This window comes from Anaeromassilibacillus senegalensis (assembly GCF_001261775.1).
GTDB classification, from domain to species: domain Bacteria; phylum Bacillota; class Clostridia; order Oscillospirales; family Acutalibacteraceae; genus Anaeromassilibacillus; species Anaeromassilibacillus senegalensis.
In genome coordinates, this window is the sequence record NZ_LN868537.1 from 173015 (window position 1) to 230685 (window position 57671).

The window sequence follows — 57671 nt, forward strand, 5'->3', positions numbered from 1 at the left end:
GCCAGGAGCTGGCGGAACTCCAGGAGCAGATTCGAATTCAGGAGATCAAAAACGACGATATCAAACATTCGCTGGAAGCCGGCGATGAGGAAAACAGCGAGTACATTGAACGCGTGGCTCGCGAAGACCTCAATTATGCACGGCCGGGAGAGCGCGTGTTTGTCAATATCGCAGGGGATTAAACCCGCGGAGCAGGAAACAGCTTTGCTTAAGGAGGAAAACACTTACATATGCAGCTTGAGGTAGGGGCCGTTCTGGAAGGAAAGGTTACAGGGATTACCAATTTTGGCGCGTTTGTAGAATTGCCGGGAGGCAAGACCGGCATGGTCCACATTTCGGAGATTGCGCCGACTTTTGTCAAGGAGATCCGCGATTATGTCACGGAGAACCAGGTGGTTAAAGTAAAAGTGATGAGCATCAGTGAGGAAGGCAAAGTCAGTCTTTCAATCAAAAAGGCTGTTGCACCGCCGCCTCCCAGAAGTTCTGCTCCTGTACAGCGTCCTGCGCGGCCGGGAAATTACGAATGGCAGGGTCGGAAAAGTGAACCGGCCAGTTTTGAAGATATGATGTCCAGGTTTAAACAGACCAGCGACGAAAAAATGTCTGATTTAAAGCGCTGTATGGATTCCAAACGCGGCGGGTATTCCCGTCACGGCGGCGGGTCCGGACAGCAAAAATAATGAAAAAAATGAGCGGAGTGCATGCACTCCGCTTTTTTGCAGATTCTATACTTGTGTTAAGTTAAATTGACAGGAGGAAGCGTATGCTGATTATCAATGCATTTTTGCATACTATGACAGGCCAAAATATTGAAAATGGATATCTGCGTGCCGAAGACGGCGTGATCCGGGAGATGGGACCAATGCCGGTGAAGCCCGGTGAAGAGGAGACCGTATATGATGCGCAGGGAGCGGGGCTGTATCCCGGATTTATCGATGCGCATACCCACCTCGGCATGTGGGAGGACGGGCTTACCTTTGAAGGGGACGACGGCAATGAGGAGACAGATCCGGTTACGCCGCAGATGCGGGCGATCGACGCCATCAATCCGGTGGACCGTTGTTTCCGCGAAGCGCTGGCTGCGGGTATCACCACTGTGGTCACAGGCCCGGGCAGTGCGAATGCGATTGGCGGACAAATGGCGGCAATCAAAACATATGGCTGCTGTATTGACCAGATGATTATCAAAGCGCCGGTCGCGATCAAAATGGCGCTGGGAGAAAATCCAAAGACCGTTTACCACGGTAAAAACCAGGCTCCCTGTACCCGCATGTGTACGGCAGCGCTGATTCGCGAACAGCTCTATAAAGCGAAGCGCTATATGGAAGAGAAGGAACGCGCAGAGCAGGATGAAGAGTTTGACCTGCCGGAATACGACATGAAATGTGAGGCGCTTTTACCGGCCCTGCGGCGGGAGACAGAGGTGCATTTCCATGCGCACCGCGCCGACGATATCTTTACGGCGGTGCGGATCGCGAAAGAGTTCCAGTTGGATTACGTAGTCATTCACGGCACCGAAGGGCATCTGGTGGCGGGCGCGCTGCGGGAGGAAGGCGCGCGTGTGCTGTCCGGTCCGTTCCTCTGCGACCGCAGCAAGCCGGAGCTGCGCAACCTGACGCCGGAAACGCCCGGTGTGCTGGCGGGAAATGATGTGCCGACCGCGATCATCACGGACCATCCAGTGATTCCGATTCAATACCTGCCCCTTTGTGCGGGACTCGCTGTTCGGGAAGGCATGCAGCATGAAGATGCCCTGCGCGCCATCACGGTTAATCCAGCTAAAATTTGCGGGATTGACGGCCGCGTCGGTACGCTGGAGGTTGGCAAGGATGCAGATATGGTTTTGTTTGACGCGGATCCGCTGACAGTTGCGGCTAAGCCCAAAATGGTATTCGCCCGCGGGGAACGGGTACAGATGGAAAGGATGGAACGGCCATGAGAGAGATACAGGCAGAACAGATTGTCAACGCGGTAAAACAGCTTTGTATTGACGCAAACCGTGTGCTGCCGCAGGACCTGGAGTCCTGCATTCATCGGGCGGCGGAACAGGAAATATCTCCCTTGGGGAAGTCCATCCTCTGCGATCTGTGCAGCAATATGGACGCGGCAAGAGAACTGCAAATTCCGGTCTGCCAGGATACCGGCATGGCGGTCGTCTTTGCGGAGGTGGGGCAGGAAGTCCACATCGACGGCAATTTTGAAGAAGCCGTCAACGAGGGCGTGCGCCGGGGCTATCTCGACGGCCTGCTGCGCTGCTCCGTCGTGGCGGACCCGGTCCGCCGCGGAAATACGGGGGACAACACGCCCGCCATTTTGCATACGCGTCTGGTCGCGGGGGACAAGCTGTCCCTGACCGTTGCGCCAAAGGGCTTTGGCAGCGAAAATATGAGCCGGATCAAAATGTTTACGCCGTCCGCAACAATTGACGACATCATCGGCTTTGTCGTGGAGACCGCGCAGGTGGCGGGAAGCAATCCCTGCCCGCCAATGGTGCTGGGGGTTGGAATTGGCGGCGATTTCGAGAAGTGTGCACAGCTGGCCAAAGAGGCGCTCTGCCGCCCGGTGTCCGAGCCGAATGGGGATCCGTTTTACGCGGAGCTGGAGGAAAAAATGCTGGAAGCAGTCAATGCGCTGCAAATCGGGCCGCAGGGATTCGGCGGGAAAACGACGGCGCTCAGCGTACATATTGCACAGTTCCCAACCCATATTGCGGGGCTTCCGGTCGCGGTCAATGTGGGATGTCATGTTACACGTCATAAAAATATTACAATTTAGTCGCAAAAAGCTTTCTTTTATTTAGCAACTATGTTATATTATAGGTAATGGGAGATCTCATCACGGACAGGCGTCCGGAAGATTCCTTTTTCGCCAGTCTGTGAAAGACAAGCTGCCAGATATTACAACGTTGTGCGTCCGAACACGACGGGGACGCCAGGGTGGTTTTGCTGTGACGGGTGCGCAAACGGAAGAAGGAGATGTTATTATGAAGATTACCATTACCGGAAGAAAGGTTACTTTAAGGGACAATTTCAAGGAGCTTGCAACAAAAAAGCTTTCCCGTTTTGAACGAATCTTTGACGAAGATGCAGATGCAAATGTGGTGGTAACTCTTGAGAAAAACCGTCAGACGGTTGAAATAACAATTAAACAGCGCGGCATGATTTATCGCGCGGAGTCCACGGCGATGGAAATGAACGACGCGCTGGATCAGGTGATGAGCGCCTTGGGCAGGCAGATCCGCAAGAATAAGACCAAGTTGGAAAAGAAAATCCACTCCGGTGCGATCGACCAGTATCTCGGCGATATTGTGGAAGAGGAACCCGTGGCGGAGCCGGCTGTGGATGCTGACGAGGAATACCACATTGTACGTGTGAAGCATTTCTTTGTAAAGCCGCTCAGTGTGGAAGAAGCGATCCTGCAGATGAACATGCTGGGCCATCAGTTCTTCATGTTCCGCAACGAGACGAACGGGGAAATCAATGTGGTTTATAAGCGCAAGAACGGCGACTACGGTCTTCTGGAGCCGGACGCGGAATAAACGATTTAAAAATGAACGGGCGCGCTGCAACGATTTTTGGTTGCAGCGCGCTTTTTTGTGGTACAATAGCTTCGTGAAACTTGCACTTGCGGTGCAAGGAGTTCCAAATGAGAGAGAGGTAAGATACATTGAAACTGATTTCCTGGAATGTCAATGGGCTTCGCGCCTGCTTGAATAAAGGCTTTATGGATTTTTTTAATCAGATTGACGCGGATGTCGTCTGTTTGCAGGAGACGAAGATGCAGCCCGGGCAGGTGGAGCTCGATTTGCCCGGATACCGGCAATACTGGCACTCCGCCATTAAGAAGGGGTACTCCGGCACCGCTGTTTTTTCCCGCGTGGAGCCGCTGCAGGTTCAATATGGGATTGGCGTGGAAGAACATGAGGGGGAGGGCCGTGTGATCACACTGGAGTTCCCGGACTGGTACCTGGTTACGGTCTACACCCCAAACGCACAGCGGGAGCTGGCCCGAATCGACTACCGCATGAGCTGGGAGGACGCGTTCCGCGCGTATCTGAAGGAGCTGGATGCAAAGAAGCCGGTGATTGTCTGTGGAGATATGAACGTTGCGCATCAGGAAATTGACCTGAAAAATCCCAAAACCAACCGGGGAAACGCGGGGTTCTCCGACCAGGAGCGGGAAAAGATGACGGAGCTGTTGGAAAGCGGTTTTACGGATACCTTCCGTTTCCTGCATCCGGATGCAGTTGGAGCCTATACCTGGTGGAGCTATATGTTCCATGCGCGGGAGAAAAATGCGGGGTGGCGCATCGACTATTTTCTGATTTCCGACCGTCTGCGGGACAAACTGCAAGCCAGTGAAATCCACCCGGAGGTGATGGGAAGCGATCACTGTCCGGTGGAGCTGCAAATTGGGCTGTAATTGGCGGACATTGTGTGCTCCTGTTTCTAAAATAAAAAGCGCCGGGATTGTTTTTATCAATCCCGGCGCTTGCATGTTTGTCTGTCGTTTTGCTGTTACAGGTGAACCAAAGAGTGCGCAGAAACTAATAAAACACACCTACTTTTTATTCTCTTTGCGGGTGGCCGACAATTCGCTGAGGATTCGTTCAGAAGCGGTCCTGCGCGCATTTGCTTCGATGGACAATTCAATTGCCAGACGGGAAAGAGCGGCTTCTCCCTCGGGGATGGCCTCGTCCACCCGTTTACATACATTTTGCAGCGCGGCTGTCTGTGCGGCGCAAAAGCGGTCGTACATGTTTGCGTTGCTCTCTGTGGAAAGCAAATCTTTCATCAGCATGTCGATATCCGGAATGGAAAGAACCTGTTTCAGCAGGCAAATGACCGTCAGCATGGCAAGGTGTTCCCTGGAATACTTTTTTTGCTCCGGGCGCGGCAAAACGCCATCCTTGACGTAGTTGTTGATCATACTGGAAGTAATCAGGCTGGAAGCGTCAGACCGCTCAAACGGTGCAAGCTGTTTGTTCATATAAGTCAGCACCTGGTCCATATAGAGATAGATTTCCGGCAGGCGGTTCCATTCCACCGGCGTGTATTGCTCCGTCTCCCTGGTCCATGCGCGTATTTTATCAACTGCCTCGCTCATAAAAGCTCCTTTCAATATAAGACGCGGTCAGAGACGCGCGTGATTTTTTTGATTGAGATAGCGGCTGGGCGGCACGCCCATATGCCGTTTAAAGACCCGCGAGAAGTACAGCTGGTCTGAAAAACCGGTGGAATACGCGACTTCTCCCACGGAAAGATTGCCCGCTTTGAGCAGCGCCGCCGCCTTGTTAATGCGGTAACGCATCAGGTATTCGTTCGGCGGCATGGAGAGATGCTGCATAAAAATGCGGTACAGATGACTGCGGCTGATACCCGCGCTTGCCGCAACGTCCTCAATGTCAATATCGCGGGAATAATTGTAGTCAATAAATTTAATGGCTTTCTGCACATATTCATAGCCGGTTGTATGCTGCGCGGAGATGCTTCCCAAACGGTCGATCAGTTCCCCAAGGAAATAGAACAGACCGCCCAGCATGCGCGCTTCGTTGGCGGGGGAAGAGCCGGAAACATTGCAGATATCGGTCAGAAGGCCTTCCAATTTCCCGTCGTGTTCGCAATGGAATACAGGCGCGTCCTCACTCAGCCCGGTTTGTTCAATTAACCGCTTTGCGTCGCTGCCGTTAAAGCCGACCCAGCAATATTCCCAGGGCTCCTGTTCATCGGCGGAGTAGGAGGCAACGCAGGAGGGCAACACCAGAAAGCCGTCCCCTACAGAAAGTTGGTGAACGTTTCCCTTTGAAGAAAAAACACCCTTTCCGGAGACGATATAATGGATGAGGTAATGGTCGCGAATGGCAGGTCCCCAACTGTGTCCGGCGGCGCACCGCTGCACGCCGCAGCTGTAAACAGCAAGCCCCAGATTATTATGGTAAGGGACTTTAAAGGAGCGCCGGAACTCTTCATTCGTCATATTTAACTCCTCCCAAAAGTGCAGATACCAAGCAACTCTATTATAATTCGTCCCGGCCGGTTATGCAATTCCCCTGCGGTAATTAATGAAAAAGAAAACGTATTTTATACGAAAAATTCATTGAAATTGATCTTGTTATCGGTTATAATATGAATTGTTGTTTATTTAACTACTTGGCAGGCCCATAGATCGCAGCACTCTAGAATCTTTAGGAAGAATGGGGTATATCAAATGGATCCACAAAACGAAGTTTTACTCTCGCTCACAGTCTTACTCACAGGTCTGGTCGTTGTCTTTGCCATGCTGGTTTTCCTGACCATCATCATCAAGGCGTATGGCGGCGCGATTCACAGCATGATGAAGAAAAAGGCCAGTAACAAGACGCAGGCCGAAGAAAAACCGGCCCCTGCCGCGGCGCCCGCACCAAAGCCGGCGATTGCAGTGGAGGAAGGTATTTCCGGCGAAGTGGTGGCAGCCATTGCCGCCGCCGTCTATATGACATACGGTTCCGCCGCTCCGGCGATCCGTTCCGTCAAGCGTGCCGCCTCCAATCCGCGCTCCATCTGGGGAGAAGCTGGAAGGCTGGAAAATACACGCCCCTTCTAAACCGGGAACCGATTATCCGCATATGCGCGACTCCGCTGTGGACAGGCTGTGCTTCTCCATGGCAATATGAAAAAGAAAGGGCTGACATTTTCAGTGCAGATCATCAATGAGTTTTTGAATTCCGTTGTAGACATTTTCCAGACCTCTGGATTTGCGAGCAACGACTGGCGCAATTACATAATGATTGCGATTGCATGCGTACTGTTCTATCTGGCGATTAAAAAGGAGTTTGAACCGCTTCTCCTTTTGCCGATCGCGTTTGGTATGCTGATGGTAAACCTTTATCCGGCGATCATGGCCGCACCGACCGATACGGCAAACGGCGGCTTGTTCTATTACCTGTATCAGGGCGTTAAACTGGGTATTTATCCGCCTCTGATCTTCCTGGGGATCGGTGCAATGACGGACTTTGGCCCGCTGATTGCAAACCCCAAAAGCTTCCTGCTTGGTGCTGCGGCCCAGGTCGGTATCTTTATTACGTTTATTGGCGCTATTTTTATTGGAAACCTCAATATTCCCAACCTTGCCTTTACAGCGCAGCAGGCGGGTTCCATTGCCATCATCGGCGGTGCGGACGGCCCGACGGCAATTTATGTGACCTCCAAGCTGGCGCCGGAGTTGTTGGGACCGATTGCGGTTGCGGCGTATTCGTATATGGCGTTGGTGCCGATTATTCAGCCGCCGATTATGAAGGCGCTTACCACTAAGAAAGAGCGTATGATTGTGATGGAGCAGTTGCGCCCGGTTTCCAAGCTGGAAAAGCTTCTGTTCCCGATCATTGTTACGATTATTATTTCCCTGCTGCTCCCGGACGCGGCCCCGCTGGTCGGCATGCTGATGCTGGGCAACCTGATGCGTGAGAGCGGCGTGGTAGGACGTATCGCCAACACGGCGCAGAATGAACTGATGAATATTATTACGATCTTCTTGGGCGTTACGGTCGGTGCAACCGCAACGGGAACCGTGTTCCTCAGCCCGCAGACCATCGGTATCATCATTCTTGGCTTGCTGGCATTCTGCTTCGGTACAGCAGGCGGCGTTCTGTTTGGCAAGCTGATGTGCTTTATTACCCATGGCAAGGTTAACCCGCTGATCGGTTCCGCAGGTGTTTCCGCCGTACCGATGGCGGCACGTGTCAGCCAGAAGGTCGGTCAGGAGGAGAACCCGAGCAACTTCCTGTTGATGCATGCGATGGGCCCGAACGTGGCGGGCGTGATCGGCTCCGCTGTTGCGGCCGGTGTCCTGATCAGTATTCTCGGTTAATAATCTTTTGGTTGCAGCAACTGAATAGTAGAAGAGACAATACCCGCACACTATCTAGCGTGCGGGTATTTAATTGATGGAATTGTTTTGACGATGTGGTGAGGAGCGAAAACGATGAATGAAATGAGAGCAAACGAGATCCTCAAACTGAGAAAAAAAGTGATGGAGAAAGAGTTCTCCCGCATGAACGACCGCCAAAAGGAGGCGGTGTTCCATACGGATGGCCCGTTGCTGATCCTGGCGGGCGCGGGAAGCGGAAAGACAACTGTGCTGGTCAACCGGATTGCTAATTTGATCCGCTGGGGCGGCGCATATCACAGCACAGCGGTACCGGAAGATTTCTCGGAGGAGGAATTCGCCGCGCTGCATGCTTCCGCGGAATCAGGCGCGCCCCTTTCCGGGGAAATACGCCGCAGATTGGCATCCTATCCCTGCCGCCCGTGGCAGGTTTTGGCGATTACCTTTACGAATAAGGCGGCGGGCGAGCTGAAAAATCGCCTGATTGCCATGCTGGGAGAGGATGGCGGCGATATCTGGGCGTCCACATTCCATTCAACTTGCGCAAGAATGCTGCGCAAGGATGGAGAGCGGATCGGGTACACCAGCCACTTTACCATCTATGACACGGACGATTCACGCCGGCTGATGAAGGAGTGTCAGAAGGCATTGAGCATCGACGACAAGATTCTTTCTCATAAGACAATCCTGTCCTCGATCTCGCATGCAAAAGACAGCCTGATTTTACCGGAAGAATATGCCAGACAGGCAGGAAACGATAATCGTCTGGTGATGATCGCACAGGCATACCAGCTCTATCAGAAACGCCTGAAAGAGGCCGATGCGATGGACTTTGACGACCTGATTTGCAACACGGTGCGCCTGTTCCAGGAATGTCCCGAGGTTTTGGAATATTACCAGGAAAAGTTCCGCTATATCATGGTGGACGAGTACCAGGATACCAACCATGCACAGTATTTGTTTGTCAAATTGCTGGCAGAAAAGCGGCAGAATATTTGTGTGGTCGGCGATGATGACCAGAGCATTTATAAATTCCGCGGCGCAACCATTGAAAATATCATGAGTTTTGAGCAGACGTTCCCCCGCGCAAAGGTGATTCGGCTGGAACAAAACTACCGTTCCACACAGAACATTCTGAACGCGGCAAATGCGGTGATCGCCAACAACACGGAGAGAAAAGGCAAGACGTTGTGGACCGACAATCCGGAGGGAAAAAAGATCGGCGTACATACGTCCTTCAGCGAACAGGACGAGGCCGACTATATCGGAAAAAAGATTCTGGAGGGCGTCGCCGGCGGCCGCAAATATGCCGATTATGCGATTCTTTACCGCATGAACTCTCAGTCCAATATTTTGGAAAAGGTTTTTGTAAAGTCCGGTATTCCGTACCGCATCATTGGCGGCCTGCGATTCTATGAGCGCAAAGAAATCCGGGATATGATCGCCTATTTGAGCGTGATTAACAATCCGTCGGATGAAATCCGCCTGCGTCGGATCATCAACCAGCCCAAGCGTTCCATTGGCGATAAGACAATTGCACAGGCGACGGAAATTGCCAACACAGTGGGGGAAGACCTGTTCAGTGTCATCTGCCATGCGGACGAATATGAGCCGCTCAAGCGGACGTCGCCCAAACTGCTCCAGTTTGCGGAGATCATGCAGTCCTTGATCGAGGCTGCGAACGATGAGACAGTGAGCCTGAATGAACTGTATCATATGATCCTGACGAAGACGAATTACATTGAGGCGCTGCAGGCGGCGGAAAACGACGACGCGCAGGACCGCATTGACAATATCAACGAATTGGCCTCCAATATCATCAAATACGCGGAGGACAACGGGGAGGAAGCGAGCCTTTCCGGCTTCCTGGAGGAAGTCGCGTTGATGACGGATATTGACAACTTTGACGCGACGGCGGATTCCGTTGTGATGATGACCATGCATTCCGCGAAGGGGCTGGAATTCCCGGTCGTTTTCCTGCCGGGCTTTGAAGAGGGGATCTTCCCGGGCCTGCAGGCCATTTACAATCCGAACGAGATTGAAGAAGAGCGCCGCCTGGCGTATGTTGCGATTACCCGCGCGCGGGAAGAGCTGAACGTACTCAATGCGGAAAGCCGTATGATCTTCGGCAGCACATCCCGCAACAAATCGTCCCGCTTTATAGAGGAAATCCCCAGTGAACTGATTGACTACAGCCGTTCCAGAGAATGGAAGAAGCCGAAGCCCGGCGTTGTTCTGCCGACCTCCTCATTTGAGGCCCGGACCATTTCTGCCAATGCGGCCCGTCACTTCGGCCCGTCCAGCCTGGAACAGGGCCATGCACCCGTAGAACCGCTCCGCGTAGGGGATCAGGTTTCCCACAAGACGTTTGGAGAAGGTTCCATATTGTCGGCAACGCCGATGGGGAACGATACCCTGCTGGAAATAGCCTTTGACAAAGTTGGCACAAAGAAACTGATGGCAAATTTTGCGAGATTGACACGACTTTAAGAGAAGAGGAGATCCATGGAAGAAACAACAAAGCTGCGGCAAAACAAAATGGGAACCGCGCCGGTTTTCCCTTTGATCCTGTCCATGTCCCTGCCTGCGATGTTCTCTATGCTGGTGCAGGCATTATACAATGTTGTGGACAGCTATTTCGTCGCCAAGATCAGCGAAAACGCTTTGACGGCGGTTTCGCTTGCATTTCCCATTCAGAACCTGCTGATTGCGGTCGGCGTGGGTACAGCGGTGGGAATTAACTCCCTGATTTCACGGCGCCTGGGAGAAAACCGGCGTGCGGACGCGGACAGCGCAGCCACGCACGGCATTGTGCTGGGGGTTTTTAACTGGGTTTTGTTTGCGATTTTTGGCCTGTTCTGCTCCCGTCTGTTTTTTACCGCGTTTACCGGTACACAGGAAGTCATTGAGATGGGTCAGCAGTACATGAGCATTGTCTGCATTTTTTCTTTCGGTATTTTTGTGGAAGTCAATATCGAGAAGACGCTGCAGGCGACAGGTAATATGATCTGGCCGATGGTTTTTCAGCTGATCGGTGCGGTAACCAATATCATTCTGGACCCGATCTTTATTTTTGGCATGTTCGGCATGCCGAAGATGGGGGTGGCCGGTGCGGCGATTGCAACCGTGGCCGGGCAGATTCTGGCAATGGTCGTTTCCATTGTGGTCATTTTTATCAAGGAGCATGAGGTAACGATTCATTTCCGCGGGTTCCATATGGATTGGAGCACCGTTAAAAATATTTATTCGGTTGGATTTCCGGCCATTATCATGCAGTCGATCGGTTCTGTGATGGTCATGGGAATGAATGCGATTCTGATCGCTTTTACAGAGACGGCGGTCGCGTTTTTCGGTGTATACTTTAAATTGCAGTCCTTTGTATTCATGCCGGTGTTTGGTTTGACGCAGGGCATCATGCCGATCATCGGATTCAACTACGGCGCGCGCAAAAAGAGCCGCCTGATGTCCACGATACGCATCGGGTCCATTATTGCACTGGTCATTATGGGATGCGGTATGCTGCTCTTCTGGGCTGTTCCGGGACAGCTCCTGATGATCTTTAATGCGTCGCAGAACATGCTGGAAATCGGTGTGCCGGCGCTGCGGACGATCAGTCTATGCTTTATGCCGGCGGCAATGGGCATCCTGTTCTCCACCGTCTTCCAGGCGGTGGGACGCGGCGTCAGCAGCCTGATTATTTCGGTCCTGCGCCAACTCGTGGTGTTGCTTCCGGCGGCGTTTCTGCTGTCTCAGATTGGATTGCGGCCCATCTGGTATGCGTTTCCGATTGCAGAAATCGCCTCCCTGCTGGCGAGTATCTTTCTGTTTACAAGATTGTACCGGAACACTTTGAAAACTTTATAAAGCAATTGGTACCCCTAACAGGCCTGTGGTAATCCACAGGCCTGTTTTTTATATGGATAACAACCGGAAAAATCAATATGAATCGCTATTTTTTGATATTTACCCTCTAAAATTTAACGCTTATAATGAAATTGTCAGATAACAAAAGAACCCAGTTGATTTAACGTCTTCTTTTGCTGTCAAGCTGGAATAAAAATGGAAGAGAGGTGAACCCATAGCACATCCGTAGAGCGTATCAAGAATAAGGAGGAGTTTTTAAATGTCAAAAGCAGGTAAAAAATGGATTGCTTTGTTATTGGCAGCCATAATGGTGACCTCTGCCGGAACGGCCGGAATGGCGGCCCGGGTGCAGAACGGAGCAGACGTAGGAATCAGCGCTTCCCAGGAGGCGGTAACCGTTACATTTGACGCACAGGGAGGAATGGCGTTTTCTCCGATTGAGACAACGCGGGGCAGTACCATATTGCTTCCGGAAAATCCCTCAAAGCCCGGCTATGCCTTTAAGGGATGGTATACAGAGCCGGACGGAGAAGGCGCGCTGTTCTACATTGACACGCCGGTTGAGCAGGACATGACGGTCTATGCGTACTGGGCGGAAATCCCAACGGGAATCATTGACGAGCAGCCATCCGACACGTATTATGAAATCTTTGTACGCGCCTTTTGCGATTCCGACGGCGACGGGATCGGGGACTTCAATGGCCTTGCCAGCAAAATGGACTATTTGCAAGACCTTGGAATCACCGGTATCTGGCTGATGCCGGTCACGGAATCCGGCAGCTACCACGGATACGATACGGTAGATTATTATGATGTGGAGCAGGACTACGGTACGATGGAAGACTTTGAAAACATGCTGGATGCGGCGCATGAGCATGGAATTCGGGTCATTATGGACCTGGTGGTCAACCATTCCAGCCGGAACAATCCCTGGTTTGTGGATGCGATTACCAATCCGGAAACCAGCCCGTACCGCGATTATTATAAGATTGAAAAAAGTACGGATTATGACGAGGACAAGGACAACAACGCAACGGACGACGCGCATTCCGGCAATAAGCGCTTATGGCAAAAATCCAATCTTGCGCCGGGTTACCGCTATCTGGGATTGTTTGGTGGCGGCATGCCGGACCTGAACTACGACAATCCCGCGGTACACGATGAGATGATTCGCGCCGGCCAGTTCTGGCTGGAGAAGGGTGTGGATGGCTTCCGACTGGACGCGGCGCGCCACATCTACGGCGACTATCTGGATACGATGTACACTCCGGAGATTGCAGACAAGAACGCCGCCTGGTGGAAGGACTTCCGCACGGGCATGGAAGAAGTCAATCCGGAGGTGTTCCTGGTCGGCGAGGTTTGGGAGCAGAATACGGATCGCATGGTGCCGTTTGTGCAGGACGGCGCACTGGAGAGCACCTTTGATTTCAGCCTGGCGAGCGAGCTGCTGGAAACCGCAAAAAATGAGACCAACGGCGGCTTTGTCTCCGAGCTCTGTGAAACCTTTGATAAATTTGGCTTTGCCTCCAACGGCAAATTCATCGACTGTACGTTCCTGACGAACCATGACCAGAACCGCACGATGAGCGTCATGGAAGGGAACAAGGACCACGCGAAAGTGGCGGCGTCTTTGTATCTGACGCTGCCGGGCAACCCCTTTATCTATTACGGGGAAGAAGTCGGACTGGAAGGCATGAAGCCGGACCAGAATATCCGCGAACCCATGCCGTGGTATGAGAGCAACAAAGGCCCCGGCCTGACGGACTGGCTGGAAGGAAAGAATAAATACAGCCTGGGAGGTGAAACCTCCGTGGAGGCGCAGGAAGACGATCCGGCCTCCATCCTTTCCCACTACAAAGAGCTGCTTCGTTGGCGGAAAGAAATTCCGGCGCTGGGCGACGGTGACGTGGCGGCGTACGACTTTGGCAATGAAAGCGTTGCATCCTATATTCGCATGACGAACAACAGCAGCGTTCTGGTGGCGACAAATCTGACGGATGAAGCCGTTACGGTAACGATGAAAGCGGACGATACCTACGGTTCGTTCAGTAAGCTTGTCAAGCAATTGCAGGTGGATACCCGTTCAAAACTGGAGAACGGCAGCCTGACCATCGCACCGTATAGCACCGTAGTGCTTTCCGGCGATGTAAAGCCCTCCCAGTACAGCGTGACCTATAGCAAAAATGTGGAGCTCACGGTCGATGGAGAAGCGCAGAGACTTGCCGACCTGATCGGCCGCTTTACCGCGGACGTAACGGATGAAGAAGTGAAGCTGGCTTTTGCTCCGGCGGTTGAGGGCAGGGAGCTTGCCGCTGTTTCCGTCAACGGAACTGCTATGGAGGTGAAAGATCCGGACGTCTTTACGTATCCGGTGTCTCCGAATGAAGACCGGCACACGATGTTCGCCTTTACGGTTGTGAACAAACAGGTTTTGCGTGTGATGATTAAGGCCGCGGAAGAGGCGATGCGGAAGGTAGACGAAGAGACGATCCTGCCGGCGGTAAAGGAAGCGATGGAAAAAGCGCTTGTAAACGCGGCTGCAGTAGAAGAAAGCCTGACGTCTACCCAGGAAGAGATCGACGAAGCATGGAGTACGCTCCTGAAGGCGCTGCACTGTATCGACTTTGTAAAGGGCGACAAGAGCCAGTTGAACTATCGGATTGATGTTGCGGAGCAGATGGACCTGAACGACTATACAACTCTGTATGTAGAGGAATTCCGCATTGCCTTGATAGACGCTAAAAAAGTGGCGGCGGATGAAAACGCCATGGATGATGAGATTACCGAGGCGGCCGACAGGTTGGAACAGGCAATGCTGGCCCTGGTCCACCGTGCGGACATTTCCTATCTGGAATTTATGATCTCCACGGCGAAGGGACTGGATCTGGACGCCTATCTGGACGACGGAAAAGCAGAGCTGGCGGAAGTGCTCGCGGCGGCGGAGCAGCTGGCGGACGACCGGGACGCTGTTCAAAGCGATGTAAACGACGCTGTGGACGCTCTTGCGGAAGCACTGTTAAATTTGCGCAAGGCGGCAAATAAAGACGCGTTGAAAGGCACCATCCGTACAGCGGAGTCAATCGACCTGAGCGGATACACGGCAAAGAGTGTTGCAAGGCTTCAGGAAGCGCTGGGGAATGCAAAAGCCGCGGAAGGCGACAATACCCTTGGTGAAGAGGATCAGCCGTTTGTGGACGCTCGCACAGAGGAATTGCAGGAAGCGATCGACGGTTTGGAAAAGGAAAACAAGACGCACAACAGTTCCGGCGGCGGCTCCGGCAAAAAATCCAGACCATCCGCGGATGCGGTTGCTGCGGTCACAGCGCCTGTGGCTCCTGAGATGAAAGCGCCGTCCGTTGTATCGGATACGACCTTACCGTTCGCAATCAAGCGCGGCAGTGCCTATTGCTTTAAAATGACGGTGAAGGATGGCGGCACCGCCGTCCTGAGCTTTACCGTTGGCAACGGCGCCGTATTAAAGACGCAGTTTGTTACCAGAATCGGAAACGATTTCTATTTCCGTGTATGGGCTGTTGGAGCGCCCGGACAGCAGACCGGTGTGTATACCACTCTGCCGGGCCAGGCGCCGCAGCTGCAATGCGTTGTAACAATCAGCTGAGACCTTAATTAAGAAACAGCATCTTTTTCCCATAACAAGTGTATTTCATATTCTCAATCAAACTCCTTATATCCCAAAACAGGGCCCGGAAGCATTTTCCGGGCCCTGTTTCTTTTCCTGATTTAGTCTTTTTTATACGATTGTGTTATACTAATAATTAAGAAGAGGAGGGGGATCCGATGGACGCGTTGGATTTGCAGTTTTTATCACAGGCTTTTCCATTCTGGAAGAAGCTTTCCGAAACGGAGAGAAAATTTCTGGCGGCCAATACGCAAAAGGCGGTCTATGCAAAGGGGAAACAGGTGCATGGCGGCCAGGAAAAATGTACCGGTGTGCTGGCGGTCAAAGAGGGCCAGCTCCGCGCCTATCGAATGTCCGAAGAAGGCAAGGAAATCACGCTGTACCGCCTGTTAGACGGCGACGTATGTTTCCTGTCTGCCTCCTGCATTTTACGGAATATCTCCTTTACCGTATACGTGGAAGCAGAAACGGACGCCGTTTTATTTTTGACCAACGCAGCGGTTTTTGAACAAATGAGCAAAAAGAATCTGGCGGTGGAAACCTTTTTACAGGAGACGATCTCCTCCCGTTTTTCCGATGTCATGTGGGTGATGGAGCAGGTGGTCTTTATGAAATTTGACCGCAGGCTCGCCATATTCCTGCTGGAGCAATCCGCGCTGGAGGCTTCCGATACCATTACGCTGACACATGAGCAGATCGCGCGGCATATGGGAAGTGCCAGGGAGGTGGTTACCCGCATGCTGAAGTATTTTCAAGGGGAAGGGTTGGTTTCCGTTTCCCGAAAAGGCATTACCCTATTAAACCGAAAAGAATTGACGGCGCGTTCTGCGGCGGATTAAAGGGGAAGCATCTGCTTGATCTGGTGTTTGGCTTTCAAGCCGACGGATTGATCCACTACCTTACCGTCCTGCATGACGATCAGTGTGGGAATACTGACAACGCCAAACAGGGAGGCCAGTTCCGGCTGTGCGTCTACATCGATTTTTGCCACTTTGGCGGAATCCTCAAGCTCTTCCGCCAGTTGATCGATCAGCGGGGCAAGCATCCGGCACGGGCCGCACCAGGGAGCCCAGAAGTCAAGCAGGACAGGTGTGGAAGCGTGCAGAACCTCTTGTGTAAAGTTTTCTTTTGTAATATGCATCACAGACATGAGTATGATCTCCTTTATTGTTTGATTTGTTATCAGTATATGGAGAATTTGGAATTTGTTCTGTGATTAAATCACCGGAGATCAAAAACGCCGTGCGGAATGGAATATCCATTGCCGCACGGTGTTTTCATTTTACAATCAGCAGGGTAAAATAGCCAGCCTGTTCGCCTGCGTCTTCTAAAGAAGTGAAGACCTGCTCGTCCTTCATGCCGCAGTTCTGTACCATCATGGTTCTGTCCCAAAGCCCTTTATCCCGCAGTACCTGTTTGACCTGTGCGAATTGCTTTCCGCTTTTCATCAAAATTTTGGTGCCGGAGCATTCCAATTCCGATTCTGTGCATGGGTAAGAAGCCGGAAGAATGCGCAGGGGCTGGTCCGCTTCCGTCAGGCTGACACCGAGCACCGCCGCGGCGGCGCAGAAGGAGGGGACGCCGGGAACGACCTGAACAGAACCGCCGGCGTTTTGCACGCGTTCCTGTAAGTACATGCAGGTAGAATAAATGGAGGGGTCCCCCAAGGTGAGCAGGGCGACGTCCTGCTTTCGTTCCAGAACCGCGAGGAGTTGTTCCGCAGCCCGGTCGTGGCTCTCCCGCAAAAGGACCGGATCCTTCGTCATCGGGAGATGCAGATCGAGGCAGTTTTTTTGAGAAAACTCCGGCACCGCCTGTAAAACGATTTGATATGCGACGCTTTCTGTTCCGCCGGGCGCGGCGGCAACCGGGCAGCTTTGAATCAGGCGCACTGCCTTCCTGGTTAACAGTTCCGGATCTCCGGGGCCAACACCGATACAATATAAAATTCCCGCCATGAATTCCATCCTCCCTTTTATGTTGCAGGGTATCATGGTATCATGGCGGGAAACAAATTGCAAGGGTCAGTTGGCTTCGTCCAGCGCGACGCGCAGGGAAGAGATAAAAGCACCGACCGGCTCTATACATTCTCTGCCGTATTGTGCGACCAGTTTAACGACGGCGCTGCCGACGATGACGCCATTACAGTAAGCGGCCATCTGTTTGGCTTGTTCCGGCCCGGAGATGCCGAACCCGACCGCGCAGGGAACCTTTGTGTGCTGCTTGATCGAACCGAAGAAGGCACTGAAATCCGTCTGGAAGCTGCTGCGTGTGCCGGTGACGCCAGTGGAGGAGACGCAGTACAAAAAGCCCGCTGCATCTCCGGCGATCATGGCAATACGGTCGTGAGAGGTGGGAGCGACCAGACTGATGGAGTGAATGCCGTATTGGTCCGCTACACCTTGGATTTCACCCTTTTCCTCATATGGCATATCGGGAACGATCACGCCGTCCACACCGGATTCCGCGCACAGCTCGAAAAAGAGCTCCGTGCCGAATCCAAAGATGCTGTTCAGATACAGCATCATCAGCAGGGGAACCTGCGTCTTCTCCCGCAACCGTTTGACCAGTGCGAAGACCTCCACCAGCTTTGTGCCGTTTTGCAGTGCACGCACACTGGCCTCCTGAATGACAGGTCCTTCCGCGATGGGATCGGAAAAGGGGATCCCCAATTCGATTAAATCCGCACCGGATGCCTCCAATTGTTCCACCAGCTTTTCCGTTGTATCGAGTCCCGCGTCTCCCGCTGTGATAAAGGGAATCAGTGCTTTGCGGCCCTGTTCCCGGAGCGTTGCAAATTTTGCATCAATCCTGTTCATTGAGAAGTACCCCCCTGTATCTTGCTACCTGATAAACATCCTTATCGCCGCGGCCGGAAAGGCAGATGATCATCGTTTGATCTTTGCGCATGGTTGGCGCGATCTTCCGGGCCAGCGCGACCGCGTGGGCGGACTCGATGGCGGGGATGATGCCTTCCATCCGGGAAAGGTATTCAAAGGCACAGACAGCCTCTTCGTCCGTTACCGCGTAATATTCGCCGCGGCCTGTTTGAGCGAGCCGCGCGTGCTCCGGCCCGATGCCGGGATAGTCCAGCCCGGCGGAAAGGGAGTAGACCGGTGCGATCTGTCCTTCTTCATCCTGCAAAAAGATGGACTTCATGCCGTGGAAAATACCGGCGCGGCCTTTTGTGAGGGTTGCGGCGGTACGTGCTGTTTCTGCCCCTTCTCCAGCGGCCTCCGCACCCAGCAGGCGGACGGAAGCATCCGGAATGAAATCGTAGAACATACCCATGGCGTTGGAACCACCGCCCACACAGGCACAAACGGCGTCTGGCAGTTTGCCCTCGCGTTCCATCAACTGGCGTTTGGCCTCCTCACCGATGATTTTCTGGAAGTCACGAACCATCTGCGGGTAGGGGTGCGGCCCCATAACGGAACCGATTAAGTAATACGTATTTTCAATATTTGTTGCCCAGTCGCGCATGGCTTCGTTGATCGCATCCTTTAAAGTCGCCGTGCCGCTGTGCACGGGGGTCACCTTGGCGCCCAGAAGCTGCATGCGGTATACGTTCAGGGACTGGCGCTCCACGTCCTCCGCGCCCATATAGACTTCGCATTCCATGCCAAAGAGCGCGGCGGCCGTCGCCGTTGCCACGCCGTGCTGGCCCGCACCGGTCTCGGCAATAATGCGCTGTTTGCCCATGCGCTTTGCCAGCAGGATCTGTCCCAGCACGTTGTTGATCTTGTGGGAACCGGTGTGGTTTAAATCCTCCCGCTTAATATAGATTTTTGCGCCGCCCAGATCATTGGTCATCTTTTCAGCAAAATATAGCATGGACGGACGTCCCGCGTAATCCCTGTAATAGGCGGCCAACTCCGCTTGAAATACCGGATCGTCCTTATATCTGGCGTAAGCTGCTTCAAGCTCATGAACGGCGTTCATGACGGTTTCCGGCACATACTGCCCGCCGTATTCGCCGTATCTCCCTGTTGTGTTCATTGGTTCAGTCCCTTTCTGTATTGGTAATCGATCTGCCGAACTTGCTCGACGACCGCTTTGATTTTTTCTTTATCCTTATAACCATTGGTTTCAATGCCGCCGGAGAGGTCCACGCCTTCGGGGTGGACCGTCTCGATCGCTTCTGTTAAGTTATCGATTGTCAATCCGCCTGCAAGAAAAAATGGCGTTTGAGGGCGTGTGGTTTGGATCATTGTCCAGTTTGCCGTTTTTCCCGTGCCGCCGTAGGCGGCGGGGGAAAAGCTGTCCAGCAGGAGCCGGTCAGCGGAAAGGTTATCCGCGCTTTGAAGGCTTTCCGCGTCCGTGACCCGGACCGCTTTCCAGACCGGCAGGTCTGTATGCTGCCGCAGGTCTGTAATATAAGCTTCATCCTCGTCTCCGTGCAATTGGAGCACGTCCAGCCGGACGGTTCGCGCGATGTGCAGCAGGTTTTCCAGCGGCTCGTTCACGAATACTCCAACGGTTTGAATGCCGCGCCGCAATTCCCGCGCAAGCGCGGCGGCCTGCTCTGCTGTGACCTGCCGTTTGCTTTTGGCAAATACAAACCCGATGTAGTCCGGAGGGAACGCATTGACATAGGAGATGTCCTCCGGGCGGCGGATGCCGCAAAGTTTGAGCTTCATACGTCCGCCCTCAACTCTGTAAGAGAAGCGGCGATGTCACCGCTCCGCATGAGCGTTTCTCCAATCAGTACGGCGTTTGCGCCATACCGCCGGACTGCTTTCATATCGGCGTTGCTCCGAATGCCGCTTTCAGAAACGAGCGTCAGTTCCTCCGGTACCATCTGCGCCAGGCACTGCGTGACGGCAAGGTCGACGGTAAAGGTTTTTAAATTGCGATTGTTGATCCCGATGAGGTCGCTTTGCGCGGTCAAGGCTGAAGTAAGCTCCTCTTCGTTGTGGACCTCCGTCAGGCAGTGTAATCCCAAACCATGGGCAATGCCGGCGAATTCCCGAAGCGTTTTTGTATCGAGCAGAGCGGCGATCAGCAGGATAGCATCCGCGCCCATTGCGCGCGCTTCATAAATTTGGTAGGGGTCAATGATAAAATCCTTGCGCAGAATGGGCAGGTTTACTTCCGTGCGAATGGCGCGCAGGTAATCGCTGCTGCCCTGGAAGTAGTGTTCCTCCGTCAAAACGGACAGAGCGTTTGCGCCGTTTGCCTCATAGGCTTTGGCGATTTCCACCGGATGGAAGTCTGCGCAGATCAACCCTTTGGATGGAGAAGCCTTTTTTACTTCTGCAATGACGGAGAGCCGCTCACCACGCAGAGCGGCAGGGAAATCACGGATGGGTTCCGTGCGTCCCAACGCCTGTGCTTTTATGTGTTCCAACGAAAGTGCCGCCTTTTCCCGCTCGAGCTGTAACCGGCGGTTTGCTACAATTTCATCTAAAATCATATGTGTTCCTCTGCTTGCATGTTGTTGGTGAATTCTTTGAGGGCGTTTAACTTGGCGAGCGCCGCGCCGGAATCGATGGACTGCGCGGCCAATGTAATGCCTTGTTCGATGCTCTCCGCGACCTGTGCGGTATACAGCGCGCATCCGGCGTTGAGCAGCACAATGTCGCGGTGCGGGCCGGGCTCGCCGCTCAGGATGGAACGGGTGATGTCCGCGTTCTGCTGCGCGGTGCCGCCCACAACGGCGGATTTGTCCGCCAATGCAAAGCCGTAATCGCGTGGGTCCAATGCGTATTTGATCAGCTTGCCATCTTTGATTTCACAGACCTGTGTGGTGTCGGAAATCGTGATCTCGTCCAGCCCGTCGCTGCCGTGGACTACCATGGCGCCCTTGATGCCAAGGTTCATCAGCACCTTGGCCATGGGCTCCATCAGCTCTTCATCATAGACGCCGAGCAGAATGTATTCCGCCAATGCAGGATTGGAGAGCGGGCCCAAAATATTGAAGACGGAACGCACACCGATTTCACGGCGGGGCGCGGCGGCAAACCGCATGGAACCATGGAACGATTGCGCGAACAGGAAGGAGAGGCCACAGGTTTGCAGGCTGGTTGCCGCTTGCTGCGGGCTCATGGCGATCTTCACACCGAGGGCTTCCAGTACATCCGCCGCGCCGCTTTTGCTGGATACACTGCGGTTTCCGTGCTTGGCGACGTGCGCGCCGGCGCCGGCTGCCACAAAGGCGGAGGTGGTGGAGATATTAAACGTACTGGCCATGTCTCCGCCTGTGCCGACAATGTCGATGGAAGCGGAGCAGCCCGGCATCGCTTCGGCCTTTTGGCGCATCACGCGCGCAAAGCCGGTAATCTCCGGAATGGTTTCCCCCTTCATGCGCAGAGCGGTAACAAAGGAGGCGATTTGTGCGTCGGTTGCGCCGCCGGACATGATGCAGTCCATTGCTTCGATGGCTTCTTCCTCGGTCAGGTCAATGCCCTCAATGGCCTTAAAGATATAGGGCTTGAGGAGATTGCGCTGCGCCGGAGGAATCGAAGCCGCTGTGCGTCCGGTGATGGGCAGTCCCGCGATGCGGTCGCAGAAGTTTTCCAAAATTTTGGAACCGCATTCGGTCAGAATGGATTCCGGATGGAACTGTACGCCATACGTGGGATGTTCCCGGTGTGCCACCGCCATAACCTGGCCCTCTGCATCCTCCGCAATCACCTCCAGGCAGTCCGGCAGGCTTTCGCGTTCCGCGGTCAGGGAGTGGTAGCGGCCCACAACGGCCTTTTCCGGCAGGCCGGAAAACAGCGGGTTTTTCACAGCGAGCGTAATCTCGCTGTCCTTTCCGTGCATCAATGTCTTGGCGTGAACGATTTTTCCGCCAAACGATTGTGCGATGGCCTGGTGGCCCAGGCATACACCCAGGATCGGAATTTTGCCGCTGAAGGCCTGAATGACCGGGACGGAAATCCCCGCCTTGTCCGGATATCCGGGTCCGGGAGAGATCACGATGGCCTGCGGCGCGAGCGATTCAATTTCCTCCAGTGTGATTTCATCGTTGCGGCGGACCAGAATATCCTGATAGAATCTGCCAATATATTGATATAGATTATAGGTGAAAGAATCGTAGTTATCGATCAGTAAAATCATGGTGCTGTCCCTGCCCTTCCGTTATAAATTGCTGGCCTGCTCAATCGCGTTGATGACCGCGCGGGCTTTGTTTTCGCTTTCTTCAAACTCGCGCTCCGGATCGGAATCGGCTACAATGCCGCCGCCCGCCTGTACATAGGCTTTGCCGTCTTTAAACAGAACGGTCCGGATGGCAATACAGGTATCAATGTTGCCGTCAAAGCCGAGATAACCGACGGTTCCGCCGTACAGGCCGCGCTTGTTGGGTTCCAGTTCATCGATGATTTCCATTGCGCGGACTTTCGGCGCGCCGGAAAGCGTTCCGGCGGGAAGGACGGAGAGCAGCGCGTCCAGTGCGGTTTTGTCGTCCCGCAGCATGCCTTTGACGTCGCTGACAATGTGCATAACCTGGGAGTACCGCTCCACTTTCATGAAGCTGGTGACCTCGACAGTGCCGAATTTGGAGACCTTTCCCACGTCGTTGCGGCCCAGATCGACCAGCATGGTGTGTTCGGCGCGCTCCTTGGGGTCTTTGAGCAAATCGCGTTCCAGCTCTTTGTCCTGCGCCTCTGTCAGGCCGCGCTTGGCAGTGCCGGCGATCGGTTTGGTGGTGACGATGCCTTTGGTCACGTTGACCAGCATCTCCGGGGAAGCGCCCACAATGGCGTAATCCTTTAATTTGAAGTAATAGAGGTAGGGAGAGGGGTTGGCGGAACGCAGGCAGCGGTAGACGTCAAACGGGTCCGGCGGATTTTGCACCTCCAGCCGGCGGGAGAGCACCACCTGGAAGATATCGCCGTCCTTGATGTATTCCTGTGCCCTGCGGATGTTATCCATGTGCTGTTCTTTGGTGATGTTGGTTTCCACAACCGGTGCGGCGTGCTTTTGCGGATCGCGGGGAGGCGGGGTGAAGGCCTTCAGATATTGGCCCAGTGCAATCGCCTCTTCCTCACGGGCAGCGTACTGCTGCGCGGCGTCGCCCTCGCGGGAGATATTCTGGATGATGACGGTTTTATTGTACAGGTGATCGAACGCCACCAGCCGGTCGAACAAAAAGAGGTGGCAGTCCGGCAGGTTCAGGTCATCCTTGGGCGGATGCACCAGCTTCTTTTCCATATAGCGGACGGTATCGTAACCGAAATAGCCGACCAGGCCGCCCGTCAGCTTGGGACGGTTGGGAAAGCTGGGGGAGCGGTGGTGGTTCATGATCTCCGTCAGGTAATCAATGGGGTTTTCAATTCTTGTAAGCGTTTCCACGCCCCCTTCTGACAGAGAGGCGGAGCCGTTCTTAATCTTGATTTCTGCTTTCGGCTGAATGCCGATGAAGGAGTAGCGTCCCCACTGCGTGTTATCCACACTTTCCAGAATAAAGCAGTTTTCGCTCCGGTCTTTCAGAGCGTTAAAAATTTGAATGGGGGTAATTGAGTCAGAAAGCACTTCGTAGAATACCGGAACGACGTCGTATTCTTCCAGGAGCTCCTGAACCTCTGTCAAAGCGGGATACAGCATAGTCATTCTCCTTTTCTGTATAATCCATTTTATAATTGCAAACAAAAAGAGCCTACCGTCCGTATGGGACGATAGACTCGTGGTGCCACCCAAATTCCGGAACCAAACAGGTTCCGCTTAATACAGGTACAGGGCAAAATTGCACAGGTACGCAGCAATTCTGCATCAATACCCTTCCCCGTAACGTGGGGGTACGGCGATGGTTACTTGGAAGTCCCTTTCTCCACGCTCCTCACAAACCCATTCGCCTGTATCGGTTGGTCCGGCTTTCCACCAGCTGCCGGCTCTCTGTGCCACCGGGTTACAAGTTACTTACTTTTGCTCTTCGGATTTCTGTGTTTTAAATTTGTCGCTATTATACGCCTGCTCTGCAAAAAATGTCAATAGGTTTTGATAAAAAATTTATCTGTTTACCGGAGTGAAGCAGCAAATCAGCGTTTGATCACACGGATGTGCAGGTTCTCCATCACGTCGAACGCCTTCTCCTGCATGGCTTTGTCGTTGCTGGCGACACAGCCCGCGTCCACAACGATATCTGCTTCCGGCTGCGCGGCCTTGGCAAGCACAGCGTTGGAAATGACGCAGATGTTGCTGACCACACCGACCAGCTCAATGGAATCGTATGTCTTGGATTCCAGGAAATGCAGCAGGTCTGTGCTTCCGAAGGTGTTTTTTTCAAAATAAGGGCAGTACGCGAGCTGATACCGCAGACGGCCGTGCAGCTGCCAGCCCTCTGAACCGCACAGGCAGTGGGGGACGGGAAGCTTTTTCCCCTCCTGGGTTTCGCTGTAATCCTCACCGTGTGTGTCCATGGTATAAACCACGTCGTCTCCGCCGTCCAGATACTGCTGAACCTTGTCATGAATCGCGTCTTCCAGGGCGGCGGCTTCCGGAAAGCCCAGCGCGCCGGTCACAAAATCATTCTGGTAGTCTACAACGATCAAAAGCTTTTTCATTTCGCTGTTTCACTCCTTATCCTGCTTTGTTTTTGAAAGTTTCCTTGGCGTATTTACAGAAATCTGCCATGCAGCACTGTTCACACTTGGCGTTGCGCGCCTCGCACACGGCGCGGCCATGCAAGACCAGCCGGTGGCAGAAATTGTTAGCTTCGTCCATCGGCAGGACTTCCCGCAGCTGCTTTTCTACTTTAAACGGGTCTTTTCCTTCGCTCAATCCCAAACGCCCGCAGATGCGGATGCAGTGGGTGTCCGTTACCACGGCGGGTTTGTGGTAAATGTCGCCCACCACCAGGTTGGCGGTTTTGCGCCCCACGCCGGGAAGCTTGGTCAATTCTTCTACTGTGTCCGGCACGACGCCGTTGTATTCATCCCGCAGTTTTTGGGTCATGGCAAAGATGTCGCGCGCCTTGGTTTTGTATAACCCGCAGGAACGGATGATATTTTCTATATCTTCCACCGGACCTTCGCAGAAGGCGTCCAGCGTGGGAAAGCGCTCAAACAGAGCGGGCGTCACCAGATTGACGCGGGCATCGGTACACTGCGCGGAAAGGCGCGTAGCAATCAAAAGCTGCAATGGATTGGTATACGTCAGAGAACACAAAGCGTCCGCATATTCTTTTTTTAAAGCCTCCACCGCCAAAACGGCGCGCTGTTTTTTAGTCATAAACGTTGAGCCATCTCCTTGTCCCGGCCTGTTTATCCATTTTCATCAGGATTCGACCGTAATTCTATTTTATACGAAAATGAAGAAAAGCACAAGTTGACAAAGCTGGCAATTTTCCATATGATTGGAACCAAGTTAAAAGAAAAAGGAGGCGGTGACGGATGACAGGATTTCAACTGAAGCTTCTGGCAATGCTTACGATGCTGATCGACCATGCCGGGATGATTTTATTCCCAGAACTGACGTGGATGCGCGTGGTGGGAAGACTGGCGTTCCCGTTGTACTGTTTTTTGCTGGCAGAGGGCGCCATATATACGCACGACATAAAACGGTATCTGGGCCGCCTGCTGATGTTTGCCGTTCTCTCGGAAATTCCCTATGATTTGGCCTGTTCGAAAATGCTGTTTGACCCATGGGGACAGAACGTCTTTTATGTGTTGTTCTTCGGCCTTTTGGCGTGCGCCGCTGTACAGCGGTTCCGGGAAAAACCGGCGTTGGCTCTGTTGCTGGTCGGCGCCCTGACCCTTGCGGCGGAGCTGCTTTTCTTCGATTACGGCGGATTCGGTGTGGCGTTGGTTGTGGTGTTCTATCTCTGCAGGGCAAACCGGGTGGGCGGCGCGCTGGCCTTTACAGCATTAAACACGGGGTTTTCTCTGCTGAATGGGATGGGCTTGCAGCTCGCGGCGCCCGCCGCCGCCATTCCGATGCTGCTTTACAACGGGAAAAAGGGGAGAGCGGTCAATAAATGGATCTTTTATGGCTTCTATCCGGTACATCTGCTCTTGCTATTTTTCTTGCGGGCAGCCGCCTGACCAAAGGCCGCTTCGTGCTAAAAATTTGCGGAGAACTTGTCCGTTTCCCGTGCAAAACGGAGATGCCGGATGGAAGGTGTTGCCTTTTAGCAGGAGAAAGGATATAATAAAACCAATACAGGCGGAGCCGCGGAGGCGCACGGAGGCACCGGAATGTCCGTATGGCGCAGGTTGACGGCTGGCGGCCAATTTAAACCAAGGAGAGGAACGAGCAAATGTATAATGAGATGATGGATACAATTGGCTTTGTATCTCAGGCGGATCCCGAAGTCGGCGCGGCGATGCAGGACGAACTCAAGCGCCAGCAGCGCAATCTGGAAATGATTGCATCTGAAAACATGGTTTCCCCGGCGGTTCTGGCGGCGATGGGCAGTGTGCTCACCAATAAGTATGCGGAAGGCTATCCGGCAAAGCGTTACTATGGCGGCTGCGAATATGTGGACGTTGTGGAGAACATTGCACGGGAGCGCGCCTGCAAACTGTTCGGCGCAGATCATGCGAATGTGCAGCCGCATGCGGGCGCACAGGCCAACCTGGCGGTTTACTTTGCGTTGATTAAGCCCGGCGACACCGTCATGGGCATGAATCTGGCAGAAGGCGGCCATCTGACCCACGGTTCCCCGGTCAATCTTTCCGGCAGCTACTATAATTTTGTTTCCTACGGCGTCAGCCCGGAGACCGGCCGCATCGACTATGACAAGCTCTACGAGCAGGCCATGCAGGTCAAGCCGAAGCTGATTGTTGCGGGTGCGAGCGCGTACCCGAGAGTCATCGATTTTACGAAGTTCCGTGAAATCTGCGACGCCTGCGGAGCCCTCTTCATGGTGGATATGGCGCACATTGCCGGCCTCGTGGCGGGCGGAGACCATCCGAACCCGGTGCCCTATGCGGATGTTGTGACCACCACCACGCATAAGACGCTGCGCGGCCCGCGCGGCGGCATGATCCTCTGCAAGGAGGAGTATGCCAAGGCGATCGATAAGGCAATTTTCCCGGGCACACAGGGCGGCCCGCTGATGCATATCATCGCCGGCAAAGCGGTTTGCTTCGGTGAGGCGCTGAAGCCGGAATTTAAAGAATATTCCCACAATATTGTAGCGAACGCGGCGGCTCTGGCTGACGGCCTGCTGAAGCGCGGCGTAAAGCTTGTCAGCGGCGGTACGGATAACCACCTGATGCTGGTGGACCTGAGCGGACAGGAGTTGACCGGCAAAGAGCTGGAGCATCGCCTGGATGACGTGTACATCACCGCGAACAAGAACACGGTTCCGAACGAGCAGCGCAGCCCGTTCACAACCAGCGGCCTGCGTCTTGGCACTGCGGCGATTACCACCCGCGGCCTGAACGCCGCCGATATGGACACCATTGCGGAGTGCATCAATCTGACGATCAACGACTTCGACGCCAGCAAGGAAAAAATCCGCGCGATGGTCAACGGCATCTGTGAGCGCTATCCGCTCTACGCGTAATGTATATAAAACGGAATCATTGATGGAATCAAGCCGCACTGCGCATGAAAATGTTCAGTGCGGCTTTCTGTAAGGAGGAGAAGTTATGCGTCCTTTGGCGGACCGGATACGCCCGCAGGCTTTGGAAGACATCGTGGGCCAGCGCCATCTGCTGGAAGAGGGAAAGCCTCTGCGGCGGATTATTGAGTCGGGAGAAATCCCGAATATGGTCTTTTACGGGCCTTCCGGCATTGGAAAGACCACATTGGCGTCCATTATTGCCAGGCAGACCAATAAAAAGCTGTGCAAGCTGAACGGGACGACCGCCTCCACAGCGGATATCCGCGATGTGGTCGCCGGGTTGGGGACGCTGGACGCGCTCAACGGTGTGCTGCTTTATCTGGATGAGATCCAATATTTTAATAAGAAACAGCAGCAGACGCTGCTGGAATTCATTGAGAACGGTCAGATTACGCTGATTGCCTCCACAACGGAGAACCCGTATTTTTATGTATATAACGCAATTTTGAGCCGTTCCACTGTTTTTGAATTCAAACCGGTGGGGCAGGAAGAGGTGCGCCGCGCGGTGGAGCGCGCCTTCCACCTGCTGGAGGAAGAGCAGCACTGCACCGTTGAGGCAGAGGAGGGTGTGGTGGCGCATATCGCCTCGGCCTGCGGCGGCGATGTGCGTAAGGCGATGAACGCGGCGGAGCTGTGCATGCTTTCCGCACAGGTGGAGGGGCCGGTGCGCCGTATTTCCCTGGAAAGCGCGCAGGAGCTGACCCAGCGCAGCGCGATGAAGTACGATAAAGAAGGCGACGAGCATTACGACATCGTCTCCGCGTATCAGAAGTCCATGCGCGGGTCCGATCCAAACGCGGCGCTGCATTATCTGGCCCGCTTGCTGGAGGCAGGGGATTTGCCCTCTGCCTGCCGCCGGCTGATGGTATGTGCCTGCGAGGACGTGGGATTGGCCTACCCGATGATTATCCCCATCGTCAAAGCCGCGGTGGACGCCGCCCTGCAGGTGGGTCTGCCGGAGGCGCGGATTCCGTTGGCGGACGCCGTAATACTGGTTTGCAACGCGCCGAAGTCCAATACCGCTTATGCCGCGATCGACGCGGCGATCGCGGACGTGCGCGCTGGCCGGGCCGGGCCGATTCCGCGTCAGCTCCAGAACAAGCACTACGACGGAGCAGACAACCCAAACAAAGGACAGTTTTATCAGTATCCGCACGAGTTTCCGGGCCGATGGGTCAGGCAGCAGTATTTGCCGGATACCCTCAAGGATGCGCAGTATTATGTCTACGGGGAAAACAAAACGGAGCAAGCCTATAAAGCCTACTGGGATGCAGTCAAGGGAAGTGGGAATTCTTGACAGAAATATGGAAAGAAAAGGCAGGTTGTATAAGAATCTGCTAAAATAATTTACGAGAAAACGAAAAAATTCTCCTTGTAAGTGCTTGCCCGGCGTGGTAACATTAAAAGTAATTAGGCGAGGAATGTCGAAGAAATTCCAAACCTGCTTGGAGGTGCGTGGAGCTATGAAAGATGAAACCCTTTTCAATTTATCGTACGGAATGTATGCAATCGGCGTAAAGAACGGCCAAAAGGTCTCTGCGTGTATTGTCAACACGGTATTCCAAGTGACCAATACACCGAATGTGATCGCGCTCAGCATGAATCACGACAATTACAGCCATGAATGTATTGTGAAAGAGGGAATCTTCACGGTTTCCGTGCTCTCGGAAGACACCTCCGGGGCGGTGATCGGCGCTCTGGGCTTTAACTCCGGCCGCGATACGGACAAGCTGAAGAATGTCCACCATAAAATTTTGGTGGAGGGACTTCCGGTGGTCAAAGAGAATATCTGCTGCTGGCTTCTGTGCAAGGTGATCAACAGTGTGGAAACGCCGACGCACACCATTTTCTTGGCGGAAGTGGTCGCGGGGAGCGATACCTCTAAAGGAAAGCCGATGACGTACGACTATTACCACAAGGTAATCAAAGGGACGGCTCCGAAGAATGCGCCGACCTATCGGGCGACGGAAGCGGCAAACGACAAGAACGATGGCGAAAGTTTTATCTGCACAATTTGCAAATATGTATACGACGATCCCGATCTATCCTTTGAAGAATTGCCGGATGATTGGGTTTGTCCCATTTGCGGCGCTCCCAAAAGCGCTTTTAAACGGCAGTAATGGAATAGAAAAGCTCACTCCGAAGCGGCCCGGCCGCTTCGGGCGGGCTTTTTTTTTGGGTAGCGACGGCCTGTGACGGGCTGTATCTATAAAACATAACGGAATGAGGAGAGTAGGTATCATGTCAAGCAAAATTATCCAAGTCAACGAAAGGCCTCCCCTGCGGCAGGCGATCCCGCTTAGTATCCAGCATATGTTTGCCATGTTCGGCGCATCGGTGCTGGTCCCGTCTGTCTTCGGCATTGATCCCGCGATTGTACTGTTCATGAACGGCGTCGGTACGCTGTTGTTTATCCTGATTACAAAGGGCAGAGCGCCGGCGTATCTGGGTTCCAGTTTTGCCTTCCTTGCGGCGGGCGGCGTGGTTATTTCCAAGTACGGATTTGAGTATGCGCAGGGCGGCTTTGTGGCGGTCGGTATCTGCGGATGTATTCTGGCGCTGATCGTCTATAAATTTGGAACCAAATGGATCGACTGTGTGCTGCCTGCGGCGGCAATGGGACCGGTGGTCGCGTTGATCGGCCTGGAACTGGCTTCCACGGCGGCAAACAACGCGGGGCTGCTGGCGGAGACGGTCGACATGAAGAATGTGATCGTATTCCTGGTAACCCTCTGCGTGGCGGTTTTCGGCTCCGTGCTGTTCCGCAAGTTTTTCTCGGTGATCCCGATTTTGATTGCGATCATTGCGGGCTATGTCACCGCGTGCATCGTGGGCATCGTGGATTTCACGCCGGTGGCGGAGGCTTCGTTCTTCTCCCTTCCGCATTTTCAGATGGCAAAGTTCGACATCAACGCAATTCTTACCATGCTGCCGGTTTTGTTGGTAATTACCTCAGAACATATCGGCCACCAGATTGTCACCAGCAAGGTGATCGACCGCGATCTTTTGAAGGACCCCGGCCTGCATCGTTCGCTGTTTGCGGATAACTTCTCTACCGCAATTTCCGGTCTGATTGGTTCTGTGCCGACCACGACTTATGGCGAAAACATCGGCGTCATGGCGATGACCAAGGTGTACAGCGTTTGGGTGATCGGCGGCGCGGCGGCATTTTCCATTGTCTGTGCGTTTATCGGTAAACTTTCCGCATTGATCAGCAGTATTCCGGGCCCGGTGATCGGCGGTATTTCCTTCCTGCTGTACGGTATGATCGGCGCGTCCGGCCTGCGTATCCTGGTGGATGCAAAGGTGGATTACGGCAAGGCGCGCAACCAGGCGCTGACCGCGGTTGTGTTCGTAGTTGGCCTGTCCGGCATCGCGCTGAACCTCGGCGGCGTAGAGCTCAAGGGCATGGTGCTGGCCTGTGTGGTCGGTATGGTGATGGGGTTGCTGTTCTATATTTTTGACAAGTTCCATCTGACAAACGATCAGGACGACGAACTTGAAATAACCGCCGCGGAGGCGGGAAAAGCGTTTGTGGAAGAGCCCAATAAATAATGCTTTAAATTTTATAGGAGAGGTCCAGACTGCTGACAGGAGCGGCCTGGACCTCTTTTTACGTAAAATATTTGATATTTTCGCCCGGTAGAGGTAAAATGTTACAGTATGTTATAGAAATAGAAAAGGATTTGGTTGCATGCTGAAATTGGCGCGCTTTCTGAAAAAGTACCGATTACAGGTAATACTGGGACCCATTTTTAAATTGACGGAAGCCATATTTGAACTGATTGTCCCCCTCGTCACTGCACATATCATTGATAACGGCGTCCGCACCGGCGATGTGCAGTATGTCTGGCGTATGGGCGGCGTAATGCTTCTGCTCGGCGTTGTGGGACTGGGCTGCGCGCTGGTCTGCCAGAAAATGGCGTCCATTGCGTCGCAGGGGTTTGGAACAGTGCTGCGCGACGAGCTGTATCACCACATCAACACGTTTTCCCATACGGAAATTGATCGGTTTGGAACGCCGTCCCTGATTACCCGCATCACCAACGATGTCAACCAGTTGCAATACGCGGTCGCCATGCTGATTCGTCTGGTAATCCGCGCGCCTTTTCTGGCGCTGGGCGCGGTCATCATGGCGATGACCATTGACTTGCAGCTCAGTTTGGTGTTCCTGGTGGCGACTCCATTGATCGCGTTGGTGCTCTATGTGATTATGAGCCGTTCGGTTCCGTATTTCAAAGTCATGCAAAAGAAGCTGGATAAAATATCCCTGATCTCCCGGGAAGGGTTGAGCGGCGCCCGCGTGATCCGGGCATTTTCCAAACAGGAGAGCGAGGAAGAACGTTTTCAGCTGGCGGCAAACGAGCAGACGGATACGGCGATCCGTGTGGCGAAGCTTTCCGCGCTGCTCAATCCGCTTACCTACCTGATCATGAATTTTGCAGTTATTGCCATCGTATGGTTTGGTGGCAGCCGTGTCAGCGCAGGCGGTATGACGCAGGGCGAGGTGATTGCATTTGTCAATTATATGTCGCAGATTTTGCTGGCTTTGATTGTGGTGGCAAATCTGGTGGTCACGTTTACAAAGGCGGCGGCCTCTGCAGCCCGCGTCAACGAAGTATTGGATACGCAGCCTTCTGTGGTGGAAGGCTGCGGCGCGTCGGATCCGGTAAAGCGGTCTCCGAAAATCGCATTTGAACAGGTGAGTTTCTCTTACACCGGACATGCGGGAGAAAATCAGGAGAAATGCGCAGTAAAGGATTTAACCTTTACAATAGAAGAGGGACAAACCATTGGTATTATTGGCGGCACCGGTTCCGGAAAATCGACATTAATCGGCTTGATTCCTCGTTTTTATGATGCAACGCAGGGACAAGTCCGGGTAGATGGCATAAATGTAAAGGAATATACCTTTGCACAGCTGCGCGGCAAAATCGGTATGGTTCCGCAGCATGCAGAGCTGTTTTCCGGTACGATCGAGAGCAATCTCCGGTGGGGAAATGAAAAGGCGGCGCCGGAGGACCTGGACCGTGCACTGCGGATTGCACAGGCGAAGGAATTTGTCGACCGTTTGCCGGAGAGGCTGCAAAGCAAGGTCAGCCAGGGCGGAAAAAACTTCTCCGGCGGGCAGAAACAGCGTTTAACCATTGCACGCGCCCTGACGGGAAATCCGGAAATTCTGATATTGGACGACAGTGCCAGCGCACTGGATTTTGCAACGGACGCGGCGTTGCGGCGTGCTTTGAAGACCGAGACAAAGGGAATGACCGTTTTAATGGTATCTCAGCGCGCCAGTACCGTAAAAGCCGCGGATCAGATCATTGTCATGGACGACGGCAGGCTTGCGGGCATTGGCACGCATCAGCAGCTGATGGAACAATGTGAGGTATACAGGGAAATCTGCCTGTCCCAGTTGAGTAAAGAGGAGGCGGAGCGCGCATGAAACTGTCGGTTTTAAAGCGTCTTTTAAAATATGCGAAGCCGCATGCGGCCTTTTTAATGCTGGCTTTGGTCAGTGCGATCATCAGTGTTTCCCTTACCCTGTATGGGCCGATCCTGGTGGGGCGTGCAATTGACAATATCGTCGGTCCCGGGGATGTGGATCACCGCGCGATGATTCCGATTTTGATCACTTTGGCGGCGACGATTGTCATCAGCGCTGCGTTTCAGTGGCTGCTGGCCTACTGTACCAACCGTGTCAGCTATAAAACGGTGCGTGATCTGCGCGTCCAGACCTACGAAAAAATCAATACTCTGCCGTTAAAGTACATTGACGGGCATCCGCACGGCGATTTGATCAGCCGCATTGTCAATGATGTGGACCAGGTTTCAGATGGCTTGCTGCAGGGCATTACACAGCTGTTCACCGGCGTCGTCACCATTTTGGGTACCTTAATCTTCATGCTGACCATCAATCCGGTGATTACAGCGGTGGTGGTGCTGATTACGCCGCTTTCCCTCTTTGTGGCGGCGTTTATTGCCAAGCTGACCCACAAACAGTTTGTGGAGCAGCAGGCGACGCAGGGCGAGCTTTCCGGCTATGTGGAGGAGTTGATTGGCGGGCAGAAGGTCGTGAAAACCTTTCACTATGAAGAGCGGGCGGAGCGGAATTTTAAAGAGATTAACCAACGGCTGTACCGCTGCGGCGTCAAGGCGCAGTTCTATTCCTCTTTGAGCAATCCAAGTACGCGGTTTGTGAATGGCGTTGTCACGGCGGCAGTGGCGACCATTGGCTCCGTTTGTGCAATCACAGGTTGGCCGAGTCCCATCACAATCGGTCAGATTTCCAGCTTTTTAACGTATGCAAACCAGTACACCAAGCCGTTTAACGAGGTGACCGGCGTTTTGACGCAGATTCAAACGGCATTTGCTTCCGCGGAGCGTCTGTTTGCTGTTCTGGATGAGGAATCTGAAATTCCGGATGCCCCGGATGCGCTGGTTATGGAGCACTGTGAGGGCAATGTCGACGTACAACATCTGTCCTTTTCCTATGATCCCAGCCGAAAGCTGATCGAAAATATGAATATCCAGGCACGCAGAGGCGACCGCATTGCCATTGTCGGTCCGACCGGCTGCGGAAAGACTACCATTATCAACCTGTTGATGCGGTTTTACGACGCCAATCAGGGAAGCATTCTGGTTGACGGGCACAATGTCCGGGACATCACCCGCGGCAGCCTGCGGGGGCTGTATGGAATGGTTTTGCAGGAAAGCTGGCTGTTTTCCGGAACGGTGCGCGATAATATCGCGTATGGCAGGGAGGATGCCTCCATGGAAGAGGTGATTGCAGCGGCAAAGAAAGCGCACGCGCATTCCTTCATCATGCGGCTGCCGAACGGATACGAGACGGTCCTCTCGGAGGATGGCGGCAATCTATCGCAGGGCCAGAGGCAGCTTCTTTGTATCGCACGCGTGATGCTGGTGGACCCGCCGATGTTGATTCTGGATGAGGCGACCAGCAGCATCGATACCCGCACGGAAGTGAAAATCCAGCAGGCATTTACGGAGATGATGAAAGGCCGCACGAGCTTTATTGTGGCGCACCGTCTGTCCACGATCAAAGAGGCGGATCTGATCCTGGTGATGAACCAGGGCAGTATCATCGAGCAGGGAACGCACGAAGAGCTGTTGCAAAAAGGCGAATTTTATGCAAATCTTTACAACAGCCAGTTCGCAGCAAGCTGAGGTTTCAGGTAATATAAAGAAAATATTGTGGAAAATTGCATTTTTTGCGGTTATGCGTTATAATATCTCCGGTTGTTTCTCATATCTTTTCAAGGGAGGACATTATGAATAAAACGGAACAAAAAGACCTGCAAATTGCGGCCTGCAAAATCAGAATGGGCGCTATTGAAGGGGTTTATCATGCAAAATCCGGTCATCCGGGCGGTTCCCTTTCCGCGGCGGACCTGTTTGCGTACCTGTACTTTAAAGAGCTGCATGTAGACCCTGCGAATCCTACGGACGAAAACCGCGACCGCTTTGTACTCTCCAAGGGCCATTGCTGCCCGGGGCTGTATGCCGCGCTTGCACTGAAGGGGTATTTCCCGATGGATGAGCTGAAGAAACTGCGCCATATCGGCGCAATGCTGCAGGGACATCCGAATATGCTGGATACTCCCGGTATTGATATGAGCACGGGTTCTCTTGGCCAAGGCGTTTCTACCGCATGCGGCATGGCGATGGCTGCCAAGCTGGACGATAAGAACTACCGGGTCTATTCCGTGCTGGGCGACGGCGAGATTGAAGAGGGTCAGGTTTGGGAAGCGGCAATGTTTGCTTCTCATAATAAGCTGGACAACCTCTGCCTGATTGTCGATAACAATGATCTGCAGATCGACGGCAAGCTGGAAGAGGTTTGCAGCCCATATCCGATCGATGAGAAGTTCCGTGCGTTTGGTTTTGACGTGACCGTAATCGATGGCCACGATTTTGACGCGATAGAAGCGGCGTTTGATCACGCGAAGAGCGTGACCGGCAAACCCAGTGTGATTATCGCAAAGACCATTAAGGGGAAAGATGTTTCCTTTATGGAAAACCAGGTGGGCTGGCACGGCGTTGCCCCCAATCAGGAACAGTATGAGACTGCGATGCAGGACCTGCAGAAGGTGCTTGCTGAATTGGAGGCGAAATAAATGGCAGAGAAGATCAAGAAGGCAACAAGAGAAGGCTACGGTGAAGCGCTGGTGGAGCTGGCGGAAGAGTATCCGAATCTGGTAGTGCTGGACGCGGACCTCGCTGCCGCAACAAAGTCCGGCGTCTTTAAAAAGGCGCATCCGGAACGTTTTATCAACTGCGGTATTGCGGAAAGCAATATGATGGGTGTCGCAGCCGGCTTGGCCGCCTGCGGAAAGATTCCGTTTGCGAGCTCCTTTGCGATGTTTGCAACCGGCCGTGCCTATGAGCAGGTGCGCAATTCCATCGGTTATCCGCATTTGAACGTCAAGATCGGCGGTTCCCACGCCGGCATCTCCGTCGGCGAAGACGGCGCGACGCACCAATGCTGTGAGGACATCGCGCTGATGCGCACCATTCCCGGCATGGTGGTTTTGAATCCTGCCGATTACTATGAGATGAAAGCGGCTGTAAAAGCGGCGGTTACATATCAGGGGCCGATGTATATCCGTTTGGGGCGTTTGGCCATTGAAACGGTTAACAACAACGACGATTATAAATTTGAGCTTGGCAAAGGCGTTACGCTGCGCGACGGCAAGGATATTACCATTGTGGCGACCGGCCTGATGGTAGGCGAATCATTGAAAGCGGCGGAGCTGCTGGCGGCAGAGGGCATTGACGCGCGTGTAATCAATATCCATACCATTAAGCCGATTGATGAGGAATTGTTGATCAAAGCGGCAAAGGAGACCGGCAGAATTGTCACCGCAGAGGAACACAGTGTCATCGGCGGCCTGGGAGATGCAGTGTGCAGTGTGCTCAGCCAGCATTGTCCGACTCCTGTCACCAAGATCGGTGTCAACGACTGCTACGGTCATTCCGGCCCGGCAGTGGACTTGTTGGAGGAGTTTGGCCTTTGTGCTTCCAATATTGCAAAGGTTACAAAAGAAGCATTACAGAAATAAAAAACAAGGGCCTTCCCGCCGCAGACGCAGTGGGAAGGCCCTTGTTCCATGCTTTATAATACTTTTTGATAGAAGTTTGATTTTATAGAAGAGAAGCGCCGCAGGATCGTCCATGCGGCGCTTCTTTCATACTCAGAAGGGGATACAGTCGCTCTCATCAACACTGTATACGTCTTCCAAATCGTGTTCATATTTTTCAATGTATAAGGCGGAAGCCTTCTTGATGGTGGGAAGGGACTTCTGTACCGTGTTCATACAGCGCAGCCATTTCCAGATTACCCAGCCGCTGACGGCTGTGATTACCGCCGCCAGCACAACGGTAACGGCTCCGGCAATTCCCAGCCATTTTTTCAGGCATCTTCCTTTGTCAAAGTCAAACATGGTTGTTACCTCTCGCTTTCTTACATATGGATCAGTCGCCGAAAGATATCCCGATGTCGCGCCCGGTCTGGATTACATCGCAGTCCTTGGGGACGACCTTCAGCTTGCCGGCGACCTCCGCGAGCGGTACCGGCACAATGGCGCCGTTTTGCAGGCCCACCATGTTACCATACTGCTTGTTGGCAATCAGCTTTGCCGCCGCCGCGCCGAACCGGGTGGAGAGCACGCGGTCATATGGGCAGGGACTGCCGCCGCGCTGGAAATGCCCGGGAACCGTCACGCGGATTTCCTGCCCGGTTTTCTCGCCGATTTCCTGCGCCAGCCGGTAGGAAATAGACGGAAACTTCATATTGGCGCGGGCTGTTTTCAGCTCTTTCTTGGTCATTTTGGCCTCTTCCTGGGAGATGACGCCTTCCGCTACCGCCAAGATGGAAAAGCGCTTGCCGGCCTCATTGCGCTGCTTGATGGTTTTCACGACGCTTTCAATGTCGTAGGGGATTTCCGGCAGGAGAATGACGTCCGCACCGCCGGCAATGCCCGCGTACAGGGTAAGCCAGCCGACCTTGTGCCCCATGATTTCCACAATGAAAACGCGTCCGTGGGAGGTTGCGGTGGTGTGGATGCAGTCCAGGACGTTGGCGGCGATTGACATGGCGCTGTGGAATCCAAACGTCATATCGGTCCCCCAGACATCGTTGTCGATGGTCTTAGGCAGGGAGACGACATTCAGGCCTTCCTCACTGAGCAGATTGGCGGTTTTGTGTGTCCCGTTGCCGCCCAGCACCACCAAACAGTCCAGCTTCATCTTCTTATAGTTTTCCTTCATGTTTTTGACCTTGTCGACGCTGTTTTCGTCAATCACACGCATCAACTTGAACGGTTGGCGGGAGGTGCCGAGAATCGTGCCGCCAAGGGTGAGGATACCGGAAAAGTCCTCAGATTTCATGCGCTTATAGTTGCCCTCGATCAAGCCGCGGTACCCGTCGTTGATTCCATAAATTTCAACGTCGTTGTCAAATTCCACATACAATGCCTTGGCTACGCCGCGGATTGCAGCGTTCAGGCCCTGACAGTCGCCGCCGCTCGTTAAGATTCCGATTCGTTTCATAATCCACACTCTTTTCTTCTTTTATTTTCTCCGAAGCTTCTTTGTCGCGCATTCGTCCGGCTAGGGCTCCGGTAAAGAATCCATTGTTGTTATTCTGCACTGCTGCGGATGGGTTTATAGGGCTTGGAGGCGTCTTGTACGGGAATTTCCATGTCCTTTACTGCTTTCTGTGCCATTAAGGAGAATTCTACATGGGAGTTGTGGGAAACCTTTCCACGGCGGTCAATGTGCTCGTAGGAGGTGTCCGGCTGCAGTACGCGCGCGTTCATGTTGTCGCTCAGCATGGTGTCGAGAATGCCGAATGCACGCTCCTTGAGGTCCTCGTCCTCGATGGGGAAGACCAGTTCCACGCGGCGGTCCAGATTGCGGGGCATCCAGTCCGCGCTGCCCATATAGATTTTCGGGTTGCCCGCGTTTTCAAATTGGAAGATGCGGCTGTGTTCCAACAGCTGACCCACGATGCTGATGACCGTGATGTTTTCGCTGATGCCCGGCAGCCCGGGTACCAGGCAGCAAATGCCGCGTACAATCAGTTGAATAGGCACGTTGGCCTGTGAGGCCCGGTACAACAGTTGGATGATCTCCGCATCCACAAGGGAGTTGACCTTGGCGACGATCCCGCAGGGAAGACCGGCCAGGGAATTGCTGATCTCCTTTTCGATCATGCGGACAAAAAAGCTGCGCAGCCCGTGCGGCGCAACTGCAAATTTGTTGTAATCCGGCGGGAGAGAGTATCCGGTCAGCACATTGAACAGGGAGGATGCGTCCCGTCCATAGGGTTCCTTGCAGGTAAATACGCCGACGTCCGTATAAATTTTTGCGGTGGAGTCGTTGTAATTGCCGGTGCCCATGTGCAGGTAACGCCGGATGCCGTCTGAATCGCGCCGCACCACCAGCAGAATTTTGCAGTGTGTTTTTAATCCCGCAAGGCCGTAGATGACATGGCAGCCGGCTTCTTCCAGCTTTTTGGCCCACAGGATATTGTTTTCCTCATCAAAGCGGGCTTTCAGCTCGACCAGTACGGTCACCTGTTTGCCGTTTTCCGCCGCGCGGATCAGCGCCGCGATGATGGGAGAATGCCCGCTGACACGGTACAGGGTCTGCTTAATTGCCAGTACGTTTTCATCCTCCGCGGCCCGGCGCACAAAGTCGACCACGCATTCAAAGCTTTCATAGGGGTGGTGGACCATCCGATCCTTTTCCCGGATGGACTGGAAAATATCGTCGCTGCCCCAGAAGGCGGCGGGCGGGTAAACCGGCTTGATCGGTTGAAAGCAAAGCGCCTCGCAACCGGAAAGGTTTGCAAATTTAGAGAGGAATGTGAGATCCAGCGGACCCGTCACCTCGTAAATACAGCTCTTATCGATATCGAGCATCTCAATCAGGAATTCCTTTGTCTCCCGATCGCTCCGCTGCAACAGTTCCAAGCGGACCGGTTTGCCCCTTTTGCGCCGCTTAATGGACTTGACGATCTCGCTCATGAGATCTTCAGCCTCTTCGTCGATCTCCAGGTCGGAATTGCGCGTCATGCGGAATGGGCAGGTCGCCTGAATGTCGTTGAGCTCAAACAGCGCCTCCAGTTTGTAAGTAATGACGTCCTCCAACAGGACGAAGGTGCGGCCCTCCTTACTGGGAACTTCCAGAAAACGGGAGAGAATGCCGGGAACCTGTACTACGGCGAAATAGGATTCTTCCTTTTTATCGCTCTTTAAACGAACCGCGATGTTCAGGCTTTTGTTTGCCAGAAGCGGAAACGGGCGGCTGCGGTCCACCGCCAGCGGCGTCAGGACGGGAAACAGAACCTTGTCAAAATAGCCGGAGATAAAGGCGATCTGCTCGTCATTCATGTCGTCCGGCGTGACAAAGTGAATATTGTTCTTCTTTAAAGCGGGGACAATAGAGCGGTGCAGGCAGGAGTATTGCCGCTCCACAAACCCGTAGATTTTTTCATTCAACAGGGGAAGAAGCTTGGCGGGCGTCAGGCCGGAATCGTCCGCCTGGCCGTAACCGGATTCCACCTGCTCCCGGACGCCGGCGACACGGACCATAAAGAACTCATCCAGGTTGGAGGCGGTGATTGACAAAAAGCGGATGCGCTCCATCACGGGGTTTTCTTTTTCGAAGGCTTCTTCCAGCACACGGGCGTTGAAGTCCACCCAGCTCAGTTCGCGGTTGATGTAGGGGAACCGCTGTTTCTCGGTTCGTTCGTTTTTTTCGTTCATAGGAACCACGCAGTCCTTTCTTCATTTGGCGCCGTCGGTTACAGCATCTTGGATTTAATAGTTAATTCGGGGTTGATGCCGAATACTTCTTTGAAGAAGGGCGCAGTTTGTTCAAACGCCCACTTTTCCAGATAGAGGTTTTGGTCGCTTTCCCCGGTGATGATCAGGCGTTCCCGTTCCAGACGGACTTTGATATCGTCCAGCTTTTGCATCTGGGACTTATCCAGCGCGTTTGCCAGCCGGAAGATCGCCACCAACTTGGAAACAACCAGGCGGTTGGCTTCGCTCAACCCGACAAAAGCAATATCATCAAAATTGGGAACGTCATATTCGTTGTACCGGGCGACATAAGCGATGATATGCATTTCCTCGTCCGTCATGCCGTAAAGGTCGATGTTCTTTAACAGGTCAAACGAGCTGGAAAGATGGTCCTTGGCGTTGACGTAATGCCCGCAGTCGTGCATGATCGCAGCCAGCTCCAGCAGGAGCCGTTTGCGTTTGTCAAGGCCGTGGGTGCCTTTCATCTTGTCAAAGAGCTTACAGGCAAATTTACGGATGTTTTCCGTATGTTTTTCGTTCGCATTGTAAGTCCGGGACATGGCCTGTGCGCAGGAGATCGCGTTGACACGCACATGTTCAAAATATTCGCCGCTGCTTTTGGGAATCAGCATCTGCTTCATCAGGGCAAACCAGAGGTCCACCTTCGGCGCGATGACCGTATTGGACTTGACGCACTGGATCAGGCGCACGTAAATGGCCAAAGCGGAATAGAGCAGCTCTGCGCTTTCTTCCTCAATGCCGAAGCGGTCACTGATCTTTTCCCGCGAGAGCGAGCGGACTTCTTTAAACAGATTTTTGATCTGTTTGGCCTCAATGATATAGCGGTCGTTTTCCGGTTCCACACCGCAGATTTTTGCGATCAGTTCAATCTCGTTGCCGGTCAGAACCAGGCTTTGCAGGCCGCCCTCCACCTGTGGCAGCGGGATGCGGCCCATGATGGATTCCAGATATTCTTCCACGACCACGTAAAAGTCTTCTGTTTCCTCCTGTATATTTCCAAGCATGTCGTGCAGCTTTAAGGCGCCCATCGGCACATTCTGGGAGAAGATCATATTTTTTCCGTCGAAGACAGACAGCCCGATGGTGCCCGCGCCAATATAGGAGATGAGCGCATTGCCGATCTTCTTTTGCTCCATGGTTTGCAGGGAGGAGAGGATTTCAGAATAGATCAGCGTTTTTTCCTGGTCGTCCTCCAACACCTCCACCGTCATATCGTTCTGAATTTTTAGCTGGTCTACAACGTAGGCGCGATTTTTTGCCTCACGCAGAGCAGTGGTGGCTACGACCTTGTACTGGTCGGTACCGTACTCCGCCATAATCTCACTGTAGCCCTGTAAAATGCCGGAAAGCTCGCGCAGGCTTTCAAAACGAATTTTTCCCTCGGTAAAGACCTCATGCCCCAGGCACAAGGGATATTGCAGACGGTCCAAGCTGACGATTTCTCCTTTGCGGAGCTGGCAAATCCGCATTTTCAGCAGATTGGAGCCGATGTCGATGACGGCAGCAATTTTCCCGCCTTTCTTCTTGTTCATTTGTACACCGTCCGTTCCTGTTGTAGTTTGTTGAACCATAAAAGCGTTTTCACGTTGTTTTATAGTTAATTATACCAAATATTTGCACGTTCAGCAATATTGCAAAGAGACTTTTTCATAGGATGTGAGTTTAAAATCAAGTTAATCCTGTTTTTGACAATAAAATATGATATAATAACCTCACGCCGTGACCGGAAGCGGAGCTTCAACGGCTGGAAAAACATTGTACCGTTGTGGCGGAGGCTGCGCCTCTTAATGGTATAATAACCTCATGCTGTGACCGGAAGCGGAGCTTCTAACGGCTGGTAAAACATTGTACCGTTGTGATGAAGGTTCAGCCTCTTCATGGTATCATGTAACAGAAACGATCGGAAAGGAAGCGAATCAACTTGCGTTTTGGTGATAAAATATTAAAATATCAGGAGCAGATTTTTCAGGATATGGCCCGGCTTATTGCAATTCCGTCCGTCCGCGGTGAGGCGGAGGATGGAAAGCCCTTTGGAAAATACCCTGCGGAAGCGCTTGATTGCATCCTGAAAATGGCGGAAAAGCTGGGGCTTCCCACAAAGAATGTCGGCAATTATGCGGGCCACGCGGAATACGGTTCCGGGGAAGAGGTTGCCGCCGTGCTGACGCATGTGGATGTGGTGCCCGCCGGCGACGGCTGGGAGACAGACCCCTTTACAATGGTGAAGCAGGGAAACGCGCTCTATGGGCGCGGTGTAGCGGACGACAAGGGCGCGGCGGTGGTTTCTCTTTATTGCCTCAAGGTCTTGCAGGAGGAGAACGTGCAGGCCAAGCGGCGCATTCGCACCATTTTTGGCGCCGGGGAGGAAACCGGCAGCGAAGATCTGGAGCGTTATTTTGAGAAAGAACCGATGCCTGTCATGGGCTTTACACCGGATTCCGAGTACGGCGTATGCAACCGGGAAAAAGGGATTTTGCGCATGAATTTTTCCGCGCCGAATGATTCTACTGTTCTGCGGGAATTTACGGCGGGCACTGTGGTCAACGCCGTTCCGGCGGGCGCGTTTGCGGACCTTGCCTGTACCAAAGAAGAGGTGGAGAAACTCCGTCAGGCGATGGCGGCTGTGGAAGGGCGCTTTACGATTGAGGAAACGGAAGAAGGGGCGCATCTTTCCTCTGCGGGAACCGCTTCCCATGCGATGCAGCCGGAAGAAGGCTTCAACGCGGCGTCCCACCTGATTGTTCTTTTGTTTGAGGTGTTCTCAGAGGACCAGATGGGGACGCTGATGTGCTTCCTGCGGCGCCATATCGGTACGGAACTGGACGGTGCGTCTCTGGGGCTGAAGCAGCAGGACGACGAGTCCGGCCCGCTTACGCTGAATTTGGGACTGGTGCATGTGGGCGCTTCCCTGTGTACGGCGTCGATCGATATTCGTTATCCTGTGACGGCGGATGGGGAAAAGATCATCGCCGCGATTCAGAGCAAGGCGCGGGAAGAGGATGTGTTCTCAGAAGAGGGCGGACATATGAAGCCGTTGTTCCTGCCGGCGAACAGCCCGTTTATCACACTGCTGCAAAACGCCTATGAGGAATTTATGGGCGAGCCCGCCAATCTGTACGCGACCGGTGGCGGAACCTATGCGCGTGAGCTGAAAGGCCGTGGTGTAGCGTTCGGGCCGTTTTTCCAGGATGAACCGGACCGCAGGCTGCACAATACAGGGGAGCATATTGACATCGACCAGTTCATGCTTCATGCGCAGATATGCTTGGAGGCCATGTACCATATGGCGGTGGATTGAGTTTTTTACAGGAGGTATGTATGGAGCCTTGTCGAATGGTTTCTTTCCAGGAAGTCTGGAAGAGTGAAGAGGTCAACGCATATATTAAAAACGGCAATGAGAATCTGGGCGTCATCGGCTTTACGGAGCACGGCTTTGCCCATGCGAAGCGCAGCGCGGACACGGCGCGGGACATTTTACAATGTTTGGGCTATGATGAACGCACCTGTGAGCTGGCGGCGATCGCCGGGTACATGCACGACATTGGCAACGTGGTCAACCGTGTGGATCATGCGCAGAGCGGCGCGCTGATGGCGTTTCAAATTTTGAACCGGATGAAGATGGACCCGGCGGAGCTCGCGCTGGTCGTGGCTGCCATCGGCAACCATGACGAGGGGACAGCGGCCGCGGTTAACCCGATTGCGGCGGCATTGATTTTGTCCGACAAAAGCGACGTGCGGCGTTCCCGTGTGAGGGATAAAGGAACCGTGGATGCGGATATACACGACCGCGTCAATTATGCGGTCGTGCATTCCTCCATCGATATCGATACGGCCAACCGGACTGCGGCGTTGAACATCAAAATTGATACGGAAATTTGTCCTGTGATGGAATACTTTGAAATCTTTTTGACCCGTATGGTGCTTTGCCGGAAGGCGGCACAATATCTGGGCTTGCTGTTTGAGCTGATTATTAACGACACAAGGCTGCTGTAATAGAACCTGATTTAACATAAAAAGAACGCGTGCTTTACAGAAAAGCACGCGTTCTTTTTATGTACTTTTGTCTCATACACTGAGAATAGCGGCGATTCAGGAAGAAGGGTCAATCCTGCGCAAGCGTTGCCAGTTTTTTCAGGCAATTGCTGCAAATGTTTAAGCCCTTGTAAGTGGTAATCTCATTCATGCTGTTGCAAAAAATGCAGGCAGGCTGGTACTTTTTGAGGATGATCACGGAATCCTCCACAAAGATTTCCAGCGGGTCTTTTTCCTGAATATTTAAAGTGCTGCGCAGCTCTTTTGGTAACACAATGCGGCCTAATTCGTCAACTTTTCTTACAATGCCGGTTGATTTCAAGTAAAACATCACCTTTCTTATGAATGTTGTCGCTTTTGTCACTTTCTGTTGTCATCATAGCATTTTTTACCATTTATGTCAATATAATGAAGGTGAAAAATATACTAAATGTTATTGCTAATGAATACTAATAGGATAATGAAGTTGACGAACGAGGTGGAGAATTTGCTCAATAAAGTGTGGGCGGGAATGATCCTGATCAGCATTTTCTGCGCCCTGGCAACCGGGCGCATGCCACAGTTGTCCGACGCGGTTTTAGCAGGTGCGGGAAACGCAGCGGAGCTGGTTTTGGGCATGCTCGGCATGATGTGCGCGTGGACAGGGTTAATGAAAATCGCCGATGCGGGCGGTTTGACCTCCCTGTTGGCACGGGTATTGGCCCCGGTATTGCGCAGGCTGTTCCCCGCATACCCGCCGGAAAGCCCCGCGGCAAAGGCGGTCTGCATGAATATCACGGCGAATTTACTGGGGCTCGGCAACGCCGCCACACCGATGGGAATTGCGGCAATGAAGGAGATGCAGAAAAATAATACCGATGTGAAAACTGCGAACAACTCCATGGTGATGTTTGTCGTACTGAATACCGCTTCCCTGCAGCTGATCCCGACCTTTATGGGGACGCTCCGGGCCAACTACGGCGCGGCGGCGCCGTTTGATATTCTGCCTGCCGTTTGGATCACATCCATACTCTCTTTGGCGGTTGGACTGTTGGCGGCGAAGCTGCTGGAGGGCCGAAAAGTTGGATAAGCTGGGCATTTACGCCGTACCCATCATGATTTTGCTCATCCTTCTGTTCGGTATGATCCGACGTGTGCCGGTGTTCGATGCGTTTGTGGAGGGGGCAAAGGAGGGGCTGGCTTCCAGTTTTTCCATTCTTCCTACACTGGTCGGTCTGATCATGGCAGTTACCATGCTGAAGGCCTCCGGCGCGCTGGACATGATCGCTTCCTTTTTGGCTCCTGTGGCGCAGCTGCTGGGGCTGCCAGCGAACGTTATGCCGCTTGCTTTAATCAAACCCATCTCCGGAAGCGGCGCGACGGCCTTATTGACGCAGATCTTTGAAAGCAGCGGGCCGGACAGCTTTGCGGGCCGTGTGGCGTCCGTCATGGCGGGATCTACGGAAACGACCTTCTACTGTATCGCGGTCTATTACGGAGCGGTGGGAATCAAAAAGACGCGCCATACCATTCCGGCGGCGTTGACGGCCGATTTTGCGGCTTTTGTCATCGCGGCATTGTCGGTACGGTATTTCTTTGGCGGTTAAAAAGAATTGGGAGAGGAAAGAGGATGCAAGAAGAGAAAAGAAAGGTGCTGCGGGTTGCCTTGGCGGGGAATCCGAACTGTGGAAAGACCACGCTGTTCAACCGTCTGACTGGGAGCAGCCAGTATGTGGGCAATTGGCCCGGCGTTACGGTGGAGAAAAAAGGGGGCCGTGCCATTTATGAGGACTGGGAAATCGAGATAACCGACCTGCCCGGCGTATATTCTCTATCGCCGTATTCCCCGGAAGAGGCAATCGCCGACCGCTTTTTACGGGAAGAAAAGCCGGACGTTGTGATCGACGTGGTGGATACGACAAACCCGGAACGCAACCTGTATCTGACCATGCAGCTGCTGGAACGTGGTATGCCGGCTGTGGTGGCGCTGAATATGCTGGACGTTTTGGAAAAGCGGGGCGACCGGGTGGACTGCAAGCGGTTTCACGAGGAACTGGGTGTGCCGGTTATCCCTATTTCCGCTGCAAAAGGGAACGGGATACCGGATTTACTGCGGGCTGTTGTGCAGATTGGAACTGGGCAGAGGCCGGCAGTCCGCCGTTTGCCCTACAAGGCTCCAGAACCGGACATGCCGGACAGGGAGGCGGTATGGGCGGAAAGACGTTACAACGCCGTAGAAGCCATTGTAGCACGCTGTATGGTGCGTATGCCACAGCCGGAGAAAAGTTTGAGCGACCGGATTGATGCGGTCGTGACCAATCGCTTTTTTGCGATCCCGCTTTTTTTTGCCATGGTATTCTTCATTTTCGTCATTACGTTTGGAAGCATCGGTTCATTTTTAGCCGACGGGGTTGCCGCCTTTTTTACCACCTGTTCTCTTTGGGCGGAACAGGTGCTGCTTGCCGCCGGTGCGTCTGTTTGGGCCAGAAGTTTGGTGGTAGACGGAATGCTTGCCGGCGTCGGTTCCGTGGTATCATTTTTGCCGCAGATTGTCCTGCTGTTTTTCCTGCTTTCCCTGCTGGAGGACAGCGGCTACATGGCGCGTGCGGCGTTTATCATGGACGCACCCATGCGGAAGCTGGGCCTGTCTGGGCGGGCGTTTGTTCCGCTGCTGATGGGATTTGGATGCACAGTTCCCGCCGTAATGGGAACGCGCATTCTGGAGAATGAAAAGGACAAACGTCTGACCATTTTGATTCTGCCCTTCATGTCCTGCAGCGCAAAAATGCCAGTGTACTCATTGTTCATCGCGGCGTTTTTTCCGGATAAACGCCCACTGGCGATCTTCTGCTTTTATTTGCTGGGCATTGTATTGGGGATATTGTCCGCCCTGTTTTTTAAGAACACTGTTTTAAAAGGCGATTCGGCACCCTTTGTAATGGAGCTGCCGCCGTACCGCCTGCCGACGTTTAAAAGCCTGCGTCTGCATGTGTGGGAAAGAATCAAAGATTTTTTGCAGCGCGCGGGGACTGTTTTGCTGGGAGCGACGGTTTTGATCTGGCTGCTTCGGTCTTTTTCGCCCGGCTTTCAATATGTGACGGACAGTTCGCAAAGTATATTGGCCCAAATTGGCGGCTGGATCGCACCGATGTTTACACTGTGCGGCTTTGGCGAATGGAAGCCAGCGGTTTCTCTTTTGACCGGTCTGATCGCAAAAGAGAGTGTTGTCAGCTCCATGGGAGTGCTGTACGGCGGGGCAGAAAGCCTTACAACAGCGCTGCAAGGGGCGTTTACTCCCCTGTCCGCCTGTTCCTTTTTGCTGTTCGTCCTGTTTTACACGCCCTGTGTGGCAGCGCTTTCCGCCATCCGGCGTGAAATGGCAAGCCTGAAATGGACCGCGATTACTGTAATTTGGCAGCTGGGGGTTGCATGGTATGCTTCTGCGCTGTTTTACCAGGTGGCGTCCCTGCTGCAGAAATGCATATAAGGGGGAAAGGCAATGACGGATCTTTTCATTGGACTGTTGGCGGTGGGATGTTTGGCAGCGCCGTTTTTATTCCGTAAAAGGTGTGGTGGGTGCATTGGGTGTCCGCATCCATGCGCATGGCAAAAGAAAAGGCGGCCGGGTGGGATCCATGATCCCCCCGGCCGCTTTGCCGCAGTTTGCGCGTATTTTAATCGGTGCTTTTTCTGTATTTAACAACCCGTGCTGGATTGCCGGCTACCACGGCATAGGGCGGCACGTCTTTGGTCACGACCGAACAGGCACCCACGACGGCGCCCTGCCCAATGGTGACGCCCGGCAGGATGGTGACTCTGCCGCCAATCCAGACATCGTCCCCAATTGTAACAGGTTTTTCCTCACTCATTCCCTGCAGGCGCATGGGATGCTCCGTATCGGAAAAATTGTGATTTTCCGTGTAAATGACGCACCATGGACCCATCATCACGTCATTGCCGATGATGGTTTTGCCGTAGATATTGGCTTCCACGCCGACACCGGAATGATCACCGATTTCCAGGCGGGTGGAGATATTGGCCTTGCGCTCTACATTGACGCCTTTCCCGCATTTGGCAACAAAGCGCTTTACCAGAAAACCGCGGATGTGTTTGCCGCCCAGCTTAATCGGTGCAAAGGAATTCGGCAGATAGCGGGCAAAATATTGGTATAAAAACCAGCAGATGGCCTTCTGTATCCATTTTAAAATCTTTTTCACGCAGGTTCCTCCGTTACAGCTGCCAGTTCAGGATGGGCCGCCTTCCGATGCTGCGATAAATGACCGGCTCCTTTTCCATTTGCTCCAGCGCATAGCAGTTGCGTCCGTCGATGATGATGGGGCGCTTCATGTATTTGGCAAAGCTGGAAACATCCAGACTTTTTACCTGCGGCCACTCGGTGAAGATGAAACACAAATCGGCTCCATCCAGCGTCTGCTCAATGGTGTCGCAATACAGAATGTTGCCGGGCTCCTGTTTTTGGAAGTTTTCAACGCCTACGGGGTCCCAGGCTTTCACGGTTGCGCCGTCCTCCAGCATGATGGGAATATTGACAAGCGACGGGGCCTCGCGCAGATCATCCGTGCCCGGTTTGAAGGTCAAGCCCAGAACCGCGATGGTCAAGCCCTCCAAGCTGTCAAAATATTTACGCGCAATTTTAATCGGTTTCAATTTTTGATTTTCGTTGACTTCAATCGCGGCCTTGATGGTCTTGATTTCATAATCATGAAAATTGGCAAGCCAGTGCAAGGCCTTGGTGTCCTTTGGGAAGCAGCTGCCGCCGTAGCCGATGCCCGCGTTCAGAAATTTGTTTCCGATGCGGCTGTCGTAGCCCATTCCTTTGGCAACATCATCAATGTCGGCGCCGATCAACTCACAGAGCAGGGCGATCTCGTTGATGTAAGAGATTTTTAATGCGAGAAAATCATTGGAGGCATACTTGATCATCTCCGCGCTTTTGCGGTTGGTGACCAGGATGGGTGCGTCAAAATCCCTGTATACTTCCCGCATGATTTCCCCGGTTTTTTCATCCTCAACGCCGATGACAATACGGGATGCATGCAGCGTGTCCCGCACGGCGGTTCCCTGCGCGAGAAATTCCGGGTTGGATGCGACCGTCATGTGGACGCCCGCACGGCAATTGGCGTTCAGCAGCGCTTCCACCTTGTCGTTGGTTCCAATGGGAACGGTCGATTTGACCACCACGACGCAATCTCTTGCGGCACTCTCTGCAATTTGCTGGGCAACGCCGAAGACGTATGTCAGGTTGGCACTTCCGTCCTTCTTTTCCGGTGTACCCACACCGATCATGATCACGTCGCAGTCCGCATAGGCGGATGCATAATCCGTGGTATAAGTCAGACGGTTGCTGTTTTTCTGCATCAGTTCGGACAGGCCGTCTTCATAAATGGGGGACACGCCGCTCTGCATCAGACGAATTTTTTCTTCATCCACGTCCACACAAGTGACGACATGACCATGCTCCGCCAGGCAAACACCGGTTACAAGGCCGACATAACCGGTTCCGGCCACTGCAATTTTCATAAAGTTCCACCTCTGATTTTCAATCTTCTCCCAGGGCATGATGCCACTGTGCCTGTGAACATGCGTTGGTATAGGTCCTGCCGGCAAGAAGCTGTTTCTTTTGCCTCAGCGCTTCCGGGTTGGAGCAAACCTCTTTGAGCATGCGGCAGATGTCCTCCGCATTGTTTTCGCAGACCCATCCCGCTTCATCATCCAGAATCATTTCCTTGACCGATGTGGTCTGCGTCGCCAGAATCGGCACGCCCAGGCATTTGGATTCGCTGAATACAATGGGAGCGGCTTCGTGGTAGGAGGTGAGAAAAAACAGGTCCGCGTTTTTTATGTAACGATAAGGATTTTTCTTTGTACCATAAAAGAATACCTGCTCTGAGATTTCCAGCTGCCTGCACATTTCCTGCAGGGGAATGCGCTGCATCCCGTCCCCAATAATGTGATAAAGAATCGGAATGCCGCTTTTCAGACAATTCTGTACAGCCAACAGTGCGCGTTCAATCCCCTTTTCTTCGCTCAGGCGTGCCACAGTCACAAGGTTGATCCGATCCTTTGGATAGGGAATAGGGTCCTGGCTGCCCATCTGGACAATCTTATCATACTCGTTAAAGTTGTTGACCACATAGGTTCGGTCTTTGAGACCGGGGTTCGCCTGAATAAAGCGTTCCCGGCATCCGCTGGAACAGGAAAGAACCTTATCGAACTTTTGATAGAGCTTGCGGATGGCGGGTGTGTTGCTGCCGCAGTTCAAAAAGTCGGAATGGACGACGGTGATTTTTTCCTTTGCGTCGACCCGTTTCAGGACGATTTCATTTGTGCCGCCATAAAGAAGCTTGGGCGCTTCACTTTGCATGTAAGAAATAGCGGCGTCGTATCCGCTGAGCTTCGGCTGAAAATGCGCCAAAATGCGCAGGGGAACAGAGTTTCCAAACCAGCGGCACAGAACAGCGAAGAAAGAGCGCCAAAAGAACAGCAGCTTGTTTTCGTGCAGGACTTCTTTTTGACTCATGCCAAGGACGCGCAGCAGGGGAGGGCTGTGCAGCACGGCGATGTTTTTGGGAAGCTGCTCCTTGTACTCCCCTTCCGGGTACATAAGAAGAAGCGTAATATCATATTCGTTCTCGATGTTGTGCAGCAGATTCAGCAGGCTGCGCTGGATGCCGCCGCTGTGCAGGTTGTTGTTAACAAAGAGCAGTTTTTTCTTCACAGCGATTCGCCTCCCGGATTTTTTCCAAGGTATTCCCGTATCCCCTGCTTCATAAATTGATATGCTTTTTTCAGCGGGATTTCCTCGCTGAGGAAGTCCGGATGACGCAGCAGAAGCTGTAAACACAGCGGTTTGGCAAGTATGGGAGAGAGGTGTGCGAACAGAGCGCCCTTATCCCGGAAGAATTTTTCCGAATAACCGTCAAACCAGGTGGATTCCTCATGTGTGACCTCGCCGATGAAAAGGGGGCTTGCATAGACGCGCAGCCCCTTTTTGCGGCATTCGTTGAGAAAAATGACATCCTCACCGGACCCATACCGTGCACCTCCACCGAATAACAAGCTGAAACAGACGTTGGCCCGGCGGGCGCGTGTCGTCCGTACCGCAATGCGGTAGGTGCCATAGCGAAGAGAATTGTGCCACTGTACCTTGGAGAATTTCGGAATGATATAATCCTTTCTTCCCTCGTTTTTGCAGTCCAGATTGAAAACGATAAGGTCAGCTTCCGGATGGCGGGCGAATTCTTCTAAAATCAGTTCCGCGTAGTGGTCGCGGTAACGCACGTCGTCGTCCGCGAAGAGGCAGATTTCCGCATTGGCGCGCATCCAGGCGTTATTGCGGTTCAAGCCGACGCCGCGCTCCTGGAAGGAGCAATAGCAGATGGAATGGCCGTTGTAGTCGAAGCGTTCCACTTCGTTTCGGCCGCACTGGTTTCCGACGATGGCGTCCGACTGGATATTCATGCGCTCCAACAGACTGTGATCGGTTTGCTGCATGGTTGCAATCAGGACTTGCAGCCGCATAGTTAATCCCCCATTTTATTTGATTCCCCGGCGCAGTTTGTGAAAGGTCAGTGCGACCGGCCGGATACACGTTTTGCAGCGGTTGGGGAGGGTATTCATTCCCCAGGCGTCCAGTTTTTTCAATATGTAACCCGAAAGCCGAAAATTGCATTTGTATTTGTCCAGCAGGCTCAGACTGCGGCTGGTCAGGCCGGAGGAGGTTTGTACATAGTAGTAAAAGACGTCGGTGACCAGCAGGGCCGTTTGTGCCCGGGTATAGGCTTCCAGTGAAAAAACGGCGTCTTCCGCCGTTTTCATATTGTTGACAAAGGACAGGTCTGCGATCATTTCTCGTTTGTAAAGGGTGGCCCACACGGAATTAAAGCGGATTGCAGAGAGAAAATAGGGATAAATATGCTTTTGAAAATCCGGCTTTGCCACCAATGCGTCTTCCTTAAAGTAGTCGATGGGAGGTTCTACACGTCCGTCAGCATAGACCAGGCGGTAGGAAAAGCGGACAATGTCGGCCTGGCTTTCCTCCTGCCTGCGGACCACCGTTTCCACACAGTCGAGGTCCAGGTAGTCGTCGCTGTCTACGAACAAAATGAAGTCTCCCGTCGCACGGCGCAGACCGGTATTCCGCGCCTCCGCGACGCCGCCGTTTTTCTTGGTGACAACGGTGATGCGGTCCCCGTATTGCTCCAAAATGGAGAGAGTCTGGTCGGTCGACCCATCATTCACCACGAGTATTTCCAAAGCGGGATACGTCTGTCCGACGAGGCTGTCCATGCATTTGGTGATATATGCTGCACAGTTATAAGCGGGGACAATGATTGAAACTTTCTTCATGTCCATCACGGCCTCCCGTCTTTCCAAGCCAAATTCAGGCGGATCACCACCACTTCTGGGGTGTTAAAGACACGGGGAAGATTGTCTTCCACGCCGACGCCGCTGCTGACCATGATTTGCCGGTCGGACAACTTATAAAGGCCTTTGACGTATTTGACTTCGCCGCCCATATGGGTTTCCAAAATCTTATCCTGAATACCGGGCAGGTTTACATGCCCGCCGTGCGTATGTCCGGACAGGATCAGGTTGCACGGCAGTTCTTCCAGAAGATCGGCCTGATTGGCACGGTGGAACAGCCCGATGGTAAATGTGTTCGGGTCAAGTTTTAAAGCCAGCTGGTTGACCTTTTCCATCATATGGTCGGTGTAGTGATCATCGCCGTCCGGATAGGGAAGATCTCGAATTCCAACGATATTGATCATTTCCCCGTCCTTTTCCAAGGGAACGATTTCGTCGTTCAGCACGTTGACGCCCAAACTTCTGGCCAGATCTCCGACAGCGATGGTTCCGTCGTCCTCGTTCTGGCTCCAGATTTCATGGTTGCCGTAGGCGTAATAGACGGGCGCGATTTCCACAAGGCCCTTCAGTAAGGCCTCCGTGTTGTGGAAATCGGTCGTATCCATACTGACCAGATCGCCCGCAATAAAAATGTAAGAGGGATTGGCCGCTTTCACGTTTTCAATGACCTTTTGGTAATTTCCGCTGTTGTGAAAATCGGTTATTAATGCGATTATGGTGTCGTCAAACGCTTGCGGAAGCCCGCGGAAGGTCAGAACCTGCCGGTTGGTGACAACGCGGCTGTTATCCCAGAACACATAGCCGGTCAACGCGGAAAGCAGCAGTACAAGGATTACAAGGAAGAGTAACAAGGTCTTTGCGATTTTTTTAATGACGTTTCCCATCTTATCTGTCTTCTGCTCCTTCCAAGGGGATTGCAGGGGCGGCGGGATCCGGTTCCTGCGGTTCTGTCTCTGCAAGGGAAGCTTCCTCGCCCGATTCGGCGGCTCGCAACGCCTTTTCCTGTTCCTCTCTTCTGAGCTTACGGAAGATTTCATACGAGAGGGCAAATACGGTGCTGCCGCCAAGCCCCAACATGAAGCTGAGTACGGCATAAAGCAGGAATCCGACATTGGCAACCACCTGTACGCCGGTCAGCTGCGTTACATGGCGGCTGGCCAAATAGGTGTTATAATCCGACATGGTTTTATCCGCGATTTCGTTCAGCTCCTGCAGTTTGTTCTGTACATACGCAATGCGTTCCGTCACGCTTTTCAACAGTTTTCCGGTGTCGACGCCAGACGGCTCCGCGCTGAAGATACGGATGACTTCTTCGCAGTGTGCAGCGTCAATTTTATTGTTGCTGGCGCCGATGGCATATTCTACATACGTGTCCATCAGGTCGTCATAGGTGGTGTCGTTAATCGTATCGCCGTACTCCAACTGGTCTTTGCTCACCGGCAGGTCATCGTCGTTGCGGCTGTCGTCGGCCTGGTTGTAGGCGTTCGGCAGGTCCCGGTTGGCGTCTGCAAATTTTTGAATTACCTGCAAGGTGCTTTCCGCCTGTGTGGCGTTGGTATTGGATTGCATCGTGTAGTTGTTTTTATTGTGCTGGTACTTCTTCAAAAGAACCTCCCGGTTCTTGGTAATCTGCCCCTCATAAATCTCAGAATAGATCAGGGGCATGTCAAACGTTGCCAGCTCGTTATATTTTTTGTGCAGGTCGGAAAAATTGTATCCGGTGGATGGGGAACGGTAATTCTGGCTGTTGTCGGACAAGCGGTTCAGGTTATTCATCACATCGTGGATATTGTTGTCCAACAGGTCTGCGATTTCAATGTAATCGTAGTTTTCATTTTCAATCGAGTAGTTGTTTTCCGTGATATATGCCTGATTGATATAGGTCTTGTTATAGTAAAGGATGTAGTTGTTGATCAGTGCGTCCAGAATATCGTAGAGTTCCCCCTGCGGAGCGCCGCGCCGGTCGTTGTAGGTGATGATGAACTGGTTGGGATAGTAGGTATATTCTTCGCCGTCCTTGGTTTTTGCGGCCTGCAGCTCTTCGATATAATTGGGGGTGATAGATTTGATGGCTAGGCTGGAACGGATTTTATCCACGCTTTCGTTCAGAGAAAGGTCTTCCAACGTCTGTAAAATCAGGGTAGGGGAGGTGATTTCGTTGATGTCGAAGGTGGATCCGTCCGGATTTAACCCTTCAGAGATAGAGGCGTCTTCAAACTGGATGATGATGTTGGCCGAATAGCTCTGCTTTTGCTGTACATAGAGATAGGAGAGGAGCACACAGCCGATAATGGAAAAGAGGATAAAAAATTTCCACTTAAAAATATAGTGAAAGATTTCTTTCATCGATACAATCATGATTTTTCCTCCCCCTTCGTTACATGTGCGTATCTCCGTCTTTTCTGCCGCCTGGCTTTTTTGGGAGACGTTTCAGAAGGATGAGAAAAGAGCGGTTCGTGCTTGATCCACTCATATCCCTTGATCAGGTGCGGCAGGGCAATGGCAGAGAAAACTGCCGCCATACAGCCTAGAATAAAACCCATCATCCCATAGCGGATCAGATTACGCACGGAAAGCGCGGAGGACAGCGGGTCTTCCGGAATAGAAAAGGAAAGGTAATCATGCGTTTTGTCGGAAAGGTATTCGTCGCAGGTGGTTTTTGCGAGCGCGGCGATTTCCGTCAGTTGCTTGTTAATGCTTTCCGTCATCTCCTGTGCGGTGCGCATTTCCGGAGAAGAGGAGGTCACGGTGGACTGTGAATAGACGGAAGTCAGGAAATTGTAATGCTCCATGCTGGCGCGAATCGATTCCGTTTCAACGCCCTTGGTCTGTGCGCGCTGCGCCAGGTAATCGATGCCGGTCTTTGTTTTGTTCATGTAAAGATTTTGGTTCTTATCGATTGTCGGGATGAACAGGGAACCGGTAAGCTCCGCATCGTACTGGTCGATTGCGCCAAGAATGATATTTTTGGAGGAACTCGCCTTGTTGAACAGCAGTTCCTGCGAGTTGTGCAGATAATCGATTTTATTCAGATAGGTGAATTTATCCTTGCTTACGCCGGAAGTGGTGATGTATGCTTCCAGCTTGGGAAGCTCCACGTTGCGCAAGTTGTTGAGCATATCCATCAGACTGACAAAGGTCTGTTTGGTTTCTGCAGAACGGAAGGTACTGTTTTCCCCTTTGTAAGTGCTCAGCAGGGCCAGCATGGAGGAGATGCGGTCCCCATAGATGGAAACAATCTCCGAATAATCGTATTTGGACAGATCGAGGTCGCTTACGTCTAAAACCGTATTTTTTTCCGTGTATCGATCGTTGAAGTATTCGGTGTAGACTTCCGCCAGAGTAGAGAGCAGCTGGACCGTGTGGTTCTCAGCAAATTTATCTTTCTGCGAATACCAAATGGTGAACTCCATCGGAATATAGACGGAGGAACGGGAGTTCGTGACGGCGGAATAAACGCGGCTGTAGCTTTGTTTGGCGGATTTTGCCTCAATGGTGATACGGGTTTTTACAAACTCGGTGGTCAGGTCCTCCACGTCCATACGGCTCAGCATTTCATCTATGATTTTATCTGACTTCATCTCGTAGACATTGAATTTGCTGCCGTCGGGGTTATATCCCTTTTCCGATCCTGTATAGCTCAAAGCGAGGGTCATACCCTGCCGGTTGTAGCTGGCCAAAAAGGTGTAGGAACCTCCCAGCAAAGGAATGATGATGGAAAAGCAGAGTACGATGATGAAATTCCTTTTGTTAAACAGCTTTGCAATCAATCGGCAGTTCGCTCCTTTCTGTGGAATCAACCGGGGCGGAAGTCGTTTTTGGGCCCTGCGCCGTCAGGGGCCGGAAGTTCATGGCGCACATCATAAATACATTCAAATATTGTTTGTGGGTGTAGAAACTGAGGGACAGGGAAAATGCAAATATGGCGACGATCGCACAGGAAAACAACGGATTGTTCTTAATGTTGCGAAAGAAGCTGGAAGCCATCAGGGAGGTATACAGCAGCAGGCCGATCAGTCCCTGATCGAACAGCGCCTGAATCCACTGATTGTGCGCATAGGTATTGAGAAATCCGTTCTCGGTCATAATTTCAATGGTGGCGCACACGCCAAACCCATGCACCAGCGCCTGTGCGTCGGAGAAGACATAGTTGATGAGGAAGCCCCAGATGTCAAATCGGCCGCTGCCTTTATCCTCCTGGATCTGTTCCAGGCTGTATCGTTCCTTGAGCATGTCGGGCAGCAACGGCAGCACGACAAACACGATTACAAAAGCGACAATCAGGAGTGCGATCAGGATTTTCAGCTTGGTCTTCGGGTTTTTTACCACCAGCATGATATAGGCAAGCATGGAAATTACGATTGCCGCCAATCCGCCGCGGGAACCGGTCCGCAGGATGGCATAAAACGTCAGCGCCAAATAAACTGGGGCGATGAACCGCAGCTTTGTTTTTTGGACGAGCTGCTCCATTGCAAACAGGACGGGGAAGATAAAATAGATACAGAAAAAGTTGGGGTCTTCCTCTGAACCCATTACG

Annotated in this window: 52 protein-coding genes and 1 other annotated feature (2 of these 53 running past the window's edge); of the genes, 26 read left to right on the top strand and 26 right to left on the bottom strand. The window is 52.9% G+C overall.

Translation table 11 applies throughout. The features are described 5' to 3' along the window. The 6 genes from BN2106_RS06445 to BN2106_RS06470 all read left to right on the top strand — a co-directional run. Positions 1–182 carry the 3' portion of an FtsB family cell division protein gene (locus BN2106_RS06445; protein WP_050697765.1) on the top strand. The gene continues 121 nt to the left of window position 1, outside the view, so only the last 182 of its 303 coding nucleotides appear in the window; its start codon lies off the left edge, out of view; the stop codon is at positions 180–182. 48 nt (positions 183–230) lie between these two features. After that, positions 231–680, top strand: a complete 450-nt coding sequence (locus BN2106_RS06450) for a S1 RNA-binding domain-containing protein (RefSeq protein WP_050697766.1) — start codon at positions 231–233, stop codon at positions 678–680. A gap of 83 nt (positions 681–763) precedes the next feature. After that, on the top strand, positions 764–1939 hold the full coding sequence (locus BN2106_RS06455; protein WP_050697767.1) for an amidohydrolase: 1176 nt from the start codon (positions 764–766) through the stop codon (positions 1937–1939). Continuing rightward, the gene (locus BN2106_RS06460; RefSeq protein WP_050697768.1) at positions 1936–2775 is read left to right on the top strand and encodes a fumarate hydratase; all 840 of its coding nucleotides are present in this window, start codon (positions 1936–1938) and stop codon (positions 2773–2775) included. Before BN2106_RS06455 ends, BN2106_RS06460 begins: the two co-directional genes overlap by 4 nt. 208 nt (positions 2776–2983) lie before the next feature. Further along, a complete protein-coding gene (hpf, locus tag BN2106_RS06465) occupies positions 2984–3538 on the top strand; it encodes a ribosome hibernation-promoting factor, HPF/YfiA family (RefSeq protein WP_050697769.1) in 555 nt (184 codons plus the stop codon). 128 nt (positions 3539–3666) lie between these two features. Next, positions 3667–4422: an exodeoxyribonuclease III gene (locus BN2106_RS06470; RefSeq protein ID WP_050697770.1), complete on the top strand. Its 756-nt coding sequence runs from the start codon at positions 3667–3669 to the stop codon at positions 4420–4422. 138 nt (positions 4423–4560) lie between these two features. Here the strand turns inward: BN2106_RS06470 and BN2106_RS06475 are convergent, their stop codons facing one another. Together BN2106_RS06475 and BN2106_RS06480 are read right to left on the bottom strand one after the other, a co-directional pair. Next, complete coding sequence (locus tag BN2106_RS06475) at positions 4561–5106, bottom strand: DUF1836 domain-containing protein (protein ID WP_050697771.1); 546 nt, start codon at positions 5104–5106, stop codon at positions 4561–4563. Positions 5107–5133: 27 nt separating this feature from the next. Further along, a complete protein-coding gene (locus BN2106_RS06480) occupies positions 5134–5976 on the bottom strand; it encodes an AraC family transcriptional regulator (protein ID WP_050697772.1) in 843 nt (280 codons plus the stop codon). Between the two features lie 231 nt (positions 5977–6207). On the opposite strand from BN2106_RS06480, the gene BN2106_RS06485 reads away from it, so the two are divergent. From BN2106_RS06485 to BN2106_RS06510, 6 genes are all read left to right on the top strand, one after another. Beyond that, a complete protein-coding gene (locus BN2106_RS06485; RefSeq protein WP_050697773.1) occupies positions 6208–6582 on the top strand; it encodes an OadG family transporter subunit in 375 nt (124 codons plus the stop codon). Positions 6583–6675: 93 nt separating this feature from the next. Next, entirely contained in the window at positions 6676–7845 is a 1170-nt protein-coding gene (locus tag BN2106_RS06490; protein ID WP_242846265.1) for a sodium ion-translocating decarboxylase subunit beta, read from the top strand. A 114-nt stretch (positions 7846–7959) separates the two neighbouring features. Then, complete coding sequence (locus tag BN2106_RS06495) at positions 7960–10353, top strand: ATP-dependent helicase (RefSeq protein WP_050697775.1); 2394 nt, start codon at positions 7960–7962, stop codon at positions 10351–10353. A 15-nt stretch (positions 10354–10368) separates the two neighbouring features. Beyond that, positions 10369–11727, top strand: a complete 1359-nt coding sequence (locus BN2106_RS06500) for an MATE family efflux transporter (RefSeq protein WP_050697776.1) — start codon at positions 10369–10371, stop codon at positions 11725–11727. 259 nt (positions 11728–11986) lie between these two features. After that, complete coding sequence (locus tag BN2106_RS06505; RefSeq protein WP_050697777.1) at positions 11987–15346, top strand: alpha-amylase family glycosyl hydrolase; 3360 nt, start codon at positions 11987–11989, stop codon at positions 15344–15346. 179 nt (positions 15347–15525) lie between these two features. Further along, the gene (locus BN2106_RS06510; RefSeq protein WP_050697778.1) at positions 15526–16206 is read left to right on the top strand and encodes a Crp/Fnr family transcriptional regulator; all 681 of its coding nucleotides are present in this window, start codon (positions 15526–15528) and stop codon (positions 16204–16206) included. Here BN2106_RS06510 and trxA read toward each other — a convergent pair. From trxA to nth, 10 genes are all read right to left on the bottom strand, one after another. After that, positions 16203–16517 carry a thioredoxin gene (trxA, locus tag BN2106_RS06515; protein ID WP_050697779.1) on the bottom strand — a complete coding sequence of 105 codons (315 nt, stop codon included), beginning with the start codon at positions 16515–16517 and terminating at the stop codon, positions 16203–16205. The two genes, BN2106_RS06510 and trxA, sit on opposite strands and share 4 nt — an antisense overlap. 127 nt (positions 16518–16644) lie before the next feature. Beyond that, entirely contained in the window at positions 16645–17325 is a 681-nt protein-coding gene (cobI, locus tag BN2106_RS06520) for a precorrin-2 C(20)-methyltransferase (protein ID WP_050697780.1), read from the bottom strand. Between the two features lie 66 nt (positions 17326–17391). Continuing rightward, complete coding sequence (gene trpA, locus BN2106_RS06525) at positions 17392–18186, bottom strand: tryptophan synthase subunit alpha (protein ID WP_050697781.1); 795 nt, start codon at positions 18184–18186, stop codon at positions 17392–17394. Continuing rightward, positions 18173–19366 (bottom strand): tryptophan synthase subunit beta, encoded by a 1194-nt coding sequence (gene trpB, locus BN2106_RS06530; protein ID WP_050697782.1) that lies wholly within the window; start codon positions 19364–19366, stop codon positions 18173–18175. The genes trpA and trpB overlap by 14 nt, the downstream gene beginning before the upstream one ends. Continuing rightward, entirely contained in the window at positions 19363–20007 is a 645-nt protein-coding gene (locus BN2106_RS06535; protein WP_050697783.1) for a phosphoribosylanthranilate isomerase, read from the bottom strand. Before BN2106_RS06535 ends, trpB begins: the two co-directional genes overlap by 4 nt. Continuing rightward, a complete protein-coding gene (gene trpC / locus BN2106_RS06540) occupies positions 20004–20783 on the bottom strand; it encodes an indole-3-glycerol phosphate synthase TrpC (protein WP_050697784.1) in 780 nt (259 codons plus the stop codon). Before trpC ends, BN2106_RS06535 begins: the two co-directional genes overlap by 4 nt. Beyond that, the gene (locus BN2106_RS06545; RefSeq protein WP_050697785.1) at positions 20780–22432 is read right to left on the bottom strand and encodes a bifunctional anthranilate synthase component II/anthranilate phosphoribosyltransferase; all 1653 of its coding nucleotides are present in this window, start codon (positions 22430–22432) and stop codon (positions 20780–20782) included. The genes trpC and BN2106_RS06545 overlap by 4 nt, the downstream gene beginning before the upstream one ends. Positions 22433–22453: 21 nt before the next feature. Continuing rightward, positions 22454–23920 carry an anthranilate synthase component I gene (gene trpE, locus BN2106_RS06550; RefSeq protein WP_050697786.1) on the bottom strand — a complete coding sequence of 489 codons (1467 nt, stop codon included), beginning with the start codon at positions 23918–23920 and terminating at the stop codon, positions 22454–22456. 61 nt (positions 23921–23981) lie between these two features. Further along, positions 23982–24255, bottom strand: a binding site (T-box leader). Positions 24256–24351: 96 nt separating this feature from the next. Continuing rightward, positions 24352–24876: a cysteine hydrolase family protein gene (locus tag BN2106_RS06555; RefSeq protein ID WP_050697787.1), complete on the bottom strand. Its 525-nt coding sequence runs from the start codon at positions 24874–24876 to the stop codon at positions 24352–24354. Between the two features lie 16 nt (positions 24877–24892). Continuing rightward, positions 24893–25543: an endonuclease III gene (nth, locus tag BN2106_RS06560; protein WP_050697788.1), complete on the bottom strand. Its 651-nt coding sequence runs from the start codon at positions 25541–25543 to the stop codon at positions 24893–24895. A 161-nt stretch (positions 25544–25704) separates the two neighbouring features. On the opposite strand from nth, the gene BN2106_RS06565 reads away from it, so the two are divergent. From BN2106_RS06565 to BN2106_RS06605, 9 genes are all read left to right on the top strand, one after another. Further along, complete coding sequence (locus BN2106_RS06565; RefSeq protein WP_050697789.1) at positions 25705–26355, top strand: TraX family protein; 651 nt, start codon at positions 25705–25707, stop codon at positions 26353–26355. A gap of 215 nt (positions 26356–26570) precedes the next feature. Next, positions 26571–27824 carry a serine hydroxymethyltransferase gene (locus BN2106_RS06570; protein ID WP_050697790.1) on the top strand — a complete coding sequence of 418 codons (1254 nt, stop codon included), beginning with the start codon at positions 26571–26573 and terminating at the stop codon, positions 27822–27824. Between the two features lie 85 nt (positions 27825–27909). Continuing rightward, positions 27910–29181 (top strand): replication-associated recombination protein A, encoded by a 1272-nt coding sequence (locus BN2106_RS06575; protein ID WP_050697791.1) that lies wholly within the window; start codon positions 27910–27912, stop codon positions 29179–29181. 166 nt (positions 29182–29347) lie between these two features. Further along, complete coding sequence (locus BN2106_RS06580) at positions 29348–30004, top strand: flavin reductase (protein ID WP_050697792.1); 657 nt, start codon at positions 29348–29350, stop codon at positions 30002–30004. Between the two features lie 121 nt (positions 30005–30125). After that, the gene (gene uraA, locus BN2106_RS06585; protein WP_456236314.1) at positions 30126–31439 is read left to right on the top strand and encodes a uracil permease; all 1314 of its coding nucleotides are present in this window, start codon (positions 30126–30128) and stop codon (positions 31437–31439) included. Between the two features lie 139 nt (positions 31440–31578). Beyond that, positions 31579–33327, top strand: a complete 1749-nt coding sequence (locus BN2106_RS06590; protein ID WP_050697793.1) for an ABC transporter ATP-binding protein — start codon at positions 31579–31581, stop codon at positions 33325–33327. Continuing rightward, positions 33324–35069, top strand: coding sequence for an ABC transporter ATP-binding protein (locus BN2106_RS06595; RefSeq protein ID WP_050697794.1), 1746 nt, complete (start codon positions 33324–33326; stop codon positions 35067–35069). Before BN2106_RS06590 ends, BN2106_RS06595 begins: the two co-directional genes overlap by 4 nt. Positions 35070–35170: 101 nt before the next feature. Beyond that, on the top strand, positions 35171–36019 hold the full coding sequence (locus tag BN2106_RS06600; RefSeq protein WP_330379820.1) for a transketolase: 849 nt from the start codon (positions 35171–35173) through the stop codon (positions 36017–36019). After that, positions 36020–36964 (top strand): transketolase family protein, encoded by a 945-nt coding sequence (locus BN2106_RS06605; RefSeq protein WP_050697796.1) that lies wholly within the window; start codon positions 36020–36022, stop codon positions 36962–36964. It begins immediately after the preceding gene. Between the two features lie 132 nt (positions 36965–37096). Here the strand turns inward: BN2106_RS06605 and BN2106_RS06610 are convergent, their stop codons facing one another. From BN2106_RS06610 to BN2106_RS06625, 4 genes are all read right to left on the bottom strand, one after another. Then, on the bottom strand, positions 37097–37345 hold the full coding sequence (locus BN2106_RS06610) for a hypothetical protein (protein ID WP_050697797.1): 249 nt from the start codon (positions 37343–37345) through the stop codon (positions 37097–37099). A 31-nt stretch (positions 37346–37376) separates the two neighbouring features. Further along, a complete protein-coding gene (locus BN2106_RS06615; RefSeq protein WP_050697798.1) occupies positions 37377–38453 on the bottom strand; it encodes a 6-phosphofructokinase in 1077 nt (358 codons plus the stop codon). Positions 38454–38542: 89 nt separating this feature from the next. Then, positions 38543–40675: an RNA degradosome polyphosphate kinase gene (locus tag BN2106_RS06620; RefSeq protein WP_050697799.1), complete on the bottom strand. Its 2133-nt coding sequence runs from the start codon at positions 40673–40675 to the stop codon at positions 38543–38545. A gap of 38 nt (positions 40676–40713) precedes the next feature. Next, positions 40714–42267 carry a Ppx/GppA phosphatase family protein gene (locus BN2106_RS06625; protein ID WP_050697800.1) on the bottom strand — a complete coding sequence of 518 codons (1554 nt, stop codon included), beginning with the start codon at positions 42265–42267 and terminating at the stop codon, positions 40714–40716. 389 nt (positions 42268–42656) lie between these two features. Between BN2106_RS06625 and BN2106_RS06630 the strand changes: the two genes are divergently transcribed. Both BN2106_RS06630 and BN2106_RS06635 read left to right on the top strand, forming a co-directional pair. Then, complete coding sequence (locus tag BN2106_RS06630; protein ID WP_050697801.1) at positions 42657–44033, top strand: Sapep family Mn(2+)-dependent dipeptidase; 1377 nt, start codon at positions 42657–42659, stop codon at positions 44031–44033. A 20-nt stretch (positions 44034–44053) separates the two neighbouring features. Next, positions 44054–44728, top strand: a complete 675-nt coding sequence (locus BN2106_RS06635; RefSeq protein WP_242846266.1) for an HD domain-containing protein — start codon at positions 44054–44056, stop codon at positions 44726–44728. 109 nt (positions 44729–44837) lie between these two features. Here BN2106_RS06635 and BN2106_RS06640 read toward each other — a convergent pair whose 3' ends face one another. Continuing rightward, positions 44838–45089 (bottom strand): AbrB/MazE/SpoVT family DNA-binding domain-containing protein, encoded by a 252-nt coding sequence (locus tag BN2106_RS06640; RefSeq protein ID WP_050698445.1) that lies wholly within the window; start codon positions 45087–45089, stop codon positions 44838–44840. A gap of 144 nt (positions 45090–45233) precedes the next feature. Between BN2106_RS06640 and BN2106_RS06645 the strand changes: the two genes are divergently transcribed. The 3 genes from BN2106_RS06645 to feoB are packed head-to-tail and all read left to right on the top strand — an operon-like array spanning position 45234 to position 48233. Further along, a complete protein-coding gene (locus tag BN2106_RS06645; protein WP_242846267.1) occupies positions 45234–45836 on the top strand; it encodes a nucleoside recognition domain-containing protein in 603 nt (200 codons plus the stop codon). After that, the gene (locus tag BN2106_RS06650) at positions 45829–46353 is read left to right on the top strand and encodes a spore maturation protein (RefSeq protein ID WP_242846268.1); all 525 of its coding nucleotides are present in this window, start codon (positions 45829–45831) and stop codon (positions 46351–46353) included. The genes BN2106_RS06645 and BN2106_RS06650 overlap by 8 nt, the downstream gene beginning before the upstream one ends. A 23-nt stretch (positions 46354–46376) precedes the next feature. Then, positions 46377–48233 carry a ferrous iron transport protein B gene (gene feoB / locus BN2106_RS06655; protein WP_050697803.1) on the top strand — a complete coding sequence of 619 codons (1857 nt, stop codon included), beginning with the start codon at positions 46377–46379 and terminating at the stop codon, positions 48231–48233. Between the two features lie 187 nt (positions 48234–48420). On the opposite strand, the gene BN2106_RS06660 is transcribed toward feoB, so the two are convergent. The 9 genes in view from BN2106_RS06660 to BN2106_RS06700 are tightly spaced (at most 19 nt apart) and all read right to left on the bottom strand, a layout consistent with a single transcriptional unit that may run on beyond the window. Further along, positions 48421–48963 carry an acyltransferase gene (locus tag BN2106_RS06660; protein ID WP_242846269.1) on the bottom strand — a complete coding sequence of 181 codons (543 nt, stop codon included), beginning with the start codon at positions 48961–48963 and terminating at the stop codon, positions 48421–48423. A 13-nt stretch (positions 48964–48976) separates the two neighbouring features. Beyond that, on the bottom strand, positions 48977–50287 hold the full coding sequence (locus tag BN2106_RS06665) for a UDP-glucose dehydrogenase family protein (RefSeq protein WP_050697804.1): 1311 nt from the start codon (positions 50285–50287) through the stop codon (positions 48977–48979). Positions 50288–50306: 19 nt separating this feature from the next. Further along, on the bottom strand, positions 50307–51485 hold the full coding sequence (locus tag BN2106_RS06670) for a glycosyltransferase (protein WP_050697805.1): 1179 nt from the start codon (positions 51483–51485) through the stop codon (positions 50307–50309). Next, entirely contained in the window at positions 51482–52288 is an 807-nt protein-coding gene (locus tag BN2106_RS06675) for a glycosyltransferase family A protein (protein ID WP_050697806.1), read from the bottom strand. Before BN2106_RS06675 ends, BN2106_RS06670 begins: the two co-directional genes overlap by 4 nt. Before the next feature lie 15 nt (positions 52289–52303). Then, positions 52304–53116 (bottom strand): glycosyltransferase family 2 protein, encoded by an 813-nt coding sequence (locus tag BN2106_RS06680; protein WP_195891797.1) that lies wholly within the window; start codon positions 53114–53116, stop codon positions 52304–52306. A gap of 5 nt (positions 53117–53121) precedes the next feature. Next, positions 53122–54018, bottom strand: coding sequence for a metallophosphoesterase (locus BN2106_RS06685; protein ID WP_050697808.1), 897 nt, complete (start codon positions 54016–54018; stop codon positions 53122–53124). Between the two features lies 1 nt (position 54019). Next, positions 54020–55492, bottom strand: coding sequence for a GumC domain-containing protein (locus tag BN2106_RS16465; RefSeq protein ID WP_050697809.1), 1473 nt, complete (start codon positions 55490–55492; stop codon positions 54020–54022). After that, positions 55489–56904, bottom strand: a complete 1416-nt coding sequence (locus tag BN2106_RS06695) for a hypothetical protein (RefSeq protein ID WP_050697810.1) — start codon at positions 56902–56904, stop codon at positions 55489–55491. The genes BN2106_RS16465 and BN2106_RS06695 overlap by 4 nt, the downstream gene beginning before the upstream one ends. Then, positions 56885–57671: the 3' portion of an O-antigen ligase family protein gene (locus BN2106_RS06700; RefSeq protein WP_050697811.1), read on the bottom strand. The gene runs 482 nt beyond the window's last position; 787 of the gene's 1269 nt are visible here — the last part of the coding sequence; its start codon lies off the right edge, out of view; its stop codon occupies positions 56885–56887. The genes BN2106_RS06695 and BN2106_RS06700 overlap by 20 nt, the downstream gene beginning before the upstream one ends.

What these genes read in the sequence shown, in the direction of transcription:
- BN2106_RS06675 (WP_050697806.1), bottom strand. Translation starts at nt 52,288, where the DNA reads ATGCGGCTGCAAGTCCTGATTGCAACCATGCAGCAAACCGATCACAGT.
- trpC (WP_050697784.1), bottom strand. Translation starts at nt 20,783, where the DNA reads ATGATTTTAGATGAAATTGTAGCAAACCGCCGGTTACAGCTCGAGCGG.
- BN2106_RS06635 (WP_242846266.1), top strand. Translation starts at nt 44,054, where the DNA reads ATGGAGCCTTGTCGAATGGTTTCTTTCCAGGAAGTCTGGAAGAGTGAA.
- trpB (WP_050697782.1), bottom strand. Translation starts at nt 19,366, where the DNA reads ATGAACACAACAGGGAGATACGGCGAATACGGCGGGCAGTATGTGCCG.
- hpf (WP_050697769.1), top strand. Translation starts at nt 2,984, where the DNA reads ATGAAGATTACCATTACCGGAAGAAAGGTTACTTTAAGGGACAATTTC.
- BN2106_RS06615 (WP_050697798.1), bottom strand. Translation starts at nt 38,453, where the DNA reads ATGAAACGAATCGGAATCTTAACGAGCGGCGGCGACTGTCAGGGCCTG.
- BN2106_RS06480 (WP_050697772.1), bottom strand. Translation starts at nt 5,976, where the DNA reads ATGACGAATGAAGAGTTCCGGCGCTCCTTTAAAGTCCCTTACCATAAT.
- BN2106_RS06610 (WP_050697797.1), bottom strand. Translation starts at nt 37,345, where the DNA reads ATGTTTGACTTTGACAAAGGAAGATGCCTGAAAAAATGGCTGGGAATT.
- BN2106_RS06595 (WP_050697794.1), top strand. Translation starts at nt 33,324, where the DNA reads ATGAAACTGTCGGTTTTAAAGCGTCTTTTAAAATATGCGAAGCCGCAT.
- BN2106_RS06545 (WP_050697785.1), bottom strand. Translation starts at nt 22,432, where the DNA reads ATGATTTTACTGATCGATAACTACGATTCTTTCACCTATAATCTATAT.
- BN2106_RS06685 (WP_050697808.1), bottom strand. Translation starts at nt 54,018, where the DNA reads ATGGGAAACGTCATTAAAAAAATCGCAAAGACCTTGTTACTCTTCCTT.
- BN2106_RS06485 (WP_050697773.1), top strand. Translation starts at nt 6,208, where the DNA reads ATGGATCCACAAAACGAAGTTTTACTCTCGCTCACAGTCTTACTCACA.
- BN2106_RS06575 (WP_050697791.1), top strand. Translation starts at nt 27,910, where the DNA reads ATGCGTCCTTTGGCGGACCGGATACGCCCGCAGGCTTTGGAAGACATC.
- BN2106_RS06460 (WP_050697768.1), top strand. Translation starts at nt 1,936, where the DNA reads ATGAGAGAGATACAGGCAGAACAGATTGTCAACGCGGTAAAACAGCTT.
- BN2106_RS06500 (WP_050697776.1), top strand. Translation starts at nt 10,369, where the DNA reads ATGGAAGAAACAACAAAGCTGCGGCAAAACAAAATGGGAACCGCGCCG.
- BN2106_RS06555 (WP_050697787.1), bottom strand. Translation starts at nt 24,876, where the DNA reads ATGAAAAAGCTTTTGATCGTTGTAGACTACCAGAATGATTTTGTGACC.
- trpE (WP_050697786.1), bottom strand. Translation starts at nt 23,920, where the DNA reads ATGCTGTATCCCGCTTTGACAGAGGTTCAGGAGCTCCTGGAAGAATAC.
- BN2106_RS06510 (WP_050697778.1), top strand. Translation starts at nt 15,526, where the DNA reads ATGGACGCGTTGGATTTGCAGTTTTTATCACAGGCTTTTCCATTCTGG.
- uraA (WP_456236314.1), top strand. Translation starts at nt 30,126, where the DNA reads ATGTCAAGCAAAATTATCCAAGTCAACGAAAGGCCTCCCCTGCGGCAG.
- BN2106_RS06535 (WP_050697783.1), bottom strand. Translation starts at nt 20,007, where the DNA reads ATGAAGCTCAAACTTTGCGGCATCCGCCGCCCGGAGGACATCTCCTAT.
- BN2106_RS06625 (WP_050697800.1), bottom strand. Translation starts at nt 42,267, where the DNA reads ATGAACAAGAAGAAAGGCGGGAAAATTGCTGCCGTCATCGACATCGGC.
- BN2106_RS06590 (WP_050697793.1), top strand. Translation starts at nt 31,579, where the DNA reads ATGCTGAAATTGGCGCGCTTTCTGAAAAAGTACCGATTACAGGTAATA.
- BN2106_RS06580 (WP_050697792.1), top strand. Translation starts at nt 29,348, where the DNA reads ATGAAAGATGAAACCCTTTTCAATTTATCGTACGGAATGTATGCAATC.
- BN2106_RS06450 (WP_050697766.1), top strand. Translation starts at nt 231, where the DNA reads ATGCAGCTTGAGGTAGGGGCCGTTCTGGAAGGAAAGGTTACAGGGATT.
- BN2106_RS06605 (WP_050697796.1), top strand. Translation starts at nt 36,020, where the DNA reads ATGGCAGAGAAGATCAAGAAGGCAACAAGAGAAGGCTACGGTGAAGCG.
- BN2106_RS06665 (WP_050697804.1), bottom strand. Translation starts at nt 50,287, where the DNA reads ATGAAAATTGCAGTGGCCGGAACCGGTTATGTCGGCCTTGTAACCGGT.
- BN2106_RS06495 (WP_050697775.1), top strand. Translation starts at nt 7,960, where the DNA reads ATGAATGAAATGAGAGCAAACGAGATCCTCAAACTGAGAAAAAAAGTG.
- trxA (WP_050697779.1), bottom strand. Translation starts at nt 16,517, where the DNA reads ATGTCTGTGATGCATATTACAAAAGAAAACTTTACACAAGAGGTTCTG.
- BN2106_RS06505 (WP_050697777.1), top strand. Translation starts at nt 11,987, where the DNA reads ATGTCAAAAGCAGGTAAAAAATGGATTGCTTTGTTATTGGCAGCCATA.
- feoB (WP_050697803.1), top strand. Translation starts at nt 46,377, where the DNA reads ATGCAAGAAGAGAAAAGAAAGGTGCTGCGGGTTGCCTTGGCGGGGAAT.
- BN2106_RS06620 (WP_050697799.1), bottom strand. Translation starts at nt 40,675, where the DNA reads ATGAACGAAAAAAACGAACGAACCGAGAAACAGCGGTTCCCCTACATC.
- trpA (WP_050697781.1), bottom strand. Translation starts at nt 18,186, where the DNA reads ATGAACAGGATTGATGCAAAATTTGCAACGCTCCGGGAACAGGGCCGC.
- cobI (WP_050697780.1), bottom strand. Translation starts at nt 17,325, where the DNA reads ATGGCGGGAATTTTATATTGTATCGGTGTTGGCCCCGGAGATCCGGAA.
- BN2106_RS06570 (WP_050697790.1), top strand. Translation starts at nt 26,571, where the DNA reads ATGTATAATGAGATGATGGATACAATTGGCTTTGTATCTCAGGCGGAT.
- BN2106_RS06565 (WP_050697789.1), top strand. Translation starts at nt 25,705, where the DNA reads ATGACAGGATTTCAACTGAAGCTTCTGGCAATGCTTACGATGCTGATC.
- BN2106_RS06475 (WP_050697771.1), bottom strand. Translation starts at nt 5,106, where the DNA reads ATGAGCGAGGCAGTTGATAAAATACGCGCATGGACCAGGGAGACGGAG.
- nth (WP_050697788.1), bottom strand. Translation starts at nt 25,543, where the DNA reads ATGACTAAAAAACAGCGCGCCGTTTTGGCGGTGGAGGCTTTAAAAAAA.
- BN2106_RS06455 (WP_050697767.1), top strand. Translation starts at nt 764, where the DNA reads ATGCTGATTATCAATGCATTTTTGCATACTATGACAGGCCAAAATATT.
- BN2106_RS06680 (WP_195891797.1), bottom strand. Translation starts at nt 53,116, where the DNA reads ATGAAGAAAGTTTCAATCATTGTCCCCGCTTATAACTGTGCAGCATAT.
- BN2106_RS16465 (WP_050697809.1), bottom strand. Translation starts at nt 55,492, where the DNA reads ATGATTGTATCGATGAAAGAAATCTTTCACTATATTTTTAAGTGGAAA.